This window comes from Marinimicrobium sp. ARAG 43.8 (assembly GCF_050113635.1).
Classification (GTDB): Bacteria; Pseudomonadota; Gammaproteobacteria; order Pseudomonadales; family Cellvibrionaceae; genus Marinimicrobium.
The window spans coordinates 344,988-402,125 of the sequence record NZ_JBNJLT010000001.1 but is presented as its reverse complement, the minus strand read 5'-3'; the positions used below and the strand labels follow the sequence as shown (position 1 = coordinate 402,125).

Sequence of the window (57,138 nt, the reverse complement as noted above, 5' to 3'; positions counted from 1 at the left end):
GGTTGCCTCTGGCAAACAGGTACGACAGGACGCCGTGGTGCGCACTGGCCTGGAAACGGACCTGTGCAAAAAAATGGTCAAATTGATCAAGGACTCCAAGCTCAAGGTACAGGCTCAGATCCAGGGCGATCAATTGCGGGTCACCGGTAAAAAACGGGACGACTTGCAGCAGGTGATGACTCTGCTGAGAGAGACGCAATCCATCGATATGCCGTTGCAGTTCACCAATTTTCGGGACTGAGTTTCCCCTGGTAGCCCGGATGTTTCATGCCTGAGTCAAACCAGAGCCCGTCCCGCTCATGGAACCCGTCCCGCTCATGGAAAGAGTCCCTGGCAATCTATCTTCACCCTCGTGTGGCGGCGATGGCGATGCTGGGCTTCTCCGCCGGCCTGCCCTATATGCTGGTTTTTTCCACATTAACCGCCTGGCTTACCGAGGCGGGGGTGAGTAAAGCCAGCATTGGCTTCTTTAGCTGGATCGGTATCACCTACTCCATCAAAATCTTCTGGGCCCCGGTGGTTGATCGGGTGTCTATCCCCGTGCTGGGCAAACTGCTCGGGCGTCGGCGCAGCTGGATGCTGCTGGCGCAGCTGACCATCGCGGGTGGTTTGTTGGCGATGGCCGCTACAGACCCGGTGCGGGATCTGGAGTGGCTGGCTCTGATGGCGCTGCTGGTGGCCTTCGGCTCCGCGACACAAGACGTGGCGATTGATGCCTGGCGCATTGAGGCGGTCACGGTTGAGCGGCAGGCCGCCATGTCGGCCACGTACGTGTTTAGCTATCGGCTCGCGGTGTTGATGGCCAGCGCGGGCGCCCTCTACATGGTGTCCTGGATCTCATGGCCCGGCGTTTATATTCTGATGGCGGCGCTGATGGGGGTGGGAATAGTCACGGTGCTGTTATCTCGCGAGCCGGAGGTAAGCCGCTCCTCGGATACTGTGTTACTGGAGCAGCGCGCACAGGACTACCTTAAACGCAACGCCCATGTACCCTCGTCAGCGCGGCACGCGGTTGCCTGGTTCATTGGGGCCGTGGTGTGCCCGGTGGTGGATTTCTTTCGCCGCTACGGCCCTCAATCGGCCCTGCTGTTGTTGATTGTGGGTGCTTATCGCATCACCGACATCAGCATGGCGTCCATGGCGATGCCTTTTTATCTGGAGACGGGCTTCACCCGGGAGGAAATTGCCAGTATCAGCGGTTTGTACGGTGCGGCCATGACGGTGGTAGGCGGGCTGGCTGGCGGGGTCCTGGTGCCGCGATATGGTCTCTTACGTGTGCTGCTTGCCGGGGCTATTCTGGCGGCGGCCACGAATTTATTGTACTCCACCACCGCTCTGGTGGGTAATCAGCTGTGGATGCTGGTGATTACCATCAGTGGCGAGAACTTCTGTGGTGGGCTGGCCATGGCGGGTCTGATTGCCTGGATGTCGAGCCTCGTCAGCAGCGAATACACTGCCACCCAGTATGCCCTGTTCAGCTCTCTGATGACCCTGCCGGGCAAAGTGATTGGCGGCTTTAGTGGCATAGTAGCCGAACACGTGGGCTTCTTTTGGTTCTTTGTGTATTCCGGTGCCCTGGGGGTGCCAGCCATCGCGCTGATTCTGTGGCTGATGCACCAGAATCGTGCCCGTGCCCTATAGTCGGTAGCATCATGTGTGGTAAAGTGCGCCTCTTCCAGCAAAAACCGCGATGTTGCATGCCGTTTTCCCAATACGCTTCATATTGGCGCCTCGCGCTGTCGGTTCTGTCACTCGTTGCTCTGCCAGCTTCTGCGGGAATGCTGGAATTGCAAAACGGTGACCGGATCGCGGGCGAATTCGTGCGTGCGGATGAGAACTCGGTGATCTGGCAGTCCGAATCCCTGGGTCAATTGACCATCGATAAAACCAAAATTTACGACTTACAGACCAGCAAGCCACTGAAAATCAACGGGGTGGGTGAGCCCTGCACGGTGAATGGCATGGATCAGGAGCACCTCGTGTATTCCTGTGGGGACGATGTCATTCCCCGTCGAGTGCCGCTGGTGTCGTTGGCCATGATTATTCCGTACCAGCAGTTCCGCACCGGTGAAAGCCGGACTCTGACCGGGCGGGTCAATATGTCGGGCACCTACGCCCGGGGTAACGAAGTGAAAGACGATTGGCGAGTGGTCTCCAGTGTGGAATACCGTCGCGTGGACTGGCGGCACAGCGGAAGTTTCGAGTACGCCAGTTACTCCAGTGGCCAGGATGAGCCCGATGTACGCTGGGGCGGGCGGTATGTGCTGGATTGGTTCTTTCGCGAACGCTGGTTCCTTAACAGCGATGCTCGCTTCGGGCGAGACGAAACCCGCTCCGTAGATCGTTACTACAACATTGGTACCGGTACGGGTTACCAGTTCTGGGAAAACGCCACGACCGCGCTGGCGATGACCAGTGGCCTGGTACTGGTTTCCGACACCTACGAGGTGCCAGCCTCTCCCGGGCCGGATTTTGTGCGGCAGGAAGAGCGGGTTTCCTGGCGGGTGAGCACGGATTTTCGCTATAAGCTGCCGCTGGGGGTTTCGCTGTTTCACCGCAATGAGTATGTGCGCTCTTTCGAGGAGGCTCGCGACTGGTATCTCACCACGACCACAGGCTTCAACACGATGATCGCGTCTCGCCTGTACTCTGAAGTAAAGCTCGATTATCAGGTCGATAATGATCCCCAGCCCGACACCGAGCGCGAAGATGTGCGTCTGGTGGTGGGGCTGACCTATGAGTGGTAGTGGTCGAGCGTAAAAAACACAAAAAATTCCCACAAAGCCGTTGAAATCCGTCGGCCCCATCCCCAATTACCCTGTCACATCCGGTTTCGCTCCGTCGGCATTGTTGGCGGAGCATGTGGCTTCGGTCACAATCAATGACGTCAAATCCGGGGCAACCCGGCTCATTTTCAGTGTTTAACGCTAGTTGGAGATAAAAGTCCATGAAAATTCGTCCTTTACACGATCGCGTTGTGGTGCGCCGCAAGGAGGAAGAGGAAAAGACCGCGGGCGGTATCGTTCTGCCGGGCTCCGCCAAAGAAAAGCCCAATCAGGGTGAGGTGGTTGCCGTGGGCAATGGCCGCGTACTGGACAATGGTGACGTTCGCCCGGTCGACGTGAAGCTGGGTGATGTCGTGGTCTTCGGTAAGTATGCCGGAAGCGACACCATCGAAGTGGATGGCGAAGAGCTTGTCATCCTGAGCGAAAGCGACATCAAGGCGGTGCTGGCGTAAACCCGGCTCCGATCTCTCGACTGACTGTTAATTGAACAAGTTATTGGAAGGAAAGCACTATGGCAGCTAAAGAAGTGAAATTTGGCGATAGCGCCCGTCAGCGTATGCTCAAGGGCGTCAATGTTCTGGCCGACGCTGTGAAAGCGACCTTGGGTCCCAAAGGTCGAAACGTGGTACTGGAGAAGTCTTTCGGTGCTCCGACTGTCACCAAAGACGGTGTATCTGTCGCCAAAGAGATCACCCTGAGAGACAAATTCGAGAACATGGGTGCCCAGATGGTCAAGGAAGTGGCTTCTCGCGCTTCTGACGAAGCGGGTGACGGTACTACCACCGCGACGGTTCTGGCCCAGTCTATCGTGACCGAAGGTTTGAAGTCGGTAGCCGCTGGCATGAACCCCATGGATCTCAAGCGTGGTATCGACAAAGCCGTAACCGCCGCCGTGGAAGAAATCCGCAAGCTGGCCAAGCCCTGTGAAGACAGCAAGGCGATTTCTCAGGTGGGCACGATCTCCGCCAACTCCGACACTGATGTGGGCGAGCTGATTGCTAAGGCCATGGAGAAAGTGGGCAAAGAAGGCGTGATCACCGTGGAAGAAGGCTCCAGCCTGGAAAACGAGCTGGACGTGGTTGAAGGTATGCAGTTTGACCGCGGTTATCTGTCTCCGTACTTCATCACCAATCAGGACAACATGAGCGTCGAACAAGACGACCCCTACATCCTGCTGGTCGACAAGAAAATCTCCAATATCCGCGAACTGCTGCCGACACTGGAAGCCGTTGCCAAGGCCAACAAGCCGTTGGTGATTATCGGTGAAGATGTTGAAGGCGAAGCACTGGCGACGCTGGTCGTGAACAACATGCGCGGCATTGTGAAAGTAGCCGCGTGTAAAGCGCCGGGCTTCGGTGACCGTCGCAAAGCCATGTTGCAAGACATTGCTATTCTGACCGGTGGCACCGTGATTTCCGAAGAAGTGGGCCTTGATCTGGAAAATGTGACTCTGGAACACCTGGGCCGCGCCAAGCGCGTCACCATGTCCAAAGAGAACACCGTGATCGTGGACGGCGCTGGCAACAATGCAGACATCGAAGCGCGCGTGAATCAGATTCGCACTCAGATGGAAGATACCTCTTCCGACTATGATCGCGAAAAACTGCAGGAACGTGTAGCCAAGCTGGCCGGTGGTGTTGCCGTGATCAAGGTAGGCGCTGCCACTGAAATCGAAATGAAAGAGAAAAAAGCGCGCGTGGAAGATGCCCTGCACGCTACTCGCGCCGCCGTTGAAGAAGGTGTGGTGCCTGGTGGTGGTACCGCGCTGGTGCGTGCCATTGCCGCCATTGCTGACCTGAAAGGTGACAACGAAGACCAAAACGCTGGTATCGCTATCGCCCGTCGCGCTATGGAAGCTCCACTGCGTCAAATCGTGAGCAACGCGGGTGAAGAAGCCTCCGTAGTGATCGATCAGGTCAAGAAAGGTGAAGGCGCCTTTGGTTACAACGCCGGTACTGGCGAGTTTGGTGACATGTTGGCCATGGGTATTCTGGACCCGGCCAAGGTGACTCGTACTGCTCTGCAGGCCGCCGGTTCCGTCGCTGGCTTGATGATCACCACCGAAGCCATGGTGGCTGATGAGCCTGAAGACGATAAAGCGCCTGCCGCCCCGGACATGGGTGGTATGGGCGGAATGGGTGGCATGGGCGGCATGATGTAAGCCCAGTCGCAGTATGAAGGGCGAGCCAGGGGCTCGCCCTTCGGCTTTGTGTATCTTCAGAAAAAGTAGCAAAATGTAAAAGAAAGTAGCCTGCTCTGTGTGTATCCTAGTGACTGATATACTCATTGGCTCTCGCTATTCAGCCCAAGTGTTTATATTGGGTTTCTTAGATCAGGCTTCTTCATACCAACAGCCAGGGGGAAACTGAAAATCCCGGAACTGGCGATTTCAAGCCGGGCGTTGCACACCGAAGTGCTGCACCGGTTGTGCTAGCATTAAGCACCCTGACAGTGGGTTTAGCCTGCCGTCACCCATCTTTCAACCGTGTTCAGGAGAATGATTATGGCTTTTGAATTACCCAAGTTGCCTTACGCAAAAGACGCGCTGGAACCCCATATCTCCCAGGAAACCCTTGAGTACCACTACGGCAAGCATCACCAGACCTACGTGGACAAATTAAACGCTGCTATTGAAGGCAAGCCGGAAGCGAACAAAAGTCTGGAAGAGATTATCAAAAGCGCCAAAGGGCCTTTGTTCAACAATGCTGCCCAGGTGTGGAACCATACCTTCTACTGGCACTGCCTGAGCCCCAACGGTGGCGGTGAAGCCACGGGTGCAGTGGGCGAGGCGATTCAGTCGGCCTTCGGTTCTTTCGATAAATTCAAAGAAGAGTTCTCCAACAACGCCGCCAACAACTTCGGTTCTGGCTGGACGTGGTTGGTGAAAAAGTCTGACGGCTCCGTCGCGATCGTCAACACCAGCAACGCGGAAACACCGCTGACCGACGAAAGTGTTACCGTACTGCTGACAGTAGACGTGTGGGAGCACGCTTACTATATCGACTACCGCAATGCTCGTCCCAAGTACCTGGACGCATTCTGGAAGCTGGTTAACTGGGATTTCGTCAACGAAAACTTCGCCAAATAAGTCTTCGTTGCACCAGACTGGGCCGCTGCCCGGCCCACAACCCCGTCCGGATGAACGCCGCGGCGGGGTTTTTTCATCCAGTGGAGCGGCGGTTTTCGCTCAGGGCCGGGAGCTGCTCCCTTCTTTTTCAGGGCCAGACCTGCTATAAACTCAGGCACGAAATCCATTGAATTCAGGTGTCTCTATGGACCGAAAAGAACCCACGATTTCCGGCAGCATCAAGCCCGATAAAGACGAAGTCGCGGCACGACAACCCAAAAAGCCCTCGGTGGAGCGCCCCTCGGAAAGTCCCCCCCCGAAAGGGCCGCGCAACGCAGGGCCAACGGGCGGTGGCTCTGGATCGGGCGGTCTTCCGCCTGCTTCTGCCTCCGCTAGCAGCGGTGGTGGTAGCGGGATAGCGATTGGCGCTTTAGTGGTGGCTTTGATCGCCGTCGGCGCCAGCGGTTTTCTGGGGTGGCAATGGTATCAGTCGCAGCAGGCGCTGGCACAAGCGGATGAGCGGCTGGCCAGTCTTGAGCGGCGTATTGATATCACCTCCAATGAGTCCAGTGAGTACGTAGAAGAGATTCAAGAAAAACTTCAATGGGCGGATTCGGAAATTCGCAAGCTGTGGGGCGTCTCCCATGATACTAACCGCAAGCGTATCGCGGCGAATCAGGAGGGCATTGAGTCCTTGCGGGGCGAACTCTCCAGTGTCAAGCAGACCGCGTCTTCAGCCAGTGATGGGTTGAGCAATTTGCGGTCAACGTTCGAGGAAACCCAATCCCAGCTCGCTGGCATCAGTGAAACGGTGGAAGGGCTGGAAGAGGCCGCTGGCTCTCTGCAAGATCAGGCGCGCCGCCTGCAGAACCTGGCAGAAGAGGTGGATCAGCTGAACGACCAAGTGGGGCGGCTCGGCAATTTGGCAAATCGTGTCGGCAGCAATGAAGAGGCCATCAAGGCCATTGATGATTATCGGCGCAGCATCAATAGAGACTTGCTTTCCATCAAAGAACAGCTGTCGTCTTCCGCTCCTTGATAAGCAGTGTCCCGGCCACGCCCGTGGCCGGGTCTTCTTTCCGGTTGCTGTCAAAAGGCCGGATTCCGACGTCCGGCAAGGCGGGGGTGAATCATGTAAAATGGGGGTCTTGATAGCAGGCTGTAGAGAGACAACCATGAGCACCGTGATTCGCCAGAACGACCTGATCGACAGCGTCGCCGATGCGCTGCAATTCATTTCCTACTACCATCCCGTGGATTTTATTCAAGCCGTGCACCGCGCCTATGAGCGCGAAGCCAACCCGGCCGCCAAGGATGCCATGGCGCAAATTCTGATCAACTCCCGGATGTGTGCCACTGGTCATCGCCCGATCTGTCAGGATACCGGTATCGTTACTGTATTTGTGACCGTGGGCATGGAAGTCCAGTGGGAGGCTGACATGAGTTTGACCGACATGGTCAATGAAGGGGTACGCCGCGCCTATAACCACCCGGATAATGTGCTGCGTGCGTCGATTCTGGACGATCCTGACGGGGCTCGAAAAAATACCGGAGACAACACCCCGGCCATTATCCACTACAACATCGTTCCGGGAAGTACCGTGGAGGTGCATGTCGCGGCCAAAGGGGGCGGGAGCGAGGCGAAAACCAAATTTGCCATGTTGAACCCGTCCGACTCGGTGGTGGACTGGGTATTGGACATGGTGCCGAAAATGGGGGCCGGGTGGTGTCCGCCGGGCATGTTGGGGGTTGGTATTGGGGGCACCGCGGAAAAAGCGATGCTGCTGGCCAAGGAAGCGCTGCTGGACCCGGTAGACATTCAGGAACTGCAAGCACAAGGGGCAACCAGTCGCAGCGAGGAGCTGCGCCTCGAATTGTATGAGAAGGTGAATAAACTGGGCATTGGAGCCCAGGGCCTGGGTGGCCTCACTACGGTGCTGGATGTCAAAGTGAAAGACTATCCAACGCATGCGGCGAACAAGGCCGTGGCCATTATTCCCAACTGCGCGGCAACCCGGCACGCGCATTTTACCCTGACCGGCGACGGCCCAGCCTTGCAAACCCCGCCGAATCTGGATGACTGGCCGGACATTGCCTGGGAAGTGGATGATAACGTTCGCCGCGTTAACCTCGACACCGTAACGAAAGAAGATGTGAAATCCTGGCAGCCTGGCGATACGCTGCTGCTGTCTGGCAAGATGTTGACTGGTCGGGATGCTGCCCACAAAAAAATGGTGGATCTGATCGCCAAGGGGGAGAAGTTGCCGGTGGACTTGACTGGTCGCTTTATTTACTACGTTGGCCCGGTGGACCCCGTGCGCGATGAAGTGGTCGGCCCTGCTGGACCCACCACAGCCACGCGCATGGATAAATTTACCCGCACCATGCTGGAAGAGACTGGATTGCTGGGGATGATTGGTAAGGCAGAGCGTGGCCCTGTTGCCATCGAAGCCATACGGGACAATGAATCCGTGTACCTCATGGCCGTAGGTGGTGCTGCCTATTTGGTGTCCCAGGCCATTAAATCGTCGCGGGTTCTGGGTTTTCCCGAGCTGGGGATGGAAGCCATTTATGAGTTTGATGTGAAAGATATGCCGGTCACTGTCGCGGTAGACAGCACTGGCGAATCCGTGCATCAAACGGGACCCAAAGTGTGGCGCGCCAAAATTGAAGAAGAGGCCATAAAGGTCGTTTAAGCGATGAACGCCCTTTAGGCCATTAACATTTTTTAGGCCATTAGCATTTTTTAAGAAAGAGCGGTGGTGTGCGGGCTGTATTGGCGCGTCCCCACCGCTTGTTCCTCCCGCCGAAACACAATCAAATGATCCGCTTCAATGCGGATTCCTACCTCATCGCCGATCGCGTAATCGTGGTGACTGGAAAACGCGGACTGAATCCGGCTGCCGGTCGGGAGTTGCAGGGTGTACAGTGTTGCCGTTCCGGCAAACACCTTGGCGACGACTTCGGCTTTACGATCACTTTTGGGATCGTGCACTACATCATCCGGCCGCAGCAGAATATCTACCGGCGTGTTATCGACCCAGTCGTAACAGCGGTTGCCTTCAATATCGCCCAGCTCCGTGCGTACCGTGTAGCGATTGTGGAGGGAGCCGGATAGAAATACGCCCTGGCCAATGAAATTGGCCACGAACCGCGTGGCTGGCTCGTGGTACAGGTTGAAGGGGGTGTCCCACTGCTGTAATTGGCCACGGTTTAGCACACCAATTCGATCCGCCATGGCGAAAGCTTCCGACTGGTCATGGGTGACCATGATGGCTGTAATGCCGCGCTCTTTGAGAATGGCGCGTACTTCTAATGCCAGGGCTCGTCGCAGTTCCACATCCAGGCTGGAGAAGGGCTCGTCCATTAACAAAAGGCGGGGCTCTGGAGCGAGGGCGCGGGCCAGCGCAATACGCTGTTGCTGGCCACCCGAAAGTTCGTGCGGAAAGCGGTGGCCAAGCGCTTGCAATTGGACCAGTTGTAAAAGCTCGCTGCTGATACGCTCTTTTTCGCGGCTTGAGCGCTCCTTGAGTCCGAAAATCAAATTGTCGCGCACCGACAAGTGCGGGAACAGCGCATAATCCTGAAAGACCATGCCCACGCGCCGACGCTCAGGCGGTAAGCTACTCTTGGCCGAGGCAAGCAGCCGACCATCCAGATGAATGGCGCCGGCGTCGGGTTGCAGAAAACCGGCGATGGCTCTCAGCACCGTGGTCTTGCCACAGCCGCTCGGCCCCAGCAAGCAACAAAGGTCGCCCTCTTCCAAACTGAATGAGAGGTTCTCGACGACACGCTCGCCGTCGTAGCCACAACCGATGCCATCGACGTCCAGTAGCGCGCTCATAAGGATTACCGTGAGTGGTTAAACAAAAACTCGACCAGGGCTTTTTGAGCGTGCAGCCGGTTTTCCGCCTCTTCCCAGATGACGGAGTCGGGCCCATCCAACAGCTCCGCACTGATCTCTTTGCCGCGGTAGGCGGGCAAGCAGTGCATAACCAGAGCGTCTTGATGGGCGTTGCTCATGAGCTCGGCGTTCACCTGATAGCCATCGAACGCGCGCTCGCGGGCTTTCTTTTCGTCCTCCTGGCCCATGGAGGCCCAGGTATCAGTGACCACCAGGTCGCAGTCCTGCACGGCTTCGCGCGGCGAGCGCACCAGCGTTACGCGATCGCGGTTTTCCTCAAGCAGCGCTGAACGGGGCTCAAACCCCTCTGGACAGGCAATGCGCAGTTCAAAGTCCCACTGCCGGGCGGCGTTGATATAGGACTGACACATATTGTTACCGTCGCCGACCCAGGCGACCGTCTTGCCCTGGATGGCGCCCCGGTGCTCCAGAAAAGTCTGCATATCGGCCAGCAATTGGCAGGGGTGATAATCGTCCGTCAGGGCATTGATGACCGGCACTTTGGAGTATTCGGCAAAGCGCTCGACATTACTGTGTTCAAAGGTGCGGATCATGACGGCGTCGACCATGCGGGACAATACCCGCGCGGAATCCTCAATGGGCTCGCCGCGGCCAAGCTGGGTGTCGCGTGGTGAAAGGAACAGCGCGTGGCCGCCCATTTGCGCCATGCCAGCCTCGAAAGACACACGGGTACGCGTGGAGGATTTTTCAAAAATCATCCCCAGTACTTTGTTCTTGAACAGCTCTTCGGACTCGCCGCGGTTCTGGATTGCTTTTAGTTCGATGGCGCGTTTCAACACGCCATTAAGCTCTTCAGGTGTGAGGTCCAACAGCGTCAGAAAATGTCTCGGTTTGGCCATAGGGCAACTCGTTGCTTTTAGAAATTCGGTTTCAGAAATTCGGTTTTAGAAATCAGGAAAACATCTTGATCAGTTTCACGACGCCACTCACCAGTTGTTCGGCTTCGGCATCGGTCAGAACAAAGGGCGGCAGCAGGCGAATGGTATTGCCGGCGGTGACATTGATCAGCAGCGAATGCTCGCGTGCGAGTGCCACCAGATCCGCACAGGGGCGATTAAGCTCTATGCCGATCATCAAACCCTGGCCACGAATGTTTACGACTTTCTCGTCGTTTTTTAAGCGCTCGCGAAACTCATTGATTAACCATTCGCCGAGTTGTCCGGCGCGCTCGATCAGTCCTTCTTCCAGCAAGGTTTCCACCACGGCAATGCCCGCGCGGCAGGCCAGCGGGTTGCCGCCGAACGTGGAGCCGTGGTTGCCGGGCTGGAAAATGTCGGCCGCATGCCCGCGCGCCAGGCAGGCGCCGATGGGCACTCCGTTGCCGAGACCTTTGGCCGTGGTTACCACATCGGGCTTAATACCGTTGTGCTGGAACGCAAAAAAGCGCCCGGTGCGGCCGTTACCAGTCTGGATCTCATCGAGCATCAACAGCCACTGATTCTGGTCACAAATCTCGCGCAATTGATTCAGGTAATCGGGCGCGGGCACGCGCACCCCGCCTTCTCCTTGTACCGGTTCAACCAGAATGGCCACAATATTTGAATGCTGACTGGCGGCTTCGCGCACGGCGTCCGGGTTGTTGTAAGGGACGCGGATAAAGCCTTCGACCAGCGGGGCAAAACCTTCCTGAACTTTTTTGTTGCCGGTGGCACTCAGCGTGGCGAGAGTCCGGCCGTGAAAACTGTTTTCCATCACGATGATGGCCGGGTTTTGTATCCCTTTGTCAGCACCATATTTGCGAGCCAGCTTAATCGCGGCTTCATTGGCTTCAGCGCCGGAATTGGAAAAAAAGGCACGCTCCAGTCCGGACTCCCGGCACAGCAAATCGGCGAGCTGTTTTTGTGCGGGGATGTTGTACAGGTTGGACACATGCAGCAGGGTTCCGGCCTGATCGGCCAGGGCACGGGTAACGGCGGGGTGGGAGTGTCCCAACCCGCAGACAGCAATACCACTGATGGCGTCAATGTAATCCTTGCCCTGATCATCCCACACACGACTGCCTTCACCCCGAACCAGTGTCAGGGTGCGTGTGCCGTAGGTGTTCATCAGTGTGCTCATTTTTCGTTCTCTCATGTAACCATCCAAAAAACCAGCCGTAGCCCGTTGGAAAACAGGCTTATCGATCTCGTGAGGACGGGGATCAATCAAGACAGCTGGAAGGCCATAGCTCGCCCGCTTAATGGTCGGGCAAGAAACAGCAAAAGAGCAATACTATAGCCATTTCCGGGCGTTGGCAAATGCGTGCAGACTGCGTTTCAAGGGGGTGAGCCTGGTCTCTGAAGGTGTTTCTCCGGGGCTGTTTCGGGGATGTAGAGTACCGGGATAAGCGGGTATCATGAAGGGTAGGTTGTGGGGCCGGAAGCGCCGCAGTCACATACTCAATAGCAAAGGCGATTGTTGATGTTCAAAGCTTATCCCCGACGCACGATAACCCTCCGTTCTACGCCGTCCCGCTCTACGCCCACCCTTTCGGCGACCGCTCTGGTATCGGCGGTGTGCCTTGCATCAGAAGTGCAGTCGCAAGGACTGGAAACGCTGGTGGTTCGAGGTGATCAGGAGCGGGTAGAAGCACCCCTGCCGGGGGAGAGCACCTTGTCTATGGAGGCGCAACAGGTTGGCATGCGCATCGATAGCGGTGAGCTGCTGCAGGGGCTTGCCGGTGTCCAGGCGGACAGCCGTTCCAACTACGCGCAGGACACTCGCGTGACGCTGCGCGGGTTTGGTGCCCGCTCGGCGTTTGGCGTTCGCGGTATTGACCTGCAACTGGATGGCATTCCTCTGAGTACACCGGACGGCCAGGGGCAGTTGTCCAGCCTGCCAGTGGAGGAGGTAGCGAATATACAGATCGTAAAAGGGCCTCTGGCGGCGCTTTACGGTAATGGCGCGGGCGGGGTTATCCGTTTTAACTCCCGGGCGCCGGAGCGTAATCGTGTAACGACCTCAATAATGGCCGGTGAAGGCGATCGTCAGCGGCAGGCGCTCACCGGGGAGTGGCGGGAGGGCGCCTGGGGGCTTCGCCTTCAAGGGTCGCACTTTGAGACGGATGGGGAGCGACCTCACTCCCGCGCCGAACGCCGCAATGGAGGGGCCAGACTTTACCATCAGTCCTCTGGTGGCGTGGAGACGGTGGTGCGGCTGGATATGAGCCACGATCCGTTGCTACAGGACCCGCTGGGGCTGTCGCCCGAGCAGTGGCGTGAAGACCCAAAGGCGGGTAATGATCGGGCCGACACGTTCGATACCCGCAAACGCATTCGCCATCGCCAGGCGTCGGTGACCTTGCGCCAGCCCCAGGGAGAACACCGCTGGCAGGCCGCGTTTTGGCGGGGGCAGCGGGAAGTGGATCAATGGCTGGCGTTTCCGGGCAGTGACATTACCAGTTCCGGCGCGGTGATTGATCTGACCCGGGATTTTATGGGAGGGCGCGCCAGTTATACCCGCGACCTGTCGTTGCTGGGCAGTCCTCTGGAAACGACGTTTGGGGTCGGCGTCGAGCGTATGGAAGATCGTCGACTGGGCTATGTGAACGATTCTGGCGTGGCGGGGGAGCGGCGCCGGGACGAGCTGGGCACGGTGGACAGCCGCGATGTCTTCGTCATTGGCATCTGGGAGCCGGCGTCTGACTGGGAAGTCACGGGGGGGCTGCGCTACAGTGACCTCTCGTTTTCCGTAGATGACGCATTTATCGTGCCCGCCGAGGGGGATCAGCCCGCCAATCCGGACGACAGCGGCGGGCGGGACGACGCTTTCGTATCGGCTGCGCTCGGGGCCTCCTATCGGATAAACGATCAGTGGCAATGGTTCGCCAGTGCTGGCCGTGGCTACGAAACTCCTACCTTGACCGAAATGGCTTATCGCAATGAAGGCACTGGCCTCAACACCGCCCTGGAGCCGGCTGAAAACCGGCAGTGGGAGACGGGGCTGCGCTGGGGAGATTCGTTGGTGCCGCTGTTGGAACTGAGTGTGTTTCAGGTGGACAGTGACGATGAACTGGTTGTGGACCGCTCGGTGGGCGGGCGCACGACCTATCGCAATGCCGCCGGTACGGAGCGTCGGGGTATTGAGGCCAGCGGCCGCAAGGCACTGGCGCCCGGGTTGTGGGCGCGGTTCAGTGCGACCTATCTGGATGCGACGTACGCTAGCGGGCCGTGGTCGGGCAATCAGTTGCCGGGCATTGCCGATACTCAGCTATACGGACAGCTCCGCTGGGAGCCCTGGCAGGATGAAAGCCTGGGCGTGGCGTTGGTGGGTCGCTATCGCAGCGAGGTGGCCACGGGCGACGACAATGCGGTCTTTGCCCCTGCGGCCACGACCTGGGATTTGAGCGTCGATTCTGAACACGCCTGGAGAAGCTGGCGCCTGGCTGGCTGGGTGAAACTGGAAAATGTGGCGGATGAAGCCTATGTGGGGTCTGTCATCGTGAATCAGGATAATGGTCGTTCTTTTGAGCCAGCGCCGGGACGGCAAGTCAGCGCCAGCGTCAGCCTTGAGTACCAGTGGTGATATGACCATGCGACGCCCTGCTGAGTTGTCGGACCTTCCTGAACTCCCCTTAAGCCGGTACCGCAGGGAGTTTTTGGAGGCGCTCGGTCAAGGGCCGTTGTTGCTGGAAGCCGAGCCCGGCGCTGGGAAGTCGACACTGGCGCCCCTGTGGGCGTTCGCGGCGGCGAATGGCCGACAGGTCTGGCTTATACAACCCCGCATTCTCGCCGTGCGTGGCGTGGCGCGCCGATTGGCAGATTTGGTGGGCGACGAGCTTGGCCAAACGGTCGGGTACCAGGTGCCTTTCGAGCGCAAGCTCTCCCAGGAAACGCGACTACTGGTTATGACTCCCGGTATCTTGCTCCAACGGCTGCTCGCCGATCCGGAACTTGCAGGCGTGACAACCGTGCTGCTGGATGAAGTGCACGAACGGGCTGTGGATCAGGATGTCGCCTGGGCCTTTCTGCAGGAGGTCGCGTTTCTGCGGGAAGACCTGTCGTTGGTATTGATGTCGGCTACGCCAGACCCCGCGTTGCAAGCGCAGGTGCCGCAACGGTTGTTCGCGCCGGGTCGATGCTTTCCTGTGGCGGTATCCTACCGAGCACCGGGAGACGCACGCGGGCATCGGCAGCCGTTGGAGGCACAGGTGGCGTCTGCGCTCACCTCGATTGCGGACTGGGAGCGTCGTACCACTCTGGTGTTCCTGCCTGGCTGGCGAGCCATTGAGGAGTGTGCGCAGCACATCGAACGTTTGCGGTCTGCAGGTGGCCCGGCGGTGGTTCGTCTGCACAGCCGGGTCTCAGAGAGTGATCAGCGTCGAGCGTTGGACCCGGCCACTGGCCCGAGAGTGATTTTGGCCACGAACATTGCGGAAACCTCATTGACTATCGCCGATGTGACGCTGGTGATTGACTCGGGGTTGGCTCGACGGGCGGTCTACGAGCAGCGCACCGGTGTGACTCGCCTGCAGACACGGCGTATCAGCCTGGCCAGTGCCGAGCAGCGCCGCGGTCGGGCAGGGCGGGTTTCGGCCGGGGAATGTATTCGGCTCTGGCCTCGGGAGGAGGCGCTGGCCGCCGTGGATCTGCCGGAGATCCGTGGAACGGATCTGTTGCCCTTGGCTCTGCGCCTCGCCCATTGGGGCTCGCCGGTCGAGGATTTACCATGGCTGGAGGCCCCTAACAGGCTCGCGCTGAGTGGCGCACGCGCACAGCTGCAAACCTGGAATTTACTGGATGATAAGGGGGGCATCACCGCCAACGGCCAACAGGTGGCCGCTTTTGGCACTCACCCGCGTCTGGCCGTACTGTTGCAAACGGGGGTCGAGGCCGATGGTTTACCGGAATCGCTGCTTCTGCTGGCTCTGGCATTGCACTTCGAGGCACTGGACAACTCGGCGGAGGACTGGCTGGCTCTGGCGCAGTCCGAACGGCGGCGAAATCCTTTCTGGCAGCGTCAGGCCGATCGCTGGCTCAAAGTGCTGGGTTGCACAGAGAAACACGGCGCGGCGATTCCGGACGAGGCGTTGCAGCTGGCGTTCCGGGACCGAATTGGCCATCGCCAGGAGTCTGGTCGTTATCGCCTTAACAGTGGTATCAGCGTTGAACCCGATAACACTCTCCATAGTGAGTGGGCCGTCTTCCCGGTTATCGCTTCTCGCGGGAAAGGGCACAGTGGTCTGGGCTGGGCGCTGAGTCTCGCCGATAGCGACCTGCGGGACCTTAGCCAGCGGGAGGAAACACTGAAGTACACCGGGAAGCAGGGGCGGTGCTGGCAGAAAGTCACGCAATGGAGAATGGGGGGCTCGGTTACTGACGAAACCTGTGAACGTATTCAGGGGGAGCGGTTGGTGACCGCTTTATTGAATGATATACGCGCGAGGCCGCTGGTCGCTGCTTACCCTTGGCCGGAAAGTGCCATAACGCTGTGGCGTCGGGCCAGGCTCGCCGTGCAGGAATCGCTGGTGTCCTTGCCGGATGTCAGCGAAGCCGCACTACAGGCATCATTGTCGATGTGGTTGGCGCCGTTTATCAATGACTCAGCCCGTGCGGATGCTCTGCCCTGGGAAGAGGGGCTGCGGTTTTATCTGGGGTTCGAGGGAGTCCGTTCTCTGGACACGCAATTGCCGGAGCATGTAGTGCTGCCGAGTGGGCGAACTGCTCCGGTCGAGTATCCGAAAGAGGGGTGGCCCTGTGTTGGCGGCAAGCTGCAGGAGTTTTTCGGGTGTGAGCAGTTTGCGATGGCCGGCGGACGGGTTCCGGTGCGTTTACAACTGCTCTCACCCAATGGCAGCCCTTTGGCGGTGACGGGAGATCTTGCCTCGTTTTGGCGAGGTGCCTATCCCGAGGTGCGCAAAGAGATGCGCGGTCGCTATCCAAAGCATCCCTGGCCCGAGGACCCACTGACGCATGCACCAACGCGTTCGACCAAGCGGCACCTGGCGAGTGGTCGCTGACTGGTTTCCGGCGAGCCCCTGCGTTAAAATACCAATACTTGACTTGTCCACTCGGTTTTTCCGGTGGGTGAGGCTCTTTATCTTCTTATCTAAACAGAGGTCAGTCAGTCCTATGGACGATGTACAGGCAACCATTAAGCAGCAGATTGAGGAAAACCCGGTCATTCTTTTCATGAAAGGGTCACCCAATGCGCCGCAGTGCGGCTTTTCACAGCGCACCTCCCAGGCGGTCATGGCCTGTGGCCAGCGATTTGCCTACGTAGACGTGCTGGCGAATCCTGAAATCCGCTCTGGCCTGCCGCTGTACGGCAACTGGCCAACCTTCCCGCAGCTGTGGGTTAACGGTGAACTGGTTGGCGGCTGCGATATTGTTATGGAAATGTATGAGAGCGGTGAACTCAAGCCGTTGCTGGAAGGTGCGGCGGTTAAGGAATAAGAAGTTTTCTTGCGCTCGGCCTAGAGCAAGAACAGGTAAATCAGCAAAATGCCCAGCAGTGCCACACCGCTCAGGGCAATCAGCCCCAGGCCCAACTTCTGGTAAAAACGGTCGCGCCGTTGCTGTTGTTGGGTCTGTTGGCTGAGGTCGTTCACCTGCCACACCAAATCCCGGGAACGTTGCAGCTTGGCCCGGGCGTCCGTGAGTACCTGAATATCCCGGTCAATGACCGCCACAGCGCCGCTGTCCTGCTCCACCCGTTGACGGGCGGCGCGAAGGTTGGCCAGTTGCTGTTCAAGGTGCAACAGCTTATCGTCAATGTTGGCGGAAACCTCATTAATTTTCATGGCGGTGATCGTGTTTGTTCCCGGAAGCGAAAGTAAACGGTAGTGAAAAGACAAAGTACTACCTTAGCAGATTCAGACGCGGGGCGTCTGTTGTATACTCTTTGAAAAGAGAGATGGTTTGAAAAGAAAAGGCTTAGGAAGTAGTGATACGCCATAGAAAGTAGCGACACGCCACTGTCAAATGGGCTGTGTTATTGTGCCATCATCCGCTGGGCCACTGTAAGGAGAATGATTCATGCTGAGAATGTTTAATATCCGGGGCGCTACCTTGCGCGACCAGCCCGTGGATGAAAACAACCTCAAGGCGGCACTCGATAGTGCGGTGTGGATCGATGCCCATGAACCCTCCGAAGAGGAGCGAGAACTGCTCAATACATTTCTCAGAGCGGAGTTGCCCGAGTCTGATGATGTAGAAGAAATTGAGTTTTCTGCCCGGTATTTCCAGGACGGCGCGGGGTTGCACGTGCACTCCCTGTTCCTGTCACCAGCAGGGGATGGGCGTCACAGCACAGTGACGGTGGCGTTCATTTTGCAGGACAAACGCTTAATCACCCTGCGGGATGGCGATCTGGCAGACTTCCGGTTACTGCGTATGCGGGCTCGTCGAGGGCAGGTACAGGCCAGCTCTCCCCAGGACTTGCTGATCACCATGTTCGAGCAGAAAGTGGAGAACCTTGCCGACGTGCTGGAGGATATCCACCGCAAGCTCGAAGACGTGAGTCATCTGGTCCTCGAGGATGATGATGCCGAGCTTGAGGATGCGATCGATAAGCTGGCCAAGCTCGAAGACAGCAACGGTAAGATCCGGCTGTCGTTGATGGATACCCAGCGGTCTATTTCTTTTCTGCAGCGTCATTTGCGCGAGCACTTCGAATTGCAGGAAACCGCTCGGGAAATCAAACGAGATGTCGACACGCTGATGTCTCACACCGCGTTCCTGTTTGACAAGATCAACTTCCTCATGGACTCCACTCAGGGGTTTATCAATATTGAGCAAAGCCAGATTATCAAAACCTTTTCCATTGCCGCCGTGGTGTTTTTGCCGCCGACTGTGGTGGCCAGTATTTACGGCATGAACTTCGAGCTTATGCCGGAGCTGAATTGGAAGTTTGGCTATATCTGGGCACTGGTGATTATGGTTATGTCGGGCATTGCGCCCTATCTGTACTTTAAGCACAAAGACTGGCTGTAGCCGACGGGTTAAAGCCGCGGGCCTGTAAGTTGCCGGTTAGGCGCAAAGCCCCGGTACTGCTGGTAGTTGCCGGGTAAACCTTTTGTTCTGAAAGAATTGGAGAAACCATTTTGTTTGAAGCCGTACTGTTCGACTGTGATGGAGTGTTGGTCGACTCCGAAATTCTTGCCACTCGTGCCCTGCATCGCTCTATACAAAGCCTGGGTATGAACGATTCCGAACAAGAAGTAGCGGAAACCTTCACCGGTCACAGTTGGCCGGATTGCGTGCGCATGATCGAGGAGCGCCTCGGCAAGCCGATTCCAGACTTACAACAGTTTATGGACGACAACCGCCAGTTCTCAGAGCAGCTTATGCGCACGGAGCTTAAAACCATGCCCGGTATTGAGCGCGTGTTAAGCAACTTGACGCTTCCCTATGCGTTGGTGACCAACTCGCGTACGTTTGAGCTCACGCTCAAGCTGGGCGTGGCGGGCCTGGATCGCTTCTTTCCGGAAGACCGGCGTATTGACTGCCAGAAGTTTGATGTCGCTAAGCCAGATCCCGCGATTTACCGAAAGGCTGCCGAGTACCTGGGTGTCGATATCACCCGCTGTCTGGTGGTTGAAGACAGCGTGCCGGGGTTGACGGCGGCCACCTCAGCCGGGGCAACCGTATGGGCTTACCGCCCGCACGCTAGCGACACACAGTTGCGTGAATTCGGTGTGCAGCGTGTCTTCCACGATTGGGCGGAGTTTGAGTTGCCGACAGCCTGAGCCCGCTCAGCGGGAAAAGGCATCGTTGGCCAGCGTGTCACGCAGCAGGCGAAACAGTTTGCGGCTCGCGGTAGGCGGCTTGCTCTGCGAGGCTTCCTTTTGCGCCTGGCGAACGAGCTGCCGAAGCTGTTGAATTTCGGTGACGGGGTAAGCGTCGATGAATGCCTGCACGGCTGATGGATCGTCCAGCAGTCGATCCCGCCATTGCTCGGCTTCATGGTGTAGTTGCACGTTGGCCCGGCTCTGATGATTGAACTGGTCCATCACGGCCTGAATGCCTTCATGATCCGCGTTCCGCATCAGCTTACCGATAAACTGCAATTGCCGGCGCCTGGCTTCCCGGTGTTTCAGGCGCTGTAACTCTCGTAATGCCTCCAGCAGCTTGGGCTCCAGTGGCATTCGCGCCAACTGATCATTATTCAGTTCTGATAATTGCTGGCCCAACGTCTGTAGCGCGTGCATATCTTTTTTGCGCTGGGTTTTACTTTTGAAGTCGTGCTCGGCGTCAAACTCGCCGTCATTCACATCATTGGCATTCATAGCGGGCTTTCTGCCTGTCGTCTCTGAAAAAATTAAGGGAGTAGCCCCTGGTTGGGCTGGTTCCAGTGGCGCTGACGGTCGTTCTCTGGTAACGGGGTTTGCCATTGACTGCCGTGCTCCCCGTGACGCCCGGTTGCACTGGCGTTCAAGCTGGCACACCAATGAATACCCGTAGCCATGGCCTGTGAGGGGGGGCAAGGCGTCGATGTAGGGCTGTATATTGGTGCGGTCGAGCAGGAGCGCGGTGACCAGTGCTGCTCTAGGGCGGACCGCCGGATTTCCGGCACGACCGCGCTCGCCCCATCGAACGATGTAATCTTCACAGTATACCGATTCTTGTTCGGGGCGGTCGGTAAAAGCCACCTCCCGGGTGATGCCGAAATGATATTGCATCATCACTTCTTCGAACATCATGGCGGTATCTTCGAAAAATAACTGTCGGCTGGCCGACGTGACGTAGGCGTAATCATCGGAGGCGGCATCGGAGGCGAACTCCAGGCCGACCTCTTGAGCCGTTAATGCTTTTTCGCTCTCGCTGGCAGGGCGCCCCTGATAGGCGACTTCAGCCAGGTCCATCATAAGCTCGGAGTTCAACCGGTAGGTGCTGTGCAGATGCGCGGAGACATTCTCGTCCTGGAGTTGTGTGGCTGCTTCAGGTAAGCGCCAGTCGGGGTTCAAGTTTGTTTGAGCCGATGGCGGAATGTAATCATTGGCGTGGGCCAGCTCGTGGAACAGCAGGGAAGCCATCGGGGCGAGAATGGAGGATAGTGGACGATCGCTGCCGGGGCCGCTGAGCGATGGATTGCTCCAGGCGTAGTTACCGTTGCGCACGAAACGTGCAAGGCTGTCGAAGCTGAGTTCGGCGTTAAAGTCGCTGCGGTAATCCGGTTCGCGCGATATGGTATTGCGCTCCTCAATGGTCAGCCAGAGGCTGGCCGGATCGAGATAGATGGCGCCGGTGCTCAGCCAGTAGTAGGAAGGGCGAATATCCGAGCCAATGACGACAGCCGTGACGCCACCGAACAGCTGCAGGAGATCGTTCGGCAGCTGCCGAAGCGTTTGCTCGAAGCGCAGGGCCATCCAGTCGTGGCTGACTAAGGTGCGCTCGAGAACATCGTTCACGGTGAGGGCGGCGCCACTTTGCCCCAGCAGAGGGAGTTGTTCGAGGGTGCATTCGTTGAAGGTGTTGTTGCCCTCGCGGTCGTACGGCCTGGCGCAGCCGGCCAGCACGTCGGCGTAGGGCGCCCCCGGCCTCGCCGGTCGCAGGGAGTCGTCAGTGGCCGGAGGGGGGTCAAGGCGTCCCACAGGATCACCACCACCGCCACTACCTCCACAGGCGGATAGTAGTAGCGTGAATGCGATCAGGAAACAGAGTAAAGGGTGCGTCACGGGGGCCTCCCGGATATCCGGTGGTGGTTTATTGGATTTTATTATTCGCCTTCCTCGAAGCGGTCCTCAATCAGGGCGCAAATGGCGGCAAGGGCAGCTTCCGCATCGTGCCCATCGGCTTCGAGTTCCAGTTCGGTGCCACACGCGGCGGCCAGTAACATCAGGGACATGACGCTTTTACCGTCTACCCATGGGCCACACCCCAGGCACCGTGCTTTGATGTGGCTCTCAAATTGACCGGCGGCGGTGGCCAGCTTGGCCGCTGCCCTTGCATGCAGGCCTTTTTGATTGGTCAATGTGATGACGGTCGATGGCATGGCTCAATGAGATTCCGCTGTGCTGAGTTCCCGGTGGCGGACCAGGACGTTGTCATAGAGCCGGGTAAAGTGTTTCTGCAGTCGTTCCGCCAGATAGACGGAGCGGTGCTGGCCGCCGGTACAGCCAACGGCAATGGTGATGTAGCTACGGCTGTTGGCGTGGTAATGGGGCAGCCACCGTGTCAGAAACTGTTCAATATCGTGATACATCGCCTGCACTTTCTCTTCGCCATCCAGAAAGGCAACCACGTCGGCATCCTGCCCGGTTTGCGGGCGGAGATTGGGCTTCCAGTGCGGGTTGGGCAGGCAGCGGGCGTCGAACACCAGATCGGCGTTGGCGGGCACACCATGCTTGAAGCCAAAGGACTCGAACTGAATGGCCATGGAAGCATCGTGGCGACCGACGACCCGGTCTTTGACCAGATCCCTGAGTTCGTGCAGGTTGAGGTGGCTGGTGTCCAGCACTTGGTCCGCCGTGTCCCGAATGGGCTCCAGTAGCTTTTGTTCCTCGCGGATGGCTTCGTGCAGGTTGGTGTCCCGGCTGCTCAGCGGGTGTTTACGCCGGGTTTCGCTAAAGCGCTGCATGAGCACCGGCACGCCCGTATCCAGAAAGAGCACGTGAATGGGAATGTGTGCCTCTTTCAGGGTATTGATCATCTCAGGGAAAATATTCAGATCCTGCCAGGCGTTGCGGACATCAATCCCAATGGCGAACTTCTGATCGTCGGACTCTCTGTGTACCTGAGTCTGGGCGACCAGTGCCGGCAGCAGACTGACGGGCAGGTTGTCGATGCAGTTGTAGCCGACGTCCTCCAGCACATGCAAAGCCGTGCTTTTACCGGAGCCGGACAGGCCACTGACGATGATCAATTGCATAACGCTGGCGTTCCTGAAAGCCGGTGTCCAACACCGGACCGGTTGGGGCTCAGGTGGCGGCCACCTCGTTGGTGGCGGCTTGATAAAGAGCCTCGTTGCCGTCGGCTTCGCGCAGCCGGGTCCGAAAATCCGCTTCGTTCAGCAGGCTGGCCAGCGACGCGAGTGTCTGCAGGTGCTCCCCGTGGGCGTTTTCGGGTACGAGCATAGCGAATAGAACGTCCACGGGCTCGGAATCAATGGCATCGAAGTTAATGGGTTCTTTGAGCGTGATCAGCGCGCCGATGGTTCGGTCGCAGTGGCTTACCCGACAGTGTGGGATGGCAATGCCGTGGCCAATGCCGGTGGAACCAAGTCTTTCGCGAGCCACTAGTCGTCGGAAAAGATCGTCGGCATCAATGGCGGGCACATCCTCTGCAATCGTGTTGGCGAGGATTTCCAGGGCGCGTTTTTTGCTGACCCCCTCAATACCGCACAGTGTGCGGGATGGGCTGAGAATGGTTTTGATATCCATAGAACTAGCGATGGCTGAATCACTTCTCGTTGTGTTGGATCAAATGGCAAGCAAGCTTGTCCACCCAGGGCGGCGCAGTTCGGCGATGGGCCGCTGTTTCGCAGCTGTAAGCATAGCAGTGCGAGCCCTGTGGCGTCACCCTGCTGTTGCCGGCTTTAGGCTGGGCCCAGTGATTTGCGCTCGTTCGATGGCGGAATGCCAAGTGACTCACGGTATTTGGCAATGGTGCGCCGGGCCACTTTAATGCCCTGATCAGCCAGCAGCGCCGTAATTTTACTGTCGCTCAACGGTTTCTGGGGGGCTTCCGAGGCGACGAGTTTCCTGATGATCGCCCGTATGGCGGTGGAGGAACATTCGCCACCGGACTCGGTGCTCACGTGACTGGAGAAAAAATATTTTAACTCGAAGATGCCCTGGGGCGTGTGCATGTACTTTTGGGTGGTCACCCGGGAAATGGTGGACTCGTGCATGTCTACCAGTTCTGCGATGTCATGCAGTACCAGAGGGCGCATGGCTTCGGCGCCGCTTTCCAGAAAGCCGCGCTGCTTTTCCACAATGCAACTGGCGACTTTCAGGAGCGTCTCATTGCGGCTTTGCAGGCTTTTCAGGAACCAGCGGGCTTCCTGAAGGTTGTCTTTCAAAAAGGTATTGTCGGTGCTGGAGTCGGCGCGCTTGACCATGGAGGCGTAGTCGGTATTAATTCGCAGGCGCGGCGCGATATCCGGATTCAGTTCTACCATCCAACGACCTTCGCGCTTTTCCACGAAGACATCGGGCACCACGTACTCTACCTCTCCGCTGGCAATTTGATCGCCCGGACGAGGGTTCAGGCTCTGAATCAAGGCAATGGTATCGCGGAGTTCATGCTCTTTCAGTCGGGTGCGCCGCATCAACTGGCGATAATCGCGGCCGCCAAGCTGGGGGAGGTATTGGCGGACAATGGTCTTGGCGGCTTCAAGGTGCGGTGTGCTTTTGTCAAATTGCTGCAATTGCACCAGCAGGCATTCCGACAGGTTCTGGCTGGCGACCCCACAGGGGTCAAATTGCTGCAACCGGTGTTGCACGGCAACGAGCTCATCAAACTCCAGCTCGTCCCAGTCTTCCTTCAGGCCTTCGTAGATTTCGTCGAGGCTGGTGGAGAGCATGCCGCTTGGCTCCACTGCATCAATGAGCGTGAGGGCAATGACCCGGTCCCGGTCCGACATGGGGGTCAGGTTTAACTGCCACATCAAATGATCGTAGAGCGAGTCTGTGGTACCGCGGCGGCTGTCGTAATCGCTGTGGTCGTCGCCCTCGTAGTTGCTGGCGCTGGTGGGGGCGGATTGGTAAACGTCGTCCCAGCTGGTATCCACTGGGAGATCGTTGGGTATTTCGTCGCTCCATTCGCTATCCGTTGGCGGACTGTCGTTCCCCTCATCGGTGGCGCTGACAGTGCGTTCGGTCCCATCGGCGTCGTCTCGCCCGGCGCGGGCGTCCGACTCGCGGTCATCATTGCTCTTCTGTTCGGCGCTGTCCTCGTGGCCTCCGTCGTGGTTTTCCTCGACTTCCAGCATGGGGTTGGAGTCGAGCGCCTCCTGGATCTCTTGTTGTAGATCCAGCGTGGACAGCTGCAGCAGGCGAATGGCCTGTTGCAGCTGGGGCGTCATGGTCAGTTGTTGGCCGAGTTTGAGCTGTAAGGATTGTTTCATGGGTATGCTGCTTGAAACCCCGGTTGACGCGAAATGGTCAGGTTTTTCCAGAGTTTAGTCAGCTCAAAGCCGCGAAGCAATAACCTCAGGGTGTTTTTAAGCAATCTTTGTGCCTGAGGCGCATAAAGTCGGCTTTGTCAAGCGGCTGGGATGGCCATAAGCCGGTGAATATGGGTGTCAACTCACAGGGTAAAGTGTTCCCCGAGGTACACTTCCCGCACTTTATCATTGGCCAGAACGGTCTGCGGGTCGCCCTCGGAAATAATATGGCCTTCGCTGACAATATAGGCTTTCTCGCAGATATCGAGGGTTTCACGAACATTGTGGTCGGTGATTAAAACCCCGATACCCCGATCTCTCAAGTGCCGGACAATCTGCTTGATATCGGTCACGGAAATCGGGTCAACGCCCGCAAAGGGTTCATCCAGCAGGATAAATTGCGGTTCCGTGGCCAGTGCGCGCGCAATTTCCACCCTCCGGCGCTCCCCGCCGGAGAGGGACATCCCCAGGCTGTCCTTGATATGGGTGATGTGGAACTCCTGCAGCAGGGACTCGAGCTTGGACAGCCGCTGCTTGCGATTGAGCTCCCGGCGGGTTTCCAGAATGGCCATAATGTTGTCGGCGACGGTCAGCTTGCGAAATACCGATGCCTCTTGAGGTAAGTAGCCAATACCCGCCCGCGCCCGGCCATGGATCGGCAGGTGTGTGATATCGCGTTCATCGATTAACACGCGACCACGGTTGGCCGCCACCAGGCCGGCAATCATATAAAAACACGTGGTCTTGCCAGCGCCGTTCGGTCCCAGGAGGCCGACGATTTGGCCAGTAGTGACCGATAGGGAGACGTCGAGCACGACTTTGCGGGTTTTGTAGCTTTTGGCCAGGTTCAGGGCGTGCAGGCTGGGCATGGCTCAATCCTGTGGCGATGATTGATTCTGTGGAGGCAGCACCATCTCGATGCGCGGGCGGTCAGACTCGGAGTCTCCCTCGGCGTTCAGTAATTCGGTGGCCATGTTGTAATCGATGCGATTGCCGCTCATGGTCGCCGTTCCCTGTTCCAGCCAGGCATTGGTGATCAGCTTGAGCTGTTCCTCGCTGACGTGGTAATCAATGGTGTTGGCTTCGGCCGCGATGGGGGCATCGCCCGCTTCAGGTTGTTGCTCGAAATAGGCGGGACCGCCTTCGGCCACCACGCGCTGCACCTGATTGGTGGTGTCGGTATGTACGGTCAGTTTCTCGGCGCGAATTTTCAGGCTGCCCTGGCGTAGACGTACGTCGCCTTCATAGATCATTAACCCCTTTTGCCCGTCGCGCTGCGCGCGATTGGATTCGATGTGAATGGGCTGGTTCTGGTCATCGGGCAATGCCTGAGCGAACGGTGTCGCCAGCAGTGATATGGCCGTCACTGACAGCAGTGGCAGAAGTTTGAGGTTGGATAACGCTGCGTAGGCTCGTCTCGCCCACGCCTGGGAATCAGTTCGAGTTGGGCGGTTCATGGATGCCTCGCACCTCCGATAGCAGTTCAATAATGTCGTTGCCGAGGTCGGCCTGCATGCCCACCGCCTCCTGGCGTCCTCGAGGGGAGCGCATATTAACAGTTTTGTCGGTTTCGGCGTATTGTCGGTTTGGCTCAATCAGTAACTCAGGGGTATTAAGCTCTGTGGTGCCCGCTTGCGCCTGCTGCCAGAGGTGGACTTCACCCGTTAGACGAATTTTGTCACCTGTGGCATCACTGCGTCCAAGGTTGGCGTTCAGGTTCCATGGCTGAGGCGATTCCCCGTGCAGCGTCAGCCTGGGGGTGAGAAAGAGCGAATAGTCCTGGGGGCTGGCCTGGCCAGGGATTCGTTGGAAATGGTCCACCCGGGCGCTGAGCAAATGGTAATGCAGCTGGCCCTCGGTATCGTAACGGTGAGTGTTCGCGCGGATGATATAGGCCTGTGGATAGTGGGCACGTGTTTCCTCTGGCGCCGGGTCGCGCATCAGGTCTTTGGGGGAGTAGTCCCAGAGCGCGGCCAGTGCCACTAGCAAAAATAAACCGATCCAGGTACGGGGCTTTCTCCACATGTCACTCCACATATCAGGATTCCCCGTGGTGGCGGGTGGCCGCATCCGGTGCCAGGTAAGCCGAGAGGAGCTGATCGTACTCGTGGCGAGCCTTGAGAATAGCATCGCAGGCTTCGCGTACGGCACCTTCACCGCCTCGGTTTTTGCTCTGCCAGTGGGCGCGTGAGGCGACGTCGGGGTGGGCGTTGGCCGGAGTCAATGCCAGGCCGACGCGGGTCATAATGGTCAGGTCGGGCCAGTCGTCGCCCATAAAGCCGATATTGTCCAGCGGTATGGCGGGTTCGGAGGACGATTGGCCCGGCGTTGACTGCCACTCGCAGAGCGCCTCCCACTTGTCCTCCCGCCCTTGGATGATGGGATCCAGCCCCAGTGCGCGGGCGCGGCGCACGACCAGATTGGTTTGGCGGCCACTGATCAGCCCGACACGTATTCCAGCGCGCTGCAGTAATTTAATGCCCAGCCCATCCAGAACGCTGAAAGCCTTGCTCTCCTGGCCGTCTTCGCTGAAATACAGACGGCCATCGGTCATTACCCCGTCTACGTCAAGCAATAACAGTGACAGGCGCTTTGCACGTTCGGCAAAGGTGGAATCAGGCGTGTTGAGCATGGGGGCCATGGGCTGTCCGTTGTCGGTTTGGTGTCATTGGTGGTCTGCCGGATGAATGCTTAAAAGATGCCGGCGCGCAGAATATCATGCATATGTACGACTCCCAGGGGGCGGCTTTGTTCGTCACTGACGATCAGTGCCGTGATTTTGTTGTCTTCCATGATTTTGAGGGCTTCTGCCGCCAGGGTTTGGGCATCGATGGTTTTTGGGCGCGGGCTCATCAGATCCCCGATGATGGCCCCTGTGAGTTCGGAGCCCCGGTCAATGCTGCGGCGCAGATCACCGTCGGTATAAATGCCTTGCAGTTGATCCTGCTCGTTCACTACCGTCGTCATACCGAAGCCTTTGCGGGTCATTTCCAGCAACGCGTCGGAGAGACTGGTGCCGGGCGTGACGCGGGGAATCGCATCGCCGCGGTGCATAATGTCCTGTACGCGCAACAACAGCTTGCGGCCCAGAGTCCCGCCGGGGTGAGAAAAAGCGAAATCCTCGGCGGTGAACCCCCGGGCTTCCAGCAAGGCAATGGCCAGTGCGTCGCCAACCACGAGAGTGGCGGTGGTGCTGGCCGTGGGAGCCAGGGCGAGCGGGCAGGCCTCGGTGGCCACACTAATATCCAGGTCCACCGCCGCCTCCTGGGCGAGCGCGGAGTGGGGCGCGCCGGTCATGCTGATAATCGGCACACCAAGACGTTTGAGCAGGGGCAGCAAGGTAATGATTTCGTCGGAATTGCCTGAGTAGGAGATCGCGATAACCGCATCTTCCCGTGTGATCATGCCGAGGTCGCCATGGCTTGCTTCGCCGGGATGCACAAAAAAGGCGGGTGTGCCGGTGCTGGCGAGCGTTGCTGCTATTTTCTTGCCAATATGGCCGGATTTGCCCATGCCGGTGACAATTACCCTTCCGCGCACCTGTAACAGTAGTTCGCAAGCGCGCTCAAAGCGCTGGTCAATTCGGGCTCGCAGGCTGGATACCGCTTGTTGTTCGATATCGACAGTACGCTGCCCGGATTGAATGAAGTCGAAGTCGGTCATGAGGCCACGCGGTCCGGCTGAGTGAAAGCCTGCATTATACGGGCTTGGTCCTGGGTTGACGAATGGTGCCATAGGTGCGGGGAACGCTAACACTCTTTTACGGTCGTACAGTAGGTCGATGAGGCAGGCAATGGTATTATAAGGTGTTATCGGCTGCCACCTGGTTGGGGCGATGCGGCATAGCATACTGAGCTTATATATCTATCTAGAGAGGTAGAGAGATAGGATAGTAGGATAGAGAGAGAGAAGTGGTATCCGCATTCGGCTGTTGGGTGAGCTGTCCTTTGGACGCAAATTTCTGTAAGGAATCTTATTTATGGCAATGTTGAATTCGACCAAAGCGGTATTGCGCCTGGCGGGCGTGCTGCTTCTGGCAACCCTGGTGGCCTCTGGCGTCCGTGCGGCGGAAACAGTTGACCCCAAGCAGGAAACGCCTCATGAGCTGATTGAAAAAGTCACTGACGTGATGTTTGATGTGGTGGGCCAGTACAACAACGGTGATCTGAATACCGAAGAGTATTACTCTGAGGTCCAGGCATTGCTCGAACCGGTCGTGGATTTCCCGTTTATCGCGAAAGCCGTGATGGGTTCTCATCGTTCCGAGGCTTCTGAAGAGCAAGTGGAGCGTTTTGCTGAGGTCTTTAAAAGCGGACTGGTGACGACTTATGCGAAAGGCATCGCCAGCTACGCCGATAGCGATATCCGTATTCAGCCACCGGGTGAGGGCGTGAAAGATGAGCGCCGCGTCAGCGTTCATCAGGAAGTGAAACACGATGGCTCCACATATCGGTTGTCCTACACCATGGCAAAAAACCGCTCTGGAGAATGGAAATTGATCAATCTGGTGTTGGATGGCGTTAACCTTGGGCGTTCGTTCCGCAGTCAGTTCAGTCAGGCGGTGAAAACCCAGGGCGGCAATATCGACAAGGTGATCGATACCTGGCTCGACGAAATGTAAAAGCCCACTCCTGGTGAGGTTGGCAATGCCGTCGCCGCAAGGTGGCGGCATTGTTGTTTGAGGAGCCGTTGCGGGATGCGGTGGTCGACGCAATCAGGTAAGATTCCCCCTGATTTTTCACTCTAACCGGATGGATTATGCAACCCGATCAAATTAAACAGTTGGTGGAAGCTCACGTGCCCGACAGCCACGTTCAAGTGGGCATTGATGGGAGTCACATCAATTTGCTGGTGGTGAGCCCGGCTTTTGTCGGTATGAGCCCCGTCAAAAAGCAACAAATGGTCTACGCCGCGCTCTCGGAAAGCATCGCCCAAGGAACCATCCACGCGGTGCACATGAAGACTCTTACGCCGGAAGAGTGGCAACAACAGCAGGCGTGACCCGTTGTCCCCATTTCCCGCTGACGCGCAGCGGCTGACACAGTTGGCTTTCTAATGGATAAATTGCAAATTCAGAGCGGCCCGCCGCTCAATGGTGAGATTCGGATTTCCGGCTCGAAGAACTCCGCGCTGCCGATTTTGGCGGCCACCTTGCTCGCGGATGGTCCGGTGCATGTGTGCAACATGCCGCACCTGAACGATATTACCACCATGCTGGCGCTGCTGCGCTGTATGGGGGTGGGCGTTACCATCGATGAGCGCATGTCTGTTGAGGTGGATCCCACCAGTATCAATGACTTCACCGCACCGTATCAGTTGGTGAAAACCATGCGGGCCTCCATTCTAGTGCTTGGGCCGTTGTTGGCGCGCTTTGGTGAAGCGAACGTCTCCTTTCCCGGCGGGTGCGCCATTGGCAGTCGACCGGTGGACATTCATCTGCGTGGCCTCGAGGCCATGGGCGCCGAGATTGAAGTGGACGAAGGTTATATTCGCGCACGGGTCGATGGTCGCCTGAAAGGGGCGCACATTCTGATGGATACCGTGACGGTCGGCGGTACTGAGAACCTGTTAATGGCCGCGGTTCTGGCCGACGGCACCACGGTGCTGGAGAATGCGGCCCGTGAGCCGGAAGTAGTGGATCTCGCGCAGTGCCTGGTGGCCATGGGCGCCGATATTAAAGGAATAGGCTCGCCGACGTTGACTGTTCGGGGTGTGGATCGCCTCAACCCCTGTACCTACAGCGTAATGCCTGACCGCATTGAAACAGGAACCTATTTAGTGGCTGCGGCCACCACCCGCGGCCGGGTCCGCCTGAAGGACACCCGGGCGGACATTCTCGAAGCGGTGCTGCTCAAGCTCGAAGAAGCCGGCGCGAACCTCAGTATGGGGGACGACTGGATCGAGCTGGATATGAAGGGCAATCGCCCCCGGGGTGTGAGTCTGCGTACGGCCCCTTATCCGGCGTTTCCCACGGACATGCAGGCGCAGTTTACGGCCATGAACGCTGTGGCTGAAGGCAGCAGCTCTGTGACAGAAACCATTTTCGAGAACCGCCTTATTCAAGTGCATGAGTTGAACCGAATGGGGGCCAGAATTACGCTCGAAGGGAATACGGCACTGATTCAAGGTGTTGATCAGCTTAAAGGCGCGCCAGTGATGGCTACTGACTTGCGTGCCTCTGCCAGCCTTGTAATAGCGGGCCTGGTGGCGGAAGGAACGACGCTGGTGGACCGTATTTACCACATTGACCGTGGTTACGAATGTATTGAAGAGAAACTGCAAATGCTGGGCGCCAACATCCGCCGGGTGCCGAATTGAGGGCGATGAGCGCCAAACCGTCAGAAGAGACCATGACCCAGACATTGACCATTGCCCTGACGAAGGGCCGGATTTTGAAAGAAACTCTGCCTCTGCTGGCAGAGGCCGGTATCGAGCCCGTTGAGGATATCGATAAAAGTCGCAAGCTGGTATTTGAGACCAGCCGTGAGCACGTACGGCTGTTGGTGCTGCGCGGCGCTGATGTACCCACCTATGTGCAGTTCGGTGCGGCCGATATGGGAATTTCCGGCAAAGACACGCTGATGGAGAACGGGGCGGATGGCCTGTATGAACCGCTGGACCTGGGAATTGCCCGTTGCCGTTTGATGACGGCGGCTATTAAAGGGGCTGAGCCCCGGCAGCGGCGCTTGCGGGTGGCCACCAAGTACGTCAATATCGCCAAGCAATATTATGCCGCTCGCGGTCAACAAGCCGACATTATCAAGCTGTACGGGGCGATGGAGCTGGCGCCGATCATGCACTTGGCCGATGAAATTGTTGATATTGTCGATACCGGTAACACCCTGCGTGCCAATGGACTGGAGCCGCGTGAGCACATTGCCGATATCAGCTCGAGACTGATTGTGAACAAGGCGTCCATGAAAATGAAGCATGTCCTGATTCAATCCGTGATTGATGCGATTGAACAGGCCGTGGACGCCAAGGGTAACGCGTCGTAACCACCTGCCGGTATTGAGAGATTCAACTGAGGGATTCAAGGGCCTCCCGACATTGCCGTCGGGAGCGTTCGGACCCTGCCCAATCGAGTATATTGCTATGTCAGAGAAACCCCCGATGATAGCTCGCCTGGATGCCGGCGCCGAGGATTTCGAGGCGCGGCTTGACGCGCTGTTGGCGTGGGACAGTGTGTCCGATGCTGATGTGGTGGCCACGGTGAATGACATTCTTCATCAGGTGAAAACCGAGGGTGATGCGGCGGTGGTGGCTTATACCAACCGTTTTGACCGACGTCAGGGCACAAGCCTCAATGATTTTGTGGTGCCACCCGCAGAGCTGCAACACGCTCTGGAAGGCTTACCCGCCGCACAGCGCACCGCGCTGGAAACGGCGGCAAGCCGGATACGCGAGTACCACGAACATCAACGGCAGTCGTCCTGGGATTACACCGAAGCGAACGGCAACCGCCTGGGGCAAAAAGTGACGGCCATGGCGCGCGTCGGTCTGTATGTGCCCGGAGGAAAGGCGTCTTACCCTTCCTCAGTATTAATGAATGCCATCCCCGCAAAAGTGGCGGGGGTGCGCGAATTGGTAATGGTGGTTCCCGCCCCCGATGGTGAATTGAGTGCGATGGTGCTGGCGGCCGCCGCTGTGGCCGGGGTGGATAAAGTCGTGACGATTGGTGGGGCCCAGGCGGTCGCGGCGTTGGCCTATGGTACGCAAACCCTGCCCAAGGTCGATAAGATTGTGGGGCCGGGCAACATTTTTGTGGCGACCGCCAAACGGGCGGTGTTCGGACTGGTGGACATCGACATGATCGCTGGCCCCTCGGAAATCCTGGTGATTTGCGACGGCCAGACCGAGCCGGACTGGATTGCCATGGATTTGTTCAGCCAGGCCGAACATGATGAGCAGGCTCAAGCCATTCTGGTCAGCCCCGATGCGGCATTTCTGGATAAAGTGGAAGCGTCCATGGCGCGTTTGCTGCCCAGTTTGAAAAGAGAGTCCATTGCCCGGACCTCGCTGGCTAATCGAGGCGCCTTGATTCACGTTGAGAATCTGGATCAGGCGCTGGCCGTCAGCAACCGCATTGCGCCGGAGCACCTCGAGTTGTCCGTTGCTGACCCTGAATTGCTGCTGGAGAAGGTAGAGCACGCCGGGGCAATATTTATGGGGCGTTACACGCCGGAGGCACTGGGTGATTATTGCGCAGGACCGAATCACGTGCTGCCCACTTCTGGAACGGCCCGATTTTCCTCGCCGCTGGGGGTTTACGATTTCCAAAAGCGCAGCTCCATCATTCACTGCTCTTCAGAGGGAGCCTCTGAGCTGGCTCGCACCGCGTCGGTCCTGGCTCGAGGTGAAGCGCTGGAGGCACACGCCCGTTCAGCGGAGTACCGTATTCGCGACTGAGCCGCCGTAGCGCTGAAATGAACCCTGAACAGTCCAGGCCTGATTGCTGGGACTGTTCATGTTGGTGGTTCACGGGCGAGAAGGTGAGTTTCGCTCCCCAATCACCGTTTCCAAATTTAACCGCTCCCCTTGCCGCTGAACGCTCAAGGTCACTGCAGTGCCGGGTGAGGTGGCGGCAATTTGGTTCATGCCGCGGCGCCCATTCCCTACTGATTCGCCATCGATATGGGTCAGTATGTCTCCCTGTCGCAAACCTGCACGCTCAGCCGGGCTGCTCGGGTCCACGGCCATGACCAGAACGCCGCTGGTGGAGTTCAGGGCGATGTCGCTGGCCTGGTCGGTACTCAGGGGGCGAACTTCGATGCCGAGCCAGCCACGGACTACTCGTCCGTGATCAATGATTTGCCGCAAGGTGCGCATGGCCGAGTCGGCGGGGATCGCGAAACTGATACCCACGTTGGTATTGCCCTCGCCATAAATGGCGGTGTTAATCCCCAGCAACTGACCATGAATGTCTACCAGCGCCCCGCCAGAATTACCGATGTTGACGGCGGCGTCAGTCTGCAGGAAGTTTTCGTATTCACTCAAGTTCAGGTTATAACGCCCTGTGGCGCTAAGAATGCCCTGCGTAACGGTTTGCCCGACGCCGAAAGGGTTGCCAATAGCCAATACGATATCGCCGATTCGTGCCTGGGTGGGTTCGGGCACTTTGATCACACTCAGGTTGTCGAGCTCAATCTTCAGAACTGCCAGATCACTTTCCGGGTCGGTGCCGACTAAGCGAGCACGGGTTTCCCGGCCATCGTAGAGAAGCACGACAATTTCTTCGGCGTCTTTAATGACATGCTCATTCGTCAGCAGGTAACCCCTCTCGTCCACAATAACGCCCGACCCCAGCGCCGTGCGCTCTTGTTGCTGATTCGGTGAGTTCTGGAAAAACCGCCGTAGGAAGGGGTGGGACTCCAGGGGATGAGGGCGTTGTTCCTGAATCTTGCGAGTGTAGATGCTGACGACGGCGGGCGCCGCACGGTCTACGGCGTCGGCATAGGAAATCACCTGAGTCTGTGTCGTGGCGGTCGGTCCCTCGTTACCGGGCCTTAATGGTGCGGGGCGAAGCGACGGGAAGGCCAGTATGGCAATCAGGGCAATCAATAACCCAGAGGCCACAGGCCAGCCGAGTGACGGTAGCAGGCTTCGTGTGCTCATCGGTGACTCCGCGTTCGATCAGCCGCCGGTGCCAGGCATGGCACCGGGCGGTCACTCTCAGCCGCGGCTGGAGGTGTCGGTGGATGGGCGACGGGTAAACTCTTCCGGGTGCTCATCATCGGTATACGTGGTCGGGTCCCCGTAATGGTACGGAGCCGTATCATCTCGCTCGTCGTCCAGTCCGTACTCTTCGCTTAGCTGACCAGTGGTGCCGTTTTTGGGCGCCCAGTCTTTGGGTGCCTCTACTTGCGCATCTTCGAAATAGGTTTTCTCCGTCCCCAGCAGGTGAGTGTTGGCCGAGTCCAGAATCTGGCGGCTCAGTGCCGGAGTCGTCAGTTTTAGCGCGCTGTTCGCCAGGTGCTCATACACATCGCGGTAACTTTGCGTCAAGTTGTTAACCAAGTCAGACGTCTTGGCGAAATGCTCAGCCACATCCTGCTGGTAACGCTTCAGCTCACTTTCCGCCTTCTGGACGCGCTCCTCCAGCGTTTTATTCTGGGAGCGTGACTCAGTCAGCCGATAGAGAACGGCGCCCAGGACGCCACCGCCCAACAGACAGATAAGTGCGGTAATAATCAGAGTGCCGGATGAAAACACAAAACTCTCCTCTCGGTGTGAAGCGGTAATGGCGGTATCAAGCGGTAACGGCCGACTGGACCACCCTGCCATTTGGCGGTTGCTCGCGTTATTATACGGCCTTTTGGTCGGCAAGGGCGCAAATCACCTGCTCTGGCCGTGCTGCATTGTATATTCTTTGTCAACGCCCCGTCCGCTGCTCTTCTCGCCCCTTGTCAAATCAAGGCGTTGCACACGAACGGGGCTGATCACTGAGGTGCTTGTGTCAGTATTTTCTCAAACAGAGACGGCAATTACCATTGATGGACCCGCTGGCATACTCGAAGCCAGCGTGCGTGCTGGTGATGAAGCGGGGCCCCTGGCGCATCAGGAACTGGCGGCCATTGTTTGCCATCCCCATCCGCAGCACGGCGGTACCATGAAGAATAAAGTGGTGACGACGCTGGCGAGGGTGTACCGGGATTTGGGTATCGATGTGGTCCGCTTCAACTTTCGGGGTGTGGGCGGCAGTGAAGGAAGCTACGATAAAAGCATTGGCGAAACGGAGGACCTGCTGGCCGTACACCATTGGCTGCTGGAGCAGCGTCCGGGGTTTCAGCGATTGCTCGCAGGTTTCTCCTTTGGCTCCGCCGTGGCGGCGCGAGCGGCGTACGCATTGGATGTTCCACCGAGACACCTGCTTTTGGTGGCACCGCCAGTGGAGCGCTATGACTATGACCGCGATGGTCGTTTTCCATGCCCAGTCGGCGTGGTACAAGGTGGTGCGGATGATGTCGTGGTGCCGGAAGGGGTGGTGAACTGGACGAGAGGCCATCTGCAATCCCCTTGTGAACTGCTTTATTACCCTGAAGCCGGACACTTTTTCCACGGACAGTTGACGTCGATGAAGTTGGATGTGACCGAGTTGGTGCAGCGGCAATTGGAGCAGTCCTGATGCTAAAGGAAGCGCTCGGTCCTCGCGCCCGCTATGAAAATGATCTTCAGCGCCCCGATTTCACCCGGGACCCCGCACAGGCCGTTGTAGTCGATGCTCTCCAGTCCTTGTATGAAGCGTTGCTGGCGGAAAAAAGCCCCGGGGTGCTTCATCAGTGGTGGCGTCGTCTGCGAGGGCGGGCACAACCGCCGGTGACGGGGCTGTATATCTGGGGCGGGGTGGGCCGTGGGAAAACCTACCTAATGGACAACTTCTATGACAGCCTGCCTTTTGACAATAAGCTGAGAGCGCATTTCCATCGGTTTATGCGACGGGTCCATGCCGAACTGAAAACCCTGGCGGGGGAAAAAAATCCGCTGGAGCAGGTGGCTGATCGCATTGCGGGTGAGGCTCGCGTTATCTGTTTCGATGAGTTTTTTGTCTCGGATATTACAGATGCCATGATCCTCGGCACCCTGATGCAGGCGTTGTTTCGCCGCGGGGTTACTTTGGTGGCCACCTCGAATATACCGCCGGACAGCCTTTATAAAGATGGCTTGCAGCGTGCACGTTTTCTGCCAGCGATTGCTGAGATCAAGCGTCATACAAGGGTTCTTGAACTGGACAGCGCACAGGATTATCGCCTGAGGGCGCTGGAGCAGGCCGAGCTTTACTATTCACCACTGGGTGAAGCGGCTGAAGTCAGCTTGCGGGCCAGTTTTGACAGTCTGGTGCCGGCGGGCAGCGAGGTGCGCGAACACCAGCGACTGGAGGTGGAAGGGCGTAACATTACCGCTCGGCGCGTGGCGGACGACGTCGCCTGGTTTGATTTTGCCGCGCTCTGTGACGGGCCTCGCTCCCAGAATGACTATATTGAACTGGCTTTGGAATTTCACGCCGTGGTCATCAGCGATGTGCCGGCCCTGGGGCGCACTAATGACGATCAGGCCCGTCGGTTTATCAGTCTGGTAGACGAATTCTATGACCGGAGAGTCAAGCTGGTCATGTCTGCGGCCAGGCCCTTGGTGGAACTCTATGGGGAAGGGCGGCTGGCGTTCGAGTTCGAGCGCACCGTGAGTCGACTGCTGGAGATGCAGAGTCGGGAGTATCTGGCGCAACCGCACCGGTTGTGAGACGTGCTCTCACATTGGTGAAAATTTCACCAGCACACCCTTGAAAACTAGTCGGGACATCTATAGAATTCGCGCTCTTTTGTGGGAAGCACCTCCTGAGGCAGGAAATAACATGAAGACTTACAGTGCTAAACCTGAAACCGTCTCACGCGACTGGTTCGTCGTCGACGCCGAAGGCAAGACTCTGGGCCGTATGGCCACAGAAATTGCCCGTCGTCTGCGCGGCAAGCACAAGCCCGAGTACACGCCCCATGTGGACACGGGTGACTACATTGTCGTGATCAACGCCGAGAAAGTTCGCGTGACCGGTAAGAAGGCCAGCGATAAGATGTACTACCATCACACCGGTTTTATTGGCGGTATCAAGTCCATCAGCTTCGAAAAGCTGATCGACAAAGCCCCCGAGCGCACCATCGAGCGCGCGGTGAAGGGTATGATGCCTCGCGGTCCGTTGGGTCGCGCCATGTTCAAGAAACTCAAGGTCTACGCAGGCAACGAGCATCCGCACACTGCGCAGCAACCTCAAGAACTGACTATTTAACCGGGAAGCTGATTATGGCAGTCACTCAATACTACGGTACCGGTCGCCGCAAGACCTCCACCGCTCGGGTGTTTATCGCCCAGGGTAGCGGCAAAATCACGGTCAATGACCGTCCTCTGGACGAGTATTTCGGCCGTGAAGTGGCGCGTATGATCGTGCGCCAGCCCCTTGAAAAGGTGGAAATGACCGAAAACTTCGACGTGAACGTCACCGTAAAAGGCGGTGGCAGCTTTGGTCAGGCGGGCGCTATTCGCCACGGTTTGACCCGGGCACTGATGCAGTACGACGAAGCCCTGCGTGGTTCTCTGCGCGAAGCAGGCTACGTTACCCGCGACTCTCGCGCCGTCGAGCGTAAGAAAGTGGGTCTGCGCAAAGCCCGTAAGCGTCCGCAATTCTCCAAACGTTAATCGTGGAGAGAAGGCCGCCTTTTGGGGTGGCCGCGGCAGCTCCGAGCAAAAACGCCCAGACCGTTTGGCGGTCTGGGCGTTTTTCGTATGGAGCCTGGAATCTCGTATGAAAGGCCTTTAGCGTCGCTTATTCTTGTAAGCGGCGGGTAATTTCTTTAATATTGGCCACTTTTTAAGTCTTGAGAATATTATTCTAAACCGTTGAAATTCAGCGATTTACTGGCCGTCGGAAGCTGATTAGGGGAGAAGATCGTCATGACCGATGACGTTGTCAATAAAACGCGTCGCCGCGTGCTGACCGCTGCCACCTCGGTGGTGGGCGCCGTTGGCGTTGTGGGTGCCGCCGTGCCTTTTGTGGGGTCCTGGAATCCCAGTGCCAAGGCGAAAGCCGCTGGCGCTCCGGTTCGGGCCAATATCGGCAAAATGGAACCCGGGCAAATGATCACCGTAGAGTGGCGAGGTAAGCCGGTGTATATTATCCGCCGCACTTCCGAAGCGCTTGAAGGACTTGAGGTCGTCGCCGAGCGTGATTTGCTACGTGATCCAAACTCGGAAGAGCCTCAGCAGCCTCCTTACGCCCAGAATGAGACCCGCTCTATTCGTCAAGAGTTCCTGGTTCTGCTCGGTTTGTGCACACACTTGGGGTGCGCGCCAATGTTCCGCCCGGAAGTCGGTGCCGCTGAACTCGGTGGCAATGACTGGCAGGGCGGGTTCTTTTGCCCTTGTCACGGCTCCAAATTCGACCTGGCCGGTCGTGTTTATCGAGGGGTTCCTGCGCCGCTGAACCTGGAAGTCCCACCGCACCGCTACGAAGGCGATAATCTGCTCATCGTGGGCGAGGATCAGGAGGCATAATAATGAACTGGTTAACTGGATTGTGGCAGTGGGTCGACCGTCGTCTCCCGGTACAGCGGGCCTGGGATACCCACATGGGCAAATATTACGCGCCCAAGAATTTCAATTTTTGGTACTTTTTCGGGGTTCTCTCCCTGTTGGTGCTGGTCAATCAGCTGGTGACCGGTATCTGGCTGACCATGAACTATACGCCGACGGCGGAAGGGGCTTTCGCGTCGGTTGAGTACATCATGCGCGATGTGGAATATGGGTGGATTCTGCGCTACATGCACTCCACGGGCGCTTCCGCTTTCTTCGTGGTGGTGTACCTCCATATGTTCCGTGGCTTGATGTATGGCTCCTATCGCGCGCCACGCGAGCTGGTGTGGATCTTCGGTATGACCATCTACCTGGTACTGATGGCTGAAGCCTTTATGGGCTATGTATTGCCCTGGGGCCAAATGTCGTACTGGGGAGCCCAGGTGATCGTCTCCTTGTTCGGGGCCATTCCCGTTATCGGTGAAGACCTGGTGCAATGGATCCGGGGTGACTACCTGATTTCCGGCATTACCCTTAATCGCTTTTTTGCCTTGCATGTCGTGGCTCTGCCCATTGTGCTGCTGGCTCTGGTAGTGCTGCACATCCTGGCGTTGCACGAAGTGGGTTCCAATAACCCAGACGGTGTGGAAATCAAGAAAAACAAAGACGAAAACGGTGTGCCTCTCGATGGTGTGGCCTTCCACCCCTACTACACCGTGCATGATTTGGTGGGTGTCACAGTCTTCCTGTTTGTGTTCTGTTTTGTGCTGTTTTTCATGCCGGAAATGGGGGGCTTCTTCCTGGAGTACGCCAACTTCGAGGAAGCGAACAACCTGAAGACCCCGGAGCATATTGCCCCCGTTTGGTATTTCACGCCCTTCTATGCCATCTTGCGGGCCGTGACGCTTGATATTGGCCCGCTCAGCGCCAAGTTCCTGGGGCTCGTGGCGATGGGGGCGGCCATTGCCATCCTTTTCGTGTTGCCCTGGCTGGACCGTTCAGATGCACGCTCGATGCGTTATAAGGGAAATATCTCCCGAGTGATGTTGATGGTGTTCGCTGCGATGTTCGTGGTGCTGGGCTATCTGGGTGTGAAGTCTCCCACCACCGGACGCACGGTTCTGTCTCAAATCGGCACGGTGTTCTATTTCGCGTACTTTATTACCATGCCGGTCTGGACCAGTAATCGGCCGGTAGAGCAGCGCAGTCAGGTCGCTCGATACATTGCGTTTGGTCTGTGCTGGCTGTTTGCCTTGATGTTCCTGGCGCTCGCACTGAACGGTATTACCGGGGACAATGATGTGCCGCTTTTCTTGCGCGGTTTTGGCCTGGTACTGGCGGCCGTGTTCGTCGCGTTGCCCTGGCTGGCGGATCGTGACAAAGAGCAGCCCGTGCCCGAGCGCGTACAAATGACTGGCCTGCCACTGCGGATGGTATTGGGCGGACTGGCGTTGTTTGCGATTCTGGTGGTCGTGCCCATCAAAGCGGTGGGCGCCACTGGCGGCGGTTGTGGCAGCGTGGCTTGTGACACCATGGAGCCTGATTTGACCAACAAGGAATCCCTGCAGCGCGGGGCCAAGTATTTTGTCAACTACTGCATGGGGTGCCACTCCGCAAAGTTTTCCCGGTATGAGCGTGTGGCCGATGACCTCGGTATCCCTCACGACATCGCGAGAGAGCAGTTGGTTTTCGGTGACCAGGAGATCGGCGCACTGATGGAATCATCGGTATCGGCAGAGCAGGGCAAGCAGTGGTTTGGTGTGCAACCGCCGGATCTGACGTTGGTTGCCCGCTCGCGCAACCCGGAGTGGCTGTATACTTACCTGCGTAACTTTTACAAAGATGAAAGCCGTCCGATGGGTGTCAATAACCGGGTGTTCCACAATGTCGGTATGCCCCATGTTATGCTGGACCTCCAAGGTCTCCCCGAGTGCTCTGCGGGCCCCGCTCGCGACTCCCATGGCAAGGTGATTCGCGATAGTGCGGGGAATCCGGTCGTGGATGAAGAGTGTGGCTCTCTGGTGGAGGGAGCGCTTGAGGGCAGCATGAGTCCGGAAGAGTTTGATGAAGCGATCTATGATCTGGTGAACTTCCTGGAGTATGTGGCAGAGCCCGCGGCTGAAGATCGCAAGCGCATTGGTATTTTTGTGCTGCTGTTCCTCTCTGTACTGTTTATTTTCGTCTACCTGCTCAATCGTGAGTATTGGAAAGGCATTCATTGACCGGAACCACCGGAGCGTTGCCGCGCTCCGGTATTCCGACTGGGTAATCCGAGGTAATTTCAATGGGTGTGGTGACCAAACGCTCATCCATGACGCTGTTCTCCGATGGCGCTGACCATTACAGTCATCGCGTCAGGCTTGTGTTGTCAGAAAAAGGGGTGTCGGCGGATATTATTGATGTCGATCCCAACGATAAGCCCGGGGAACTGGCTGACCTCAATCCCTATAACAATCTGCCCACGCTGGTGGATCGGGATTTAGCGCTGTATGAGTCCAAGGTGATCATGGAATACCTGGATGAGCGTTTTCCACATCCGCCACTGCTGCCGGTCTACCCGGTCGCCCGTGCCCAGAGTCGGCTGTGGATGTATCGGTTGGAGCGTGATTGGGCGCCTTTGGTGGATACCATTCTGACCAGCAAGAGCAAGGAGACGGTGGCTAAAGCGCGTAAGGCGTTGCGAGAGAGTTTGCTGGCGATTGCTCCCATCTTCGCTGAAATGCCTTTTTTCATGAGCGAAGAATTTACCATTGTTGACTGTTGCCTGGCGCCGCTTCTGTGGCGACTACCTCTGCTCGGTATTGACCTCGGCAAGGGGAAGCAGGCCCAGCCCTTACTGGCTTATAGTCAGCGTCTGTTTGCCCGGGACGCGTTTATCAGAAGCCTCACTGAGGCTGAACGCGATATGAATACCCCCTGAACTGTTTGTACCCGGTGGCGCCCGCATGTGCGCCGGGCTGATTTTGCCTAAACGTTGGGAGTTACGTGTATGGCCATGACGTCAAGCCGTCCCTATATGATTCGCGCGCTGTATGAGTGGATCGTGGATAACGGCTGTACCCCGTATATTTTGGTGGATGCACGGGGGCCGGGTGTCGAGGTGCCGCAGCAGCATGTCAATAAAGACGGTCAAATTGTGCTCAATATTAACCCCACGGCCGTTAAAGACCTCTTTATCGGGTTGGATAATATCCAGTTTAATGCCCGTTTCGGGGGTATTCCCACGGATCTGCACATCCCTTGTGCCTCAGTTCTGGGCATCTATGCCCGTGAGAACGGACAGGGTATGGTGTTTGAGCCAGAACCGGATCCGGAGCCGCCTAAATCAGACACCTCCGGTAATAAGACCGCCGGAAAAAAAGACGCACCGAAAAGGCCTAACCTGAAAGTGGTGAAGTAACGTTTTTTTATAACTCAAGTTGATTAACAGCTTTGGGTTATTGCGAATGCTTCTTTGCGAGCCAGGTTCAACTCCCCGATACTGTACGTACCCTCTAATAACAAGCAGTAGCAGGAGTACGCTAGTATGGCTATGTTGCAACATACACTGGGTATTTTCACCAATCCGGATCGCGAATGGCAGCGCATCCGCAGCGATAATGAAACTTTTCTTCGCGTTTATCTGCGCCATGTCCCCCTATTGGCGCTTATTCCTTGTATTGCCGGTTATTTCGGCGTTACCGAAGTGGGCTGGAGCGTTGGTGCTGGCGGTGTCGTTAAGCTGACGGCTCAGAGCGCACTGATGATGGCGGCAGCCGCCTACGTAGCCCAGTTGGTGGCTGTGTATGTGTTGGGAGAGTACATCAACTGGATGTCTCGCAGTTTTGGTGTTCAGGATGAGGCCAGTCGGCGTCACTACGAGGGCACAGCTCTGGCCGTGTATTCAGCGATTCCCATGATGCTGGCAGGGCTTGTATTGCTATACCCACATATGTGGCTGGTGGTCTCGGTGTATATTGTGGCGGCCTGCTACTCGGTGTATTTGATTTATGAGGGGATTCCTATCCTGATGAATATCCCGAAAGAAAGGGGGTTCATCTACGCCAGTTCGGTGATTACGGTGGGCCTGGTATTGACCGTCGTTGTGATGGTAACCACGGTGATTGTCTGGAGCAGTGGTATTGGACCGGTATATACCAGCTGATATACAGACCGCTACGACCTTACGCAAAAGGCAGCCCACGGGCTGCCTTTTGTCATTTTTGTGACAGAAACTTTACCGTTTTATGGCAGCATTGTCACAGGACTGTCATAAACTGGCAGTACAGTGCGCTTCAGGTGGGGATGGCTGGTTGCACATCCTGCTTTATTGAACCTTTAGGAGAGCTCTGATGAACGCCAAACAATGGTTTAAGGGACTGGCGCTGGCGGGTTCCATGCTATGCGTCGCTGCCCAGGCCCAGGTTGACCCCGAACTGCCAGAGTACGAAGCGGTTTCCGGTGTATCCGGAAATGTAAACAGTATCGGCTCAGATACATTGAATAACCTGATGACGCTCTGGGCGGAGGAATTCGCCAAGTTTTATCCGAACGTCAACATTCAGATTCAAGGGGCTGGCTCTTCCACGGCGCCACCTGCCTTGACTCAAGGAACCGCTAATTTCGGGCCAATGAGTCGCGAAATGAAAGCGTCCGAGGTTCGTGCTTTCGAACAAGCCCACGGGTATAAGCCCACTGCTGTGCCAGTTGCGGTGGATCTTCTGGCGGTGTACGTGAATAAGGACAACCCCATTGAAGGGCTGACATTACCACAGGTGGACGCGATGTTTTCCGTAACGCGTCGCTGCGGTTTTCCGGAAGAGATTACCCGCTGGGGTCAACTGGGATTGAGCGGTGACTGGGCCAATCGCGACATCGCGTTGTACAGCCGCAATGCGGTGTCCGGCACATATGGTTACTTCAAGGATAATGCGCTTTGTGGCGGTGATTACAAGGCCAGCATCAATGAGCAGCCGGGTTCGGCCTCGGTAGTACAGGGTGTGAGTGAGTCTCGTAACGGTATTGGTTATTCCGGCATCGGCTATAAAACCTCCAGCGTGCGTGCTGTGCCGCTGGCGCGGGAGGAAGGCCAGCCTTTTGCTGAGCCGACGGGCGAGAACGCTTCTAATGGCTCTTACCCATTGGCTCGTTTCCTCTACGTATACGTTAACAAGCATCCGAACCGTGACCTGAACCCGATGCAGGCGGAATTCTTGAAAATGGTGATTTCACGCCAGGGTCAGGAAGTGGTGGTGCGTGATGGTTATATCCCGCTGCCAGCGTCTGTATCGCAGCGAGTCATGGAAGAGCTCGGCCTGTAAGTCTGCTTATCATCCCCTTCGGCTTTCACGGTGAGCCGGGGGATGGTTTGCCTGTCATAAGATTGTCACAAAAGTGTCATGTGGCGCTGCTAGCATCCTCGCCCTGTCTGTTGGATGCCATTTAAAAGCGTATTTACCGAGAATTTCCGGCTCAGGATTGATGCACTATGTCAGAGCAAGAGTCCACCTCGATACCCCGGGGTAGTTTAATGCCCGGCGCGGAGCAGCGCGCCCGCTTGCGGAAGATACGCAAGTTCAAAGACGGCCTGTCGCGCTATGGCGTGGGCACTGCCGGAATGATGGTGGTGGGGGCTCTCGCGCTGATCTTCATTTACCTGTTTTCCGAGGTGGCGCCATTGCTGCGTAGCAGCACGGTGGAGCATACCAACGACTACCCGTTTATGCTCACCAGCCCGGCTGATCCGGCGGGTCACCTGGTGTTGGAGCGATACGAGGAAATGGGGGCGTCGTTCAGTGAATCCGGTCAGGTGCATTTTTTCAATGTTGACTCCGGGTTATCGATCGACACCATTACCGTCCCCTCGCCCGCCAGCGCCGAGGCCACGGCCCTGGGAGCCAGTGTTCCCAATCAGCAACTGGTGGCTTACGGTTTTTCCGATGGCTCGGTATCGGTGGTGCGTGAGCAGTATTCACTCAGTTATCCCAATGATCGTCGTCTGGTGACCCCTGGCCTGGATTACCCTCTCGGTGAGAGCACCCTTACTCTGGATGAGCAGGGACGTGCCATTCGGCACCTGGCCATTCAAGAGACCGATGCCGGCATTATTCTGGCGGGAGCCACAGACGACGGTATCCTTGTGGTGGGGCGTTATCGAATGAATCAGGGGCTGTTTGGGAACGGCGGCTCCGTGAATGCCCAGCGCTTCACGGCGCCAGCGCTACCCGATGGCGCTCAGGTTGAGCACCTGCTGGTGGATGCCACGGGGCGCTTTTTGGTCGTGGCGGATAATCGGGCGCAGCTGCATTTTTATCATGTCGAGCGGCCAGAGGACGCTCGCCTTCTGGAAACCAGGCCCACAGAGCGAGGTCAAGTGACGGCTCTGGAGTTCCTGGTCGGCACGCTCTCTGTCATTGTCGGCACGGACCAGGGGTCCGTCAGCCAGTGGTACATCGTGCGAGATGATCACAATCAGTTTCATTTGCAAGCCGTGCGTGATTTTGGCTCGATGTCTGGGGCGATTACGGATATCGCGCCAGAGTACACTCGCAAAGGTTTTGCGGCCGGGGATGAAAACGGCAACGTTGGCCTGTTTTACGGAACTTCCTCCCAGACGCTCGTGATTGAGCCGGTGGCCGAGGCCGGTATCAGTGAACTGGCGCTATCGCCCATCAATGGCCGTTTATTGGCATTGGATAACCGGCAGCGTCTGAATATCGCATCGGTATGGAACCAGCACCCGGAAATCTCCTTTCATTCCATGTGGCAAAAAGTCTGGTACGAGGGGCGACAAGGGCCGGAGTATGTCTGGCAGGCCTCCTCAAGTGCCGATGACGCCGAACCGAAGATGAGTCTGGTCCCGCTGTCGGTAGGGACGCTGAAGGCCGCGTTCTTTGCCATGATGTTTGCGATTCCACTCGGGGTCATGGGAGCCATTTATACCGCGTATTTTATGACGCCGAAGCTGCGTGGCGTGGTCAAGCCTACCATTGAGATCATGGAAGCGCTGCCGACGGTGATCCTGGGCTTTCTGGCCGGTTTGTGGCTGGCGCCCTTCCTGGAAAACCACTTGCCGGCGATATTCAGCATTCTGGTGTTTTTGCCGCTTTCGATGCTGGCGGTGGGCTTTCTGTGGAGCCGCTTACCGTCGCCAGTGCGCAACAATGTCCCCGAGGGCTGGGAAGCGGCGATTCTGGTTGTGCCGATTCTGTTGACCGGCTGGGCTTGTGTCGCGATGAGTCCGCATGTGGAAGTCTGGTTCTTTGATGGCAGTATGCGGCAGTGGCTGACGAATCACGATATTACGTACGACCAGCGTAATGCCCTGGTTGTGGGCTTGGCCATGGGCTTTGCCGTCATTCCCACGATCTTCTCAATCGCAGAGGACGCCGTTTTCAACGTACCGCGTCACCTCACCCAAGGATCATTGGCGCTCGGTGCGACACGCTGGCAAACAGTGATAGGCGTGGTGCTGCCTACCGCCAGCCCGGGTATCTTCTCTGCGGTGATGATGGGCTTTGGCCGCGCCGTGGGCGAGACGATGATTGTACTGATGGCTACCGGTAACAGTCCGGTTATTAACTTCAATATCTTCGAAGGTATGCGCACGCTGTCCGCTAACATCGCTGTGGAATTGCCGGAAACGGCCATTGGGAGCACGCATTTCCGCGTCCTGTTCCTCGCGGCCCTCGTGTTATTGGCGTTGACCTTCCTGGTCAATACTCTGGCCGAAGTGATTCGTCAGCGTTTACGCAAACGTTACAGCAATCTGTAAGTATTGGGAGCCTGATTGATGAAAACCTGGTTTAAAAGCGGTGCTCCCTGGGTCTGGCTGAATGGTGGAGCCGTTGCACTGTGTATGATTATGGTGGTTGGCCTGCTGGGGCTGATCGCCGTACGCGGATTCGGACATTTCTGGCCCGCTGATGTGGTGCAGACTTCTGTGGTGGATCGCAATGGTGAGCGCCTGGACGTCTTGGGTGAACCGGTGCGCCGGGAGGTCATCCCCGCCGAAGTGGCTCGTACCAATGGTTACCAAGTGGGTGAAGAAGACGAGCTCGTGACTCGCTACTTGTTCAAACAGGGCAATCGCGACCTGGGCAGCGATTTCAGCTGGTATCTGGACGTTGGAATGGGAGAGTGGACCTATCCCGAAAATGCCGTGGTGGTGGAGCGGCGAGAGTGGGGTAACTTCTACGGCTTCCCGGTAGAGCTGCGTGAGCAAGGCGCGGTTGTGGCCACGCCGGATCAGGAAAATTTCTGGAGCGAACTGGAGAGCAGGGTTGAGCGTAGCGTGGATCTGCACCAACAGATTCGCCACAAAGAGAAAGTGGAAATCGGCCGCATCAACCACCAACTGGAGCGTTTGCGTCTCGATGAGCGGCGGCTTGAATTGCAGGCTGTCAGTGGTGAGGCGTTATCTCAGGCGCTGGCAGAGATCGCTGAACAGCGCGAAGCGCTCAATGCCGAGTATAGAGAGATCAAGGCGGAACGGGATGCGATTTACCAACAGGTGGCCCGTGATAGTCTGGTGGTAACGACGGTTCGTGGACAGGAGCGCACGATTACACTGGACAATATGGTCCGGGTGACGCGCTCCAATCATTTGAGCCGCCTCGAAAAGGTGGGGCAATACTTTGAGCGCTTCTGGGAGTTCATGACGGATGAGCCCCGCGAGGCCAATACCGAAGGGGGCATTTTCCCGGCGATTTTCGGCACGGTAACGATGGTGATCGTCATGTCTATCATGGTGACGCCACTGGGTGTTCTGGCCGCGATCTACCTGCGTGAGTATGCTCGTCAGGGCACTGTGTTGCGGCTGATCCGAATCTCCGTCTACAACCTCGCCGGTGTCCCCTCGATTGTGTACGGTGTGTTCGGCCTCGGGTTCTTTGTTTACTTCCTGGGCGGGAACATTGATGAGTTGTTCTTTCCAGAGTCGTTGCCGGCCCCGACTTTCGGGACGCCGGGGCTGTTTTGGGCGTCGCTCACCCTGGCTCTGCTGACTCTGCCCGTTGTGATCGTGTCCACAGAAGAAGGGCTGGCCCGTATCCCGAGTACCATTCGTCAGGGCAGCCTGGCGTTGGGAGCAACGAAATCGGAAACGTTATGGAAAGTGGTGGTACCGCTGGCAACGCCGGGGATGATGACTGGGCTTATCCTGGCCATTGCGCGGGCGGCGGGCGAAGTCGCGCCGCTGATGTTGGTGGGTGTCGTGAAACTGGCACCGAGTCTGCCGGTGGATGGAAACTATCCCTACTTGCATTTGGATCAAAAGATTATGCACCTGGGCTTTCATATCTACGATGTCGGCTTTCAGAGCCCGAATGTGGAGGCGGCGCGACCCCTGGTCTACGCCACGGCCTTGGTATTGGTGTTGTTGATCATCGTGCTGAACCTCTCCGCCATCAAAATTCGCAATACGCTGCGTGAAAAATATCGCAGTGCCTCAGACTGATCGTGGAGGTGAATTGTGTTGGATGAAACCGTATTGGATGAAACCATGTCAAAAGATGCTAAAACAGAAACTGAAACACCAGAGTCCACCGCAGAAATCACCACTGAAACCCCTGAGGCTCAGCGGGCCGGGGAAAAGCTGGTGCCGACTCCGCGCCCCAGAACACAGGGCACAACCCCCGAGCAGCATCAAGAATCCATAAAGATTGAGATTAATAACCTCAATCTTTACTACGGGGGTGACCAGGCGCTCAAAGGGATTAACCTGCAAATTCCGGAAAAAAAGGTAACGGCTTTTATCGGGCCTTCCGGTTGTGGCAAGTCCACGCTGTTGCGGTGTTTCAACCGCATGAACGACCTGGTGGATAACTGCCGGATTGAAGGCGAGCTGTTAATGGATGGGAATAACATCTACGACAAAAAAGTGGATGTCGCTGAACTGCGTCGGCAAATTGGCATGGTATTCCAGAAGCCGAATCCGTTTCCCAAGTCTATTTATGAAAACGTTGCTTACGGCCTTCGTTTACAAGGCGTAAAGTCCCGTCGTGTGCTCGATGAGGTAGTCGAGAAGTCTCTGCGTGGTGCGGCGTTGTGGGAAGAGGTTAAAGACCGGTTGCATGACAACGCTTTTGGTCTTTCCGGCGGTCAACAACAGCGGCTGGTGATTGCGCGGGCCATTGCGATTGAGCCGGAAGTCATTCTTCTAGATGAGCCGGCGTCAGCGCTGGATCCAATTTCCACGTTGAAAATTGAGGAGTTGATTTACGAGCTCAAGGACCAGTACACCATTGTAATCGTGACCCATAATATGCAGCAGGCCGCCCGAGTATCCGACTATACGGCGTTCATGTATATGGGGAATCTGGTAGAGTTCGGCGATACGGATTCGTTATTCACCAATCCGTCCAATAAACAGACGGAAGACTACATTACCGGTCGTTATGGTTAAGCGGAGGGGATAATTATGGTTATGGATATTAAGTCGCACACGCATCATATTTCCCAGCAATACAATCTGGAGCTGGATGAGATCAAAACCAAGCTCTCTGAAATGGGTGGACTGGCTCAGCGACAAGTCAGCGATGCCATTCAAGCACTGATCGACGCAGACCCGGAAACGGCGGAACGTGTCGTTCGCGACGACGATGACGTGAACGACATGGAGCTGGAAATTGACGAGGACTGCATCCGCATCCTGGCGCGCCGACAACCGGCGGCCAGTGACCTGCGTTTGGTTATCGCTGTGACCAAGGCCATTACGGACCTGGAGCGTGTGGGAGATGAAGCCAGTAAAATTGCCCGTCAGGCATTGGCCCTGAGTGGTGCGGGATCGGGGGCGCCTCGGGGTTATGTGGAAGTTCGTCACATTGGCGGTCACGTATCAAAAATGCTGAGCGATGCGCTGGATGCCTTTGCGCGGCTTGATCTGGACCTCGCGTTGCGCGTCGTGCAAACCGATAACACGGTGGATATGGAATACAATTCCGCGATGCGTGAAATGATTACCTTTATGATTGAAGACCCGCGCTCCATCACGCGGGCGCTGAATATCATGTGGAGTTTGCGTGCGCTGGAGCGTATTGGTGATCATGCCCGCAATCTGGCTCAGTACGTGGTGTACCTTGTCAAAGGCGAAGATGTACGCCACGAAAGCTATGATGAAATCCAGGAGCAGATCCAGGATGAAAAAGATCGCGATGATTAGTCCGTCAGACAAAAAAGGCGGTGACCAGCCATAGGCCCAGCGTAACAGTCACCAGCCCGAACAAGGTGGTTTGTACAATCATGGTGGCGGCCAAGGAGGCATTGCCGCCCATAGCGCGAACCATGACAAAGCTTGCGGTGGCTGTGGGCGAAGCGGCCAGTAGAAAGACCACGGCAACCGCTTCGCCTTGCAGTCCCAAGGCTAACGCCAGCGAAACGGCCACCAGCGGCGAAATGAGCAGTTTCCATACGCTGGCGGCCAGCGCTCCGTCACGCACCTGCCCTAGTGCTTTTATACTCAATGAACCCCCCACACACAGCAGGGCCAGCGGTAACGTCATGTCGCCCAAATAGTGCGCTGAGTCCTGCACCGTAGAAGGCAGTGGCGGCGCAAGCTCTCCGTAAGCCAGGCCCGCGACGATACCAATAATCAAGGGGTTGCGTGCAATGCCCACAAAGATATCGCGCATGCCTTGCTGGTGCTCCAAATCCCGGCTTAATGCCACCACGGAAAGCACGTTATACAGCACAATCGTGACCGCCAGTGGCAGGGTGGCCATGGCAACGCCATGCTCTCCATAAGCATTGCTGCAATAGGCGAGACCGATGATGACCAGGTTTCCACGAAAAGAGGCTTGGGTGAGCACCCCACGATCCCGTCGGTCACGCACAAACCAGTCGGCGGTAGCCAGGCTCAGCAGAAAAATAATCATCGCTCCGACAATAACGGCCGTTAAAATTCGGCCATCCGTAGCGCTGCCAAAGTCGGCGGTGGCATTGCTGACAAACAATAAGACCGGTAAACCGATGGTGAATACCAGGCGGGAAGCCGAGTTAATGAAGCCCTCATCAATCAGCCCTACTCGCCGCGCCAACGCCCCCAGTGCCACCATGAAAAAGATCGGCGTGGTGACCGACAGGGAAAACAAAAAGGTCGATAGCAGGTCGTTGCTGGCCACGGGGTGTGCATACCTCGACAGGTGCAGGGTTATCTATAGCTTCGTCATGCATTGACGGGCTGTCAAGAAAATGAAAAACCCGGTCTTGGAGCGGACCGGGTTTTTCGTCGTAACGATGGTGGCACAATGTTACTTGCGGGTTAATGTTACCTGCGGGTAATCGCCCAGGTACTTTTATGAAAGCACTTCATTTAGGGACGTCGAATGGAAAGTAATCCCGCGCGTTATTGAAGCTGATGTCCTGAATCATGCGGCCGACCATGGCAGTATCGTCAGGGACTAGACCGCTGGCCATGTCCTGGCCGAGTGTGCGGCATAGCAGGCGGCGGAAATACTCGTGACGGGAATAGCTCAAGAAGCTGCGGCTATCGGTCAACATGCCCACGAAGCGGCTGAGTAAACCGAGCTGGCTCAGTGCTTCGATCTGGCGTTTCATGCCATCGAGCTGATCGAGAAACCACCAGCCACTGCCAAATTGCATCTTGCCGGCGGTGGAGCCGTCCTGGAAATTACCGATCATGGTAGCGATCATTTCATTGTCGCGTGGGTTCAGGTTATACAGAATGGTCTTGGCCAGCCGGTCGTCGTTGTCCAGGCGTCCCAGAAACGTTGCCAGGGGTTTGGCGTAGTTATGATCGCCAATGGAGTCGAAGCCAGTGTCCGGGCCCAGGGAACGGAACAGGCGCGGGTTGTTGTTGCGGATGGCTCCGATGTGATACTGCTGAACCCAGCCCTTCTCATGATCCTGGCGTGCGAACTCTACCAGCATCGCGGAGTAGAATTTTTCAAGCTCGTTTTCGTCGAGGTCATTGCCGCCACGCACTTTGCTGAATATAGCTTTGATTTCGGCTTCGGTGTAATCCTCGGCGTGCAGCGTTTCAAGCCCGTGATCCGATAAACGGCAGCCCTGCTCATGGAAGAAGTCGTGGCGCTTTTGCAGTGCGCTCATCAAATCATCGTAGGTGTTGATCTGTACATCGGCCACTTCGCCCAAACGATCCAGATACGTGTTGTAGGCCTGGGTATCCTCGGCCGCCATCGCCTTATCTGGACGCCAGGTCGGTAAAACATTCGTGTTGAAGCTGGTGTCGGCCGCAATGGCCTTGTGATGGCGCAAGTCGTGGGTCGGGTCGTCGGTGGTGCAGATGACCTTGACGTTGGCCTGAGTGATCAGACCCTTGGCACTGAACTCCGGTGTGGCCAGCAATTCGTTGCAGTGCTCCCATACGGCTCTGGCGTTGTCACCATTGAGCAGGGTGTCGGTGATACCGAAAGGCTTCTTCAGCTCCAGGTGCGTCCAGTGATACAGCGGATTACGCAGCGTGTAAGGCACGGTTTCTGCCCACGCCTGGAATTTTTCCCAGTCGCTGGCGTCGCCGGTGCAATACTTTTCACTCACGCCGTTGGAGCGCATGGCTCGCCACTTATAGTGATCGCCCGCCAGCCAGACTTCGGAGAGGTTCTTGAACTGTTGGTCGTTGCCGATCTGATCGGGGGGCAGGTGACAGTGGTAGTCAATGATCGGCATGTCTTTGGCGTAGTTATGGTACAACGCCTTGGCCTGCTCGGTGTCGAGCAGAAAATCGTCGTGGATTAACGTCATTCTCACCATTCCTCTAAACACACAACAGCCACCATCGGGTGCCCAGTAGGCCCCAAGCTCAATGTCGGTTGTGTTACTCATTTAGGCAGCTGTCGGGGACTGGCCCTGATGCCGCCATGGTTGATTGTTATACGTCGGTGCCAGTAGGCCAAAATGGCCTGACCCGTCGCCTTTTGTCCGGGTGCCCAAGGGTTTCCGGTACCGCTTATCTCGCGGTGTGATTAGTTTACCTTCTGGGAGCGCAAATATAAACATCTGAATAGCGCGGGGATAACATAATGTTAGTGATCACTCTCATTAATGTGTAGTAATTTTGAGCTTATAGTCATATTGAATTCATAAATAATTCTGGTAAGGCCAATTTTGGCTTTACAGATGCGGTCGCGTTGGGCATGCTCCGGGCTGGCGACAACGCGAAGGAATGAGTGGTCGCTACAGATGTTAAGACACACTATTATAAATTGGGTAAACGCCACTTTAATCACAGCAGCGGAGCCGAAACCGATTTCAGTCCATAACAGATCGCAGAGGTATTCATGACATTACCGCTTATCGGCCGCCGGCTAACCGTTTTGATGGTGGCAGGGCTAATGACCCTGGGTTTAATCGCCTGTTCACAATCGTTCGGTCCTGACAGTGAGGTTGACTCCACAAGTCGACCGGTGGATGCAAATTCGACCGCAGAAACCCGCGCGCTCTTTGCGTTTTTGCGGAACCAAATGGGGCAGGGCGTGCTATTCGGGCATCAGCACGAGACCACACAGGGCCTCACCATCGATACAACCGACGGCTCCCAATCGGATACCTATAATTCGGTGGGTGACTTTGCCGCCGTCTATGGCTGGGATACATTGTCCATCGTTTCCCCCAAAATTGAAGGCGATGTGACGAAGCAAGCCGTCAAGGCGTATCAGCGCGGCGGCATCATCACCGTGAGCACTCACTTGGATAACCCGCTGACCGAAGACCAAAAGGGTGTATTCCCGGCGGGCACCTCCTGGGACACCACCCCGGCGGTGGAAGCCGCGTTGCCAGGTGGCGAAGCTCATGAGGTCTATAAAGGCTATCTCGACGAGCTGGCTGACTGGGCGTTGTCGCTCAAAGCGGACGATGGCACTCCCATTCCGGTTATCTACCGTGTCCTGCATGAAAACACTGGGAGCTGGTTCTGGTGGGGAGAGGACCAGTCCACGCCGACTCAGTATCAAGCGCTGTATCGCTTTACGGTCGATTATCTGCGCGATGAGCGCGGCGTACACAATTTCCTGTACGCCTACTCGCCAAACGCTTTTTCCCCAGCGACCGAGGCGGCGTACCTGGAGCGTTACCCCGGGGACGATTGGGTGGATGTATTGGCCTTCGACGCCTATGGGCCGGTGTCGGATAACGCCGAATGGTTTGAGACTGTGCAGGCAAACGCGGCTTTGATGGTGCGAATGGCTGAGGCCCGGGGCAAGATCGCAGCTATCGCTGAAATCGGTATTCGTGCCCCCGCGATTGAAGCCGGACAATACGACAACCAGTGGTATCGCAAGCTCCTTGAGGCCTTGAAATCTGATGAAGAGGCCCGCCGGATTGCGTACCTGCTGGTGTGGCGCAATGCACCGGAGGGTGTGGATGGCGGCAAGCCGCACTACTGGGTGCCCACGACATTACCAAAGGATCGTGAGCGCGGGACATTGGAAGATTTCCGGGCGTTTTACGCCGATGATTTCACACTCTTCAATCGTGACCTGCCAGCGGTTTACAATCGTCGCTGATACTCCGCCATTCATAGCATTCTATCCCGGCAAAAGTGAGGGGCGCGCCTACAGGGTCGTCTCCTCCCTGTGCGCGGACCACCAATCGCCAATCTCTATACAGGAGGATCCTCTCATGGCCCGTACACCATCCAATATGCTTCCCCTGGGAACCGAACTGCCCGACGCACGCCTTCCCGACCCAGCTGGAGAAAGCTGGAAACTGAGCCAGCGCATGGGCGACAAAGGGCTCTTGATTATGTTTATTTGCAATCACTGTCCCTTTGTCCTGCACATTGCCCCCTTTTTGGAAACGTTGAATGACCGGCTCAATGCGCTGGGTATTCGCTGTGTTGCGGTCAGCTCTAACGATGTTCAGGCCTACCCGGATGATGCGCCGGATAAAATGGCGGAGTTTGCCAAAGAGTATCGGCTGGCCTTTCCCTATCTCTACGATGAGTCTCAGAACGTGGCCAAATCGTTTGATGCGGCCTGTACGCCTGATTTTTTCCTGTTTGATCGCAATCAACGACTTGTTTATCGCGGGCAACTTGATGACAGCCGTCCAGGCAGCGACATCCCCGTCACCGGGGCCGATCTGCTGGCAGCGGCCGAGCAAGTGTCCCGAGGTGAAGCGCCTCCAACTGACGTTCAAAAGCCGAGCCTGGGTTGTAACATCAAGTGGAAAGCGTGATTTTTATATAAGAAAAAATGCCTGCCCCTGATCGCGTCGCTTAAAACCTCTGGCATCGCCCTCCCCAGAACGTCGGAGGGCGATGCCTTGTAAAGTAGAATCTCCTGACACGTCTGCCTGCTCTTCGCTCACAGAAACCCTGTCCTATTAAACATAACCTGTATCCATCGAAAGGCGCAGGTTTCCTCCCGTATTCCGGTTCTGTTGAAAAATGTGAGATTGTTTACCAAAAATGTGAATTCGCTCTCGTTCGCTTTTTGTTTTATCCATGTCTGTGCTCACAGGGTGAATATACTTTTTGGTGGCCTTTGGCCAACATAACAGTAAAAGGAGAGAGAGTTTTATGTGTATTTCAACAATGAAAAAACTGTGTGGAGCCGCTTTATTATCGTTGGGGCTGATCGCTCACAACGCGATTGCGCAAACAGCGGAGTGTCGTTATGTGGTCCAGAATGATTGGGGGGCAGGGGCTGTTGCTGCCATCGAAATCTCTAATACTGGGACCAGTACCATTCAGGGGTGGAATATAAACTGGCAGTATAACAGCAGTGTCATCACCAATAGCTGGGGAGCGCAGCTGAGCGGCAGCAACCCATACACCGCCAGTAACCTGAGCTGGAATGGCTTGATTAATCCAGGGGATACCGTGTCGTTTGGGGTTCAGATAGAGAATCAAGGCGCCACAGAAACCCCTGAAGTTTCAGGGAGCGTTTGTGGCAGCGCCTCAAGTTCCTCATCAGTCAGCTCCTCCAGTTCGTCGTCAAGTTCTTCATCCGTTTCCTCAAGCGCCAGTGTTTCCAGCAGCAGCTCCAGTGCTTCTGTGCCTGGAGGGCTGACGGCGGTTGAGCTCACAGAAGAAATGGGGGTGGGCTGGAACGTAGGAAATTCCCTGGATGCCATTGGTGGGGAAACCGCCTGGGGTAACCCATTGATTAATCAGGCGTTAATTGATGCTGTTAAAGCGGCCGGCTTCGACACCATCCGGGTGCCCGTGGCCTGGAGCAAGTTCTCAGACCCGGCGAACTTTGTGATTGAGCAAAGCTGGATGGAACGGGTCGAGGACGTTGTTAACTACGCCCTGGATGCGGATATGTATGTGATTATGAATATTCACTGGGATGGTGGCTGGATGCAGCCGACCTTTGCGGACCAAGCATATGTCACCAATCGGTTGAGCATTATGTGGGAGCAAATTGCCGGGCATTTCGAGTCTTATGATCACCGCCTGTTGTTTGCTGGCACCAATGAAGTCATGGTGGAGGGGGATTACGGTACGCCCACCGAGGAGTATTACACCGTGCAGAACAGCTTTAACCAGACCTTTGTCGATACGGTACGCGCCACCGGCGGTAACAATGCGGATCGTTATCTGGTGGTGCAGGGTTTCAACACCAATATTGATCATACAGTGAACTTTGCCGATATCCCCGCGGATACGGTCACTGACCGGTTATTGATGGAAGTGCATTATTACGACCCCTACAACTTTACTCTCAACGAAAGCAGCAATATTACTCAGTGGGGCTCCATCGCCACCGATCCTGGAGCGACGGAAACCTGGGCCAACGAATCCTATGTGGATACTCAGTTTCAGCGTATGAAAACACACTTCGTAGACCAGGGCATTGGCGTGATTCTGGGTGAATACGGTGTTATTTCCCGCCAAAACGTCCCGGGCCACGACGTCTATCGAAATTACTGGAACGAGTACATTACCGAGTCGGCATTGGCGCATGGGATGGTGCCGGTCTATTGGGATAATGGCTATGCGGGCAATGGTGGTTTTGCCTTGTTTGATCGCTTCAGCGGCAATGAGATCGAACCGGCCCTTATTGACGTGTTGACGGGTGCCGGTAACTGAGTGAGCCGACAGGCTCTTGTAATGTGAAGACCCCAGCAGCAATCGGGCGGTCTGGCTGCCCGATTGCTGCCTGTTCACGGCAATGTCAAGCCCTTGGGTGCCTGATTGTTAGACTTTGTAAAGGGAGGTGAAACTGAATTGACAATAATGCTGCCTGGGCAGTAAGTTGACTCTCATGGAGGTTTCATGGTCCGACAGCTAACCGATACTTGTCACTGCGAACAGACGCTAAACCCCAAGGCCGATATTGGATGGTTGTTGGTGACCGCCAGCGATTATC

Annotated in this window: 54 protein-coding genes (2 of these 54 running past the window's edge); 36 read left to right on the top strand and 18 right to left on the bottom strand. The window is 56.8% G+C overall.

Annotation, left to right across the window (positions count from 1 at the left end; genetic code table 11):
• The 8 genes from ACQCLF_RS01650 to ACQCLF_RS01615 all read left to right on the top strand — a co-directional run.
• A protein-coding gene (locus tag ACQCLF_RS01650; protein WP_426984522.1) for a YajQ family cyclic di-GMP-binding protein crosses the window boundary here: on the top strand, positions 1-241 show its 3' end. 245 nt of this gene lie to the left of the window's left edge; the window shows 241 of its 486 coding nt (coding positions 246-486); its start codon lies beyond the left edge, outside the window; the stop codon is at positions 239-241.
• A 26-nt stretch (positions 242-267) separates the two neighbouring features.
• Positions 268-1,641: an AmpG family muropeptide MFS transporter gene (locus ACQCLF_RS01645; RefSeq protein WP_426984521.1), complete on the top strand. Its 1,374-nt coding sequence runs from the start codon at positions 268-270 to the stop codon at positions 1,639-1,641.
• A 56-nt stretch (positions 1,642-1,697) separates the two neighbouring features.
• On the top strand, positions 1,698-2,747 hold the full coding sequence (locus ACQCLF_RS01640) for a DUF481 domain-containing protein (protein WP_426984520.1): 1,050 nt from the start codon (positions 1,698-1,700) through the stop codon (positions 2,745-2,747).
• A 200-nt stretch (positions 2,748-2,947) separates the two neighbouring features.
• Positions 2,948-3,238 carry a co-chaperone GroES gene (groES, locus tag ACQCLF_RS01635; RefSeq protein ID WP_426984518.1) on the top strand — a complete coding sequence of 97 codons (291 nt, stop codon included), beginning with the start codon at positions 2,948-2,950 and terminating at the stop codon, positions 3,236-3,238.
• Between the two features lie 59 nt (positions 3,239-3,297).
• A complete protein-coding gene (gene groL, locus ACQCLF_RS01630; protein ID WP_426984517.1) occupies positions 3,298-4,947 on the top strand; it encodes a chaperonin GroEL in 1,650 nt (549 codons plus the stop codon).
• Between the two features lie 342 nt (positions 4,948-5,289).
• Positions 5,290-5,874, top strand: a complete 585-nt coding sequence (locus tag ACQCLF_RS01625; RefSeq protein WP_426984516.1) for a superoxide dismutase — start codon at positions 5,290-5,292, stop codon at positions 5,872-5,874.
• Between the two features lie 184 nt (positions 5,875-6,058).
• Positions 6,059-6,892, top strand: coding sequence for a hypothetical protein (locus ACQCLF_RS01620; protein ID WP_426984515.1), 834 nt, complete (start codon positions 6,059-6,061; stop codon positions 6,890-6,892).
• Between the two features lie 136 nt (positions 6,893-7,028).
• Positions 7,029-8,549, top strand: coding sequence for a fumarate hydratase (locus ACQCLF_RS01615; RefSeq protein ID WP_426984513.1), 1,521 nt, complete (start codon positions 7,029-7,031; stop codon positions 8,547-8,549).
• A gap of 50 nt (positions 8,550-8,599) precedes the next feature.
• On the opposite strand, the gene ACQCLF_RS01610 is transcribed toward ACQCLF_RS01615, so the two are convergent.
• Genes ACQCLF_RS01610 through ACQCLF_RS01600 form a run of 3 tightly spaced genes read right to left on the bottom strand, consistent with a single transcriptional unit; the run spans position 8,600 to position 11,851 of the window.
• The gene (locus ACQCLF_RS01610) at positions 8,600-9,697 is read right to left on the bottom strand and encodes an ABC transporter ATP-binding protein (RefSeq protein ID WP_426984511.1); all 1,098 of its coding nucleotides are present in this window, start codon (positions 9,695-9,697) and stop codon (positions 8,600-8,602) included.
• Between the two features lie 5 nt (positions 9,698-9,702).
• Positions 9,703-10,617 carry an ornithine carbamoyltransferase gene (gene argF / locus ACQCLF_RS01605; RefSeq protein ID WP_426984510.1) on the bottom strand — a complete coding sequence of 305 codons (915 nt, stop codon included), beginning with the start codon at positions 10,615-10,617 and terminating at the stop codon, positions 9,703-9,705.
• Between the two features lie 52 nt (positions 10,618-10,669).
• Entirely contained in the window at positions 10,670-11,851 is a 1,182-nt protein-coding gene (locus tag ACQCLF_RS01600; protein ID WP_426984508.1) for an aspartate aminotransferase family protein, read from the bottom strand.
• 327 nt (positions 11,852-12,178) lie between these two features.
• Here ACQCLF_RS01600 and ACQCLF_RS01595 point away from each other — a divergent pair, with 327 nt between their 5' ends.
• From ACQCLF_RS01595 to grxD, 3 genes are all read left to right on the top strand, one after another.
• Positions 12,179-14,281: a TonB-dependent receptor family protein gene (locus ACQCLF_RS01595; RefSeq protein WP_426984507.1), complete on the top strand. Its 2,103-nt coding sequence runs from the start codon at positions 12,179-12,181 to the stop codon at positions 14,279-14,281.
• A gap of 7 nt (positions 14,282-14,288) precedes the next feature.
• On the top strand, positions 14,289-16,715 hold the full coding sequence (gene hrpB, locus ACQCLF_RS01590) for an ATP-dependent helicase HrpB (RefSeq protein ID WP_426984505.1): 2,427 nt from the start codon (positions 14,289-14,291) through the stop codon (positions 16,713-16,715).
• 112 nt (positions 16,716-16,827) lie between these two features.
• A complete protein-coding gene (gene grxD / locus ACQCLF_RS01585; protein WP_426984504.1) occupies positions 16,828-17,151 on the top strand; it encodes a Grx4 family monothiol glutaredoxin in 324 nt (107 codons plus the stop codon).
• A 20-nt stretch (positions 17,152-17,171) separates the two neighbouring features.
• Here grxD and ACQCLF_RS01580 read toward each other — a convergent pair whose 3' ends face one another.
• Positions 17,172-17,498 carry a hypothetical protein gene (locus ACQCLF_RS01580; protein ID WP_426984503.1) on the bottom strand — a complete coding sequence of 109 codons (327 nt, stop codon included), beginning with the start codon at positions 17,496-17,498 and terminating at the stop codon, positions 17,172-17,174.
• A gap of 235 nt (positions 17,499-17,733) precedes the next feature.
• Between ACQCLF_RS01580 and corA the strand changes: the two genes are divergently transcribed.
• Positions 17,734-18,690, top strand: coding sequence for a magnesium/cobalt transporter CorA (gene corA / locus ACQCLF_RS01575; protein WP_426984501.1), 957 nt, complete (start codon positions 17,734-17,736; stop codon positions 18,688-18,690).
• A 110-nt stretch (positions 18,691-18,800) separates the two neighbouring features.
• Complete coding sequence (locus tag ACQCLF_RS01570) at positions 18,801-19,445, top strand: HAD family hydrolase (protein ID WP_426984499.1); 645 nt, start codon at positions 18,801-18,803, stop codon at positions 19,443-19,445.
• Between the two features lie 6 nt (positions 19,446-19,451).
• Here the strand turns inward: ACQCLF_RS01570 and yjgA are convergent, their stop codons facing one another.
• The 10 genes from yjgA to ACQCLF_RS01520 all read right to left on the bottom strand — a co-directional run bounded on the left by yjgA (position 19,452) and on the right by ACQCLF_RS01520 (position 28,468).
• Entirely contained in the window at positions 19,452-21,374 is a 1,923-nt protein-coding gene (yjgA, locus tag ACQCLF_RS01565; RefSeq protein WP_426984497.1) for a ribosome biogenesis factor YjgA, read from the bottom strand.
• 41 nt (positions 21,375-21,415) lie between these two features.
• Positions 21,416-21,691: an HPr family phosphocarrier protein gene (locus ACQCLF_RS01560; protein ID WP_426984495.1), complete on the bottom strand. Its 276-nt coding sequence runs from the start codon at positions 21,689-21,691 to the stop codon at positions 21,416-21,418.
• 3 nt (positions 21,692-21,694) lie between these two features.
• Entirely contained in the window at positions 21,695-22,567 is an 873-nt protein-coding gene (gene rapZ / locus ACQCLF_RS01555) for an RNase adapter RapZ (RefSeq protein ID WP_426984494.1), read from the bottom strand.
• A gap of 49 nt (positions 22,568-22,616) precedes the next feature.
• On the bottom strand, positions 22,617-23,078 hold the full coding sequence (gene ptsN / locus ACQCLF_RS01550) for a PTS IIA-like nitrogen regulatory protein PtsN (protein ID WP_426984493.1): 462 nt from the start codon (positions 23,076-23,078) through the stop codon (positions 22,617-22,619).
• A 155-nt stretch (positions 23,079-23,233) separates the two neighbouring features.
• Positions 23,234-24,766 (bottom strand): RNA polymerase factor sigma-54, encoded by a 1,533-nt coding sequence (locus ACQCLF_RS01545; RefSeq protein WP_426984491.1) that lies wholly within the window; start codon positions 24,764-24,766, stop codon positions 23,234-23,236.
• Positions 24,767-24,948: 182 nt separating this feature from the next.
• Complete coding sequence (lptB, locus tag ACQCLF_RS01540) at positions 24,949-25,674, bottom strand: LPS export ABC transporter ATP-binding protein (RefSeq protein ID WP_426984489.1); 726 nt, start codon at positions 25,672-25,674, stop codon at positions 24,949-24,951.
• A gap of 3 nt (positions 25,675-25,677) precedes the next feature.
• Positions 25,678-26,262: a lipopolysaccharide transport periplasmic protein LptA gene (gene lptA / locus ACQCLF_RS01535; RefSeq protein WP_426984488.1), complete on the bottom strand. Its 585-nt coding sequence runs from the start codon at positions 26,260-26,262 to the stop codon at positions 25,678-25,680.
• A complete protein-coding gene (gene lptC / locus ACQCLF_RS01530) occupies positions 26,240-26,830 on the bottom strand; it encodes an LPS export ABC transporter periplasmic protein LptC (protein ID WP_426984487.1) in 591 nt (196 codons plus the stop codon). Before lptC ends, lptA begins: the two co-directional genes overlap by 23 nt.
• Positions 26,831-26,843: 13 nt before the next feature.
• A complete protein-coding gene (locus tag ACQCLF_RS01525) occupies positions 26,844-27,446 on the bottom strand; it encodes a KdsC family phosphatase (protein WP_426984485.1) in 603 nt (200 codons plus the stop codon).
• A 50-nt stretch (positions 27,447-27,496) separates the two neighbouring features.
• Entirely contained in the window at positions 27,497-28,468 is a 972-nt protein-coding gene (locus ACQCLF_RS01520) for a KpsF/GutQ family sugar-phosphate isomerase (RefSeq protein ID WP_426984484.1), read from the bottom strand.
• 316 nt (positions 28,469-28,784) lie between these two features.
• On the opposite strand from ACQCLF_RS01520, the gene ACQCLF_RS01515 reads away from it, so the two are divergent.
• The 5 genes from ACQCLF_RS01515 (at position 28,785) to hisD (ending at position 33,214) form a co-directional block, all read left to right on the top strand.
• Positions 28,785-29,426 (top strand): MlaC/ttg2D family ABC transporter substrate-binding protein, encoded by a 642-nt coding sequence (locus ACQCLF_RS01515; protein ID WP_426984482.1) that lies wholly within the window; start codon positions 28,785-28,787, stop codon positions 29,424-29,426.
• 137 nt (positions 29,427-29,563) lie between these two features.
• Positions 29,564-29,806: a BolA family protein gene (locus tag ACQCLF_RS01510; RefSeq protein ID WP_426984481.1), complete on the top strand. Its 243-nt coding sequence runs from the start codon at positions 29,564-29,566 to the stop codon at positions 29,804-29,806.
• A 54-nt stretch (positions 29,807-29,860) separates the two neighbouring features.
• Positions 29,861-31,123, top strand: coding sequence for a UDP-N-acetylglucosamine 1-carboxyvinyltransferase (gene murA, locus ACQCLF_RS01505; RefSeq protein ID WP_426984480.1), 1,263 nt, complete (start codon positions 29,861-29,863; stop codon positions 31,121-31,123).
• A 32-nt stretch (positions 31,124-31,155) separates the two neighbouring features.
• Positions 31,156-31,803 carry an ATP phosphoribosyltransferase gene (hisG, locus tag ACQCLF_RS01500; RefSeq protein ID WP_426984479.1) on the top strand — a complete coding sequence of 216 codons (648 nt, stop codon included), beginning with the start codon at positions 31,156-31,158 and terminating at the stop codon, positions 31,801-31,803.
• A 97-nt stretch (positions 31,804-31,900) separates the two neighbouring features.
• Entirely contained in the window at positions 31,901-33,214 is a 1,314-nt protein-coding gene (hisD, locus tag ACQCLF_RS01495; protein ID WP_426984478.1) for a histidinol dehydrogenase, read from the top strand.
• Positions 33,215-33,283: 69 nt separating this feature from the next.
• Here the strand turns inward: hisD and ACQCLF_RS01490 are convergent, their stop codons facing one another.
• Both ACQCLF_RS01490 and ACQCLF_RS01485 read right to left on the bottom strand, forming a co-directional pair.
• A complete protein-coding gene (locus ACQCLF_RS01490) occupies positions 33,284-34,420 on the bottom strand; it encodes a trypsin-like peptidase domain-containing protein (protein WP_426984476.1) in 1,137 nt (378 codons plus the stop codon).
• Positions 34,421-34,477: 57 nt separating this feature from the next.
• Positions 34,478-35,017, bottom strand: a complete 540-nt coding sequence (locus ACQCLF_RS01485) for a YhcB family protein (RefSeq protein WP_426984474.1) — start codon at positions 35,015-35,017, stop codon at positions 34,478-34,480.
• Positions 35,018-35,258: 241 nt separating this feature from the next.
• Between ACQCLF_RS01485 and ACQCLF_RS01480 the strand changes: the two genes are divergently transcribed.
• The 14 genes from ACQCLF_RS01480 (at position 35,259) to phoU (ending at position 50,003) form a co-directional block, all read left to right on the top strand.
• Positions 35,259-35,930, top strand: coding sequence for an alpha/beta hydrolase (locus tag ACQCLF_RS01480; protein ID WP_426984472.1), 672 nt, complete (start codon positions 35,259-35,261; stop codon positions 35,928-35,930).
• Entirely contained in the window at positions 35,930-37,042 is a 1,113-nt protein-coding gene (zapE, locus tag ACQCLF_RS01475; RefSeq protein ID WP_426984470.1) for a cell division protein ZapE, read from the top strand. The genes ACQCLF_RS01480 and zapE overlap by 1 nt, the downstream gene beginning before the upstream one ends.
• A 112-nt stretch (positions 37,043-37,154) precedes the next feature.
• Positions 37,155-37,583: a 50S ribosomal protein L13 gene (rplM, locus tag ACQCLF_RS01470; protein ID WP_426984469.1), complete on the top strand. Its 429-nt coding sequence runs from the start codon at positions 37,155-37,157 to the stop codon at positions 37,581-37,583.
• 14 nt (positions 37,584-37,597) lie between these two features.
• The gene (gene rpsI / locus ACQCLF_RS01465) at positions 37,598-37,990 is read left to right on the top strand and encodes a 30S ribosomal protein S9 (RefSeq protein WP_426984468.1); all 393 of its coding nucleotides are present in this window, start codon (positions 37,598-37,600) and stop codon (positions 37,988-37,990) included.
• Between the two features lie 255 nt (positions 37,991-38,245).
• Positions 38,246-38,845, top strand: a complete 600-nt coding sequence (petA, locus tag ACQCLF_RS01460) for a ubiquinol-cytochrome c reductase iron-sulfur subunit (RefSeq protein ID WP_426984467.1) — start codon at positions 38,246-38,248, stop codon at positions 38,843-38,845.
• A gap of 2 nt (positions 38,846-38,847) precedes the next feature.
• Positions 38,848-41,085 carry a ubiquinol-cytochrome c reductase gene (locus ACQCLF_RS01455; RefSeq protein WP_426984465.1) on the top strand — a complete coding sequence of 746 codons (2,238 nt, stop codon included), beginning with the start codon at positions 38,848-38,850 and terminating at the stop codon, positions 41,083-41,085.
• Positions 41,086-41,147: 62 nt separating this feature from the next.
• Positions 41,148-41,783: a glutathione S-transferase N-terminal domain-containing protein gene (locus tag ACQCLF_RS01450; protein ID WP_426984463.1), complete on the top strand. Its 636-nt coding sequence runs from the start codon at positions 41,148-41,150 to the stop codon at positions 41,781-41,783.
• 69 nt (positions 41,784-41,852) lie between these two features.
• The gene (locus tag ACQCLF_RS01445; protein ID WP_426984462.1) at positions 41,853-42,263 is read left to right on the top strand and encodes a ClpXP protease specificity-enhancing factor; all 411 of its coding nucleotides are present in this window, start codon (positions 41,853-41,855) and stop codon (positions 42,261-42,263) included.
• A 126-nt stretch (positions 42,264-42,389) separates the two neighbouring features.
• A complete protein-coding gene (locus ACQCLF_RS01440; RefSeq protein WP_426984460.1) occupies positions 42,390-43,007 on the top strand; it encodes a Yip1 family protein in 618 nt (205 codons plus the stop codon).
• A 187-nt stretch (positions 43,008-43,194) separates the two neighbouring features.
• The gene (locus tag ACQCLF_RS01435; RefSeq protein WP_426984459.1) at positions 43,195-44,163 is read left to right on the top strand and encodes a PstS family phosphate ABC transporter substrate-binding protein; all 969 of its coding nucleotides are present in this window, start codon (positions 43,195-43,197) and stop codon (positions 44,161-44,163) included.
• 167 nt (positions 44,164-44,330) lie between these two features.
• Positions 44,331-46,616: an ABC transporter permease subunit gene (locus tag ACQCLF_RS01430; RefSeq protein ID WP_426984458.1), complete on the top strand. Its 2,286-nt coding sequence runs from the start codon at positions 44,331-44,333 to the stop codon at positions 46,614-46,616.
• Positions 46,617-46,634: 18 nt separating this feature from the next.
• A complete protein-coding gene (gene pstA, locus ACQCLF_RS01425; protein WP_426984456.1) occupies positions 46,635-48,299 on the top strand; it encodes a phosphate ABC transporter permease PstA in 1,665 nt (554 codons plus the stop codon).
• A gap of 45 nt (positions 48,300-48,344) precedes the next feature.
• Entirely contained in the window at positions 48,345-49,247 is a 903-nt protein-coding gene (gene pstB / locus ACQCLF_RS01420; protein ID WP_426985218.1) for a phosphate ABC transporter ATP-binding protein PstB, read from the top strand.
• Between the two features lie 21 nt (positions 49,248-49,268).
• Positions 49,269-50,003: a phosphate signaling complex protein PhoU gene (gene phoU, locus ACQCLF_RS01415; RefSeq protein ID WP_426984455.1), complete on the top strand. Its 735-nt coding sequence runs from the start codon at positions 49,269-49,271 to the stop codon at positions 50,001-50,003.
• Positions 50,004-50,007: 4 nt separating this feature from the next.
• Here the strand turns inward: phoU and ACQCLF_RS01410 are convergent, their stop codons facing one another.
• Both ACQCLF_RS01410 and uxaC read right to left on the bottom strand, forming a co-directional pair.
• Positions 50,008-50,961: an AEC family transporter gene (locus ACQCLF_RS01410; RefSeq protein WP_426984453.1), complete on the bottom strand. Its 954-nt coding sequence runs from the start codon at positions 50,959-50,961 to the stop codon at positions 50,008-50,010.
• Between the two features lie 187 nt (positions 50,962-51,148).
• Positions 51,149-52,564: a glucuronate isomerase gene (gene uxaC / locus ACQCLF_RS01405; protein WP_426984451.1), complete on the bottom strand. Its 1,416-nt coding sequence runs from the start codon at positions 52,562-52,564 to the stop codon at positions 51,149-51,151.
• A gap of 536 nt (positions 52,565-53,100) precedes the next feature.
• Between uxaC and ACQCLF_RS01400 the strand changes: the two genes are divergently transcribed.
• The 4 genes from ACQCLF_RS01400 to ACQCLF_RS01385 form a co-directional block, all read left to right on the top strand.
• Positions 53,101-54,324 (top strand): glycosyl hydrolase, encoded by a 1,224-nt coding sequence (locus ACQCLF_RS01400; RefSeq protein WP_426984449.1) that lies wholly within the window; start codon positions 53,101-53,103, stop codon positions 54,322-54,324.
• A gap of 115 nt (positions 54,325-54,439) precedes the next feature.
• Entirely contained in the window at positions 54,440-54,997 is a 558-nt protein-coding gene (locus tag ACQCLF_RS01395; RefSeq protein WP_426984448.1) for a thioredoxin family protein, read from the top strand.
• Between the two features lie 343 nt (positions 54,998-55,340).
• A complete protein-coding gene (locus ACQCLF_RS01390; RefSeq protein ID WP_426984447.1) occupies positions 55,341-56,858 on the top strand; it encodes a cellulase family glycosylhydrolase in 1,518 nt (505 codons plus the stop codon).
• 186 nt (positions 56,859-57,044) lie between these two features.
• Positions 57,045-57,138: the start of a MarR family winged helix-turn-helix transcriptional regulator gene (locus ACQCLF_RS01385; RefSeq protein ID WP_426984446.1), read on the top strand. 365 nt of this gene lie beyond the right edge of the window; 94 of the gene's 459 nt are visible here — the first part of the coding sequence; the start codon lies at positions 57,045-57,047; its stop codon lies beyond the right edge, outside the window.

Excerpts from the sequence above, each read along its gene's own strand:
- ACQCLF_RS01430 (WP_426984458.1), top strand. The coding sequence starts at position 44,331 with ATGTCAGAGCAAGAGTCCACCTCGATACCCCGGGGTAGTTTAATGCCC.
- petA (WP_426984467.1), top strand. The coding sequence starts at position 38,246 with ATGACCGATGACGTTGTCAATAAAACGCGTCGCCGCGTGCTGACCGCT.
- hrpB (WP_426984505.1), top strand. The coding sequence starts at position 14,289 with ATGCGACGCCCTGCTGAGTTGTCGGACCTTCCTGAACTCCCCTTAAGC.
- ACQCLF_RS01520 (WP_426984484.1), bottom strand. The coding sequence starts at position 28,468 with ATGACCGACTTCGACTTCATTCAATCCGGGCAGCGTACTGTCGATATC.
- argF (WP_426984510.1), bottom strand. The coding sequence starts at position 10,617 with ATGGCCAAACCGAGACATTTTCTGACGCTGTTGGACCTCACACCTGAA.
- ACQCLF_RS01545 (WP_426984491.1), bottom strand. The coding sequence starts at position 24,766 with ATGAAACAATCCTTACAGCTCAAACTCGGCCAACAACTGACCATGACG.
- ACQCLF_RS01615 (WP_426984513.1), top strand. The coding sequence starts at position 7,029 with ATGAGCACCGTGATTCGCCAGAACGACCTGATCGACAGCGTCGCCGAT.
- ACQCLF_RS01595 (WP_426984507.1), top strand. The coding sequence starts at position 12,179 with ATGTTCAAAGCTTATCCCCGACGCACGATAACCCTCCGTTCTACGCCG.
- pstA (WP_426984456.1), top strand. The coding sequence starts at position 46,635 with ATGAAAACCTGGTTTAAAAGCGGTGCTCCCTGGGTCTGGCTGAATGGT.
- rpsI (WP_426984468.1), top strand. The coding sequence starts at position 37,598 with ATGGCAGTCACTCAATACTACGGTACCGGTCGCCGCAAGACCTCCACC.
- ACQCLF_RS01620 (WP_426984515.1), top strand. The coding sequence starts at position 6,059 with ATGGACCGAAAAGAACCCACGATTTCCGGCAGCATCAAGCCCGATAAA.
- pstB (WP_426985218.1), top strand. The coding sequence starts at position 48,345 with ATGTCAAAAGATGCTAAAACAGAAACTGAAACACCAGAGTCCACCGCA.
- ACQCLF_RS01610 (WP_426984511.1), bottom strand. The coding sequence starts at position 9,697 with ATGAGCGCGCTACTGGACGTCGATGGCATCGGTTGTGGCTACGACGGC.
- rapZ (WP_426984494.1), bottom strand. The coding sequence starts at position 22,567 with ATGCAATTGATCATCGTCAGTGGCCTGTCCGGCTCCGGTAAAAGCACG.
- ACQCLF_RS01600 (WP_426984508.1), bottom strand. The coding sequence starts at position 11,851 with ATGAGAGAACGAAAAATGAGCACACTGATGAACACCTACGGCACACGC.
- ACQCLF_RS01400 (WP_426984449.1), top strand. The coding sequence starts at position 53,101 with ATGACATTACCGCTTATCGGCCGCCGGCTAACCGTTTTGATGGTGGCA.
- ACQCLF_RS01640 (WP_426984520.1), top strand. The coding sequence starts at position 1,698 with ATGCCGTTTTCCCAATACGCTTCATATTGGCGCCTCGCGCTGTCGGTT.
- ACQCLF_RS01450 (WP_426984463.1), top strand. The coding sequence starts at position 41,148 with ATGGGTGTGGTGACCAAACGCTCATCCATGACGCTGTTCTCCGATGGC.
- lptB (WP_426984489.1), bottom strand. The coding sequence starts at position 25,674 with ATGCCCAGCCTGCACGCCCTGAACCTGGCCAAAAGCTACAAAACCCGC.
- ACQCLF_RS01490 (WP_426984476.1), bottom strand. The coding sequence starts at position 34,420 with ATGAGCACACGAAGCCTGCTACCGTCACTCGGCTGGCCTGTGGCCTCT.
- hisG (WP_426984479.1), top strand. The coding sequence starts at position 31,156 with ATGACCCAGACATTGACCATTGCCCTGACGAAGGGCCGGATTTTGAAA.
- rplM (WP_426984469.1), top strand. The coding sequence starts at position 37,155 with ATGAAGACTTACAGTGCTAAACCTGAAACCGTCTCACGCGACTGGTTC.
- hisD (WP_426984478.1), top strand. The coding sequence starts at position 31,901 with ATGTCAGAGAAACCCCCGATGATAGCTCGCCTGGATGCCGGCGCCGAG.
- phoU (WP_426984455.1), top strand. The coding sequence starts at position 49,269 with ATGGATATTAAGTCGCACACGCATCATATTTCCCAGCAATACAATCTG.
- ACQCLF_RS01440 (WP_426984460.1), top strand. The coding sequence starts at position 42,390 with ATGGCTATGTTGCAACATACACTGGGTATTTTCACCAATCCGGATCGC.
- zapE (WP_426984470.1), top strand. The coding sequence starts at position 35,930 with ATGCTAAAGGAAGCGCTCGGTCCTCGCGCCCGCTATGAAAATGATCTT.
- ptsN (WP_426984493.1), bottom strand. The coding sequence starts at position 23,078 with ATGGATATCAAAACCATTCTCAGCCCATCCCGCACACTGTGCGGTATT.
- lptC (WP_426984487.1), bottom strand. The coding sequence starts at position 26,830 with ATGTGGAGAAAGCCCCGTACCTGGATCGGTTTATTTTTGCTAGTGGCA.
- ACQCLF_RS01395 (WP_426984448.1), top strand. The coding sequence starts at position 54,440 with ATGGCCCGTACACCATCCAATATGCTTCCCCTGGGAACCGAACTGCCC.
- ACQCLF_RS01445 (WP_426984462.1), top strand. The coding sequence starts at position 41,853 with ATGGCCATGACGTCAAGCCGTCCCTATATGATTCGCGCGCTGTATGAG.
- uxaC (WP_426984451.1), bottom strand. The coding sequence starts at position 52,564 with ATGACGTTAATCCACGACGATTTTCTGCTCGACACCGAGCAGGCCAAG.
- ACQCLF_RS01625 (WP_426984516.1), top strand. The coding sequence starts at position 5,290 with ATGGCTTTTGAATTACCCAAGTTGCCTTACGCAAAAGACGCGCTGGAA.
- ACQCLF_RS01455 (WP_426984465.1), top strand. The coding sequence starts at position 38,848 with ATGAACTGGTTAACTGGATTGTGGCAGTGGGTCGACCGTCGTCTCCCG.
- ACQCLF_RS01525 (WP_426984485.1), bottom strand. The coding sequence starts at position 27,446 with ATGGCCCCCATGCTCAACACGCCTGATTCCACCTTTGCCGAACGTGCA.
- ACQCLF_RS01560 (WP_426984495.1), bottom strand. The coding sequence starts at position 21,691 with ATGCCATCGACCGTCATCACATTGACCAATCAAAAAGGCCTGCATGCA.
- ACQCLF_RS01510 (WP_426984481.1), top strand. The coding sequence starts at position 29,564 with ATGCAACCCGATCAAATTAAACAGTTGGTGGAAGCTCACGTGCCCGAC.
- murA (WP_426984480.1), top strand. The coding sequence starts at position 29,861 with ATGGATAAATTGCAAATTCAGAGCGGCCCGCCGCTCAATGGTGAGATT.
- ACQCLF_RS01580 (WP_426984503.1), bottom strand. The coding sequence starts at position 17,498 with ATGAAAATTAATGAGGTTTCCGCCAACATTGACGATAAGCTGTTGCAC.
- ACQCLF_RS01390 (WP_426984447.1), top strand. The coding sequence starts at position 55,341 with ATGTGTATTTCAACAATGAAAAAACTGTGTGGAGCCGCTTTATTATCG.
- ACQCLF_RS01645 (WP_426984521.1), top strand. The coding sequence starts at position 268 with ATGCCTGAGTCAAACCAGAGCCCGTCCCGCTCATGGAACCCGTCCCGC.
- lptA (WP_426984488.1), bottom strand. The coding sequence starts at position 26,262 with ATGAACCGCCCAACTCGAACTGATTCCCAGGCGTGGGCGAGACGAGCC.
- ACQCLF_RS01515 (WP_426984482.1), top strand. The coding sequence starts at position 28,785 with ATGGCAATGTTGAATTCGACCAAAGCGGTATTGCGCCTGGCGGGCGTG.
- corA (WP_426984501.1), top strand. The coding sequence starts at position 17,734 with ATGCTGAGAATGTTTAATATCCGGGGCGCTACCTTGCGCGACCAGCCC.
- ACQCLF_RS01435 (WP_426984459.1), top strand. The coding sequence starts at position 43,195 with ATGAACGCCAAACAATGGTTTAAGGGACTGGCGCTGGCGGGTTCCATG.
- groES (WP_426984518.1), top strand. The coding sequence starts at position 2,948 with ATGAAAATTCGTCCTTTACACGATCGCGTTGTGGTGCGCCGCAAGGAG.
- grxD (WP_426984504.1), top strand. The coding sequence starts at position 16,828 with ATGGACGATGTACAGGCAACCATTAAGCAGCAGATTGAGGAAAACCCG.
- groL (WP_426984517.1), top strand. The coding sequence starts at position 3,298 with ATGGCAGCTAAAGAAGTGAAATTTGGCGATAGCGCCCGTCAGCGTATG.